The sequence below is a fragment of the Moraxella bovoculi genome (assembly GCF_000988745.2).
GTDB lineage: Bacteria > Pseudomonadota > Gammaproteobacteria > Pseudomonadales > Moraxellaceae > Moraxella > Moraxella bovoculi.
Map to the genome: position 1 here is coordinate 749730 of NZ_CP011381.2, position 57671 is coordinate 807400.

Consider the following 57671-nt stretch of genomic DNA (forward strand, 5'->3'; position numbering starts at 1 on the left):
CCTGATGACTTGTCAGATGCACATGATCACGGCGCGGTTGCGGTTGCGGGGATCAGAGAATTTTTATAAAAAATAGCCATATTTTAAGATAAAATAAACCTTGTTAAAACACCCAAATTCATTTAAAATTCAGGTGTTTTGTTATAACTAATATTCCATTCATTTATAAAAGGATATTGCCATGAGCATCTATCAAGACCATCTAACCAAGCGCCAAAACCAAGAAACCCAAGCGACTGAGTTACTCGTCGCCCTCGCCAAACTTGCCAGTCAAAACGCAAATGTCCTGTTTTTTGGTGAGCGTGTGGCTCTGTCGGTATCGGACATCTTGGCAAAACACGCCAAAGCAGGTCTTGACGTGGCGGATACTCTTGCCCTAGCCAAAGACATCACAGCGATTAACACCACTGTTGATTTGGGACAAGCGGTTAAAGCAGGCAAAAAAGCCAGCGATTTTGCAAGCGGTGCAGAGGTATCTGCCACGGACGTGGTGCTATATGGCTTTGGGCGTATTGGACGCATCTTGGCACGTCTACTTATGAGTCGTCCTGCCTCTGATAAGGGCTTGCAACTAAAAGCCATCGTGGTACGTCCTGCTGGTGATGGCGACCTTGATAAGCGTGGCTCACTACTAGAACGTGATAGTGTGCATGGCTGGTTTGATGGCTCGGTGGAGATTGACAACGCCAATAGCGGTATCATCGTAAACGGTCGCTTTATCAAATTCATCTACGCATCTGACCCTAGTGAGATTGACTACACTGTCCACGGCATTGGCAACGCCATAGTGATTGACAATACTGGCAAATGGAAAGATGAAGCAGGGCTTGGTAAGCACCTAGCAAGCAAAGGCGTAAAAAAAGTGCTACTGACCGCCCCTGCTAAAGGCGATATCAAAAACGTGGTCTATGGCGTAAACCATGATACCATCGGGGGCGACACCATCGTATCGGCAGCGTCTTGCACCACCAACGCCATCACGCCAACGCTAAAAGTGTTACACGACACTTATGGCATCGTAAACGGACATATGGAAACGGTTCACGCTTTCACCAATGACCAAAACTTGGTGGACAACCACCACAAATCCGACCGCCGTGGTCGTGCCGCCCCCTTGAACATGGTCATGACTTCAACGGGAGCTGCGTCTGCCGTATCCAAAGCCATTCCAGAACTCAAAGGCAAACTCACAGGCAATGCCATTCGTGTGCCAACGCCCAATGTGTCTTTGGCGATTTTAAACCTAAACTTTGACAAAGCGGTTGGTTCTGCTGATGAGCTAAACGCTTTTATCAAAGACAAGTCAGAAAGTATTGAGTGGCAAGAGCAAATTGACTACTCAGACAGCCCTGAGGCGGTATCTACTGATTTTGTGGGCTCTGAAAAAGTGGCGATTTTTGATGCCAAAGCCACCATCGCCACCGACAACCGTGCAACCCTTTATGTATGGTATGACAACGAGATGGGATACAGCACTCAGGTTATCCGTGTAGCGGAAGTCATGGCAAATAATGGCTAATTGCCAATCTGCCATCAAAAAACACGCTCAACATTTGGGCGTGTTTTTTTTATTTCGCCAAATTGGTCAAATATGGCGATTGTTGTCTTTGGTCGCATGATTACAGTTGAAGCCATTCGATAACTTTAATTATGCACATAAACCGACTAAATTCCAATCAGCAAGAGAAATGTGATAGAATACAGGATAATTTTATTTGAAAAAAGAGTTTAATAATGCGTTTTATTGATGAAGCTGTAATCAGCGTAAAAGCGGGCGATGGCGGTAATGGTATCGTAAGCTTTCGCCGTGAAAAATTCGTCCCAAAAGGTGGGCCAGACGGCGGAGACGGTGGCAAGGGTGGTGATGTTTATGTGATTGCCGATGACAACACCAACACGCTTGTGGACTTTCGCTATACCCGTAAATTTGAAGCCAAACGAGGCGAAAACGGTCGCTCAAAAAACTGCTCAGGCAAAGGGGCGGACGATGTCTATCTAAAAGTGCCTGTGGGGACGACCATTATTGATACCGACCTTGATGTGGTGATTGGCGATTTGACCGAAGTGGGGCAAGTTGTGTTGGTTGCCAAAGGCGGAGACGGTGGGTTTGGTAATACTCGCTTCAAGACTTCTACCAACCAAGCTCCCCGTAAAGCAATCCCTGGTTTTGCTGGCGAAGCCAAAAATTTAAAATTAGAATTAAAAGTCGTGGCGGACGTGGGGCTGATTGGCTTGCCGAATGCAGGTAAATCCACCTTTATCCGTCAAGTGTCGTCCGCTCGCCCAAAAGTGGCGGATTATCCCTTTACCACGCTTGTGCCGAACCTAGGCGTGGTGGACGTGGGAACGCACCAGTCGTTTGTGATGGCGGACATTCCAGGGCTTATCGAGGGTGCGTCAGATGGGGCAGGGCTTGGCATTCGCTTTTTAAAGCACGTTGCCCGTACTCGCAGATTACTTCATATCGTGGACGTAAAGCCCATTGATGAGTCAAATCCTGTGGACAATGCACGGATTATCCTAAATGAGCTTGAAAAATTCTCTGCTGAATTGTCCAAATTGCCCCAAATTTTGGTATTAAACAAAATTGACCAATTAGAAGATGATGAGATTGATGAAGTTTGTAATAATATCGTCAAAGAGCTAGACTGGCAAGGCGAGGTGTTTCGCACGTCTACCATTAGCGGACAAGGCGTGGATGAGATTAAATATCATCTGATGAACGAAATTGAAGAAGAGCAAGAGCGTGAAGCAGACGATGAAGAGTTTGCCAAAGCCCAAGCCGAGCGATTTGCCCGTCTAGAAGAAGAAGTTCGCCATAACACTGAAATCCAAAAAGAGGCCTACCGCGCCCGCCGTAAAGCCGAGCGTGAGGGCGTATCGGACGATGACGATGATGATTGGAATGATGATGACTACGATGTGGCGGTGGAATACGCGCCATACTGATGATGAGCTGATACAAGGAAATAGTATGGATGATTCGCCAAAACGTATCGTGGTAAAAATCGGCTCATCGCTTTTGACCAACAACGGTCGGGGGCTTGACCGAACCGCCATTTATGAATGGGCAAGACAAATCGCCATGTTGCATGCTCGTGGGGTTGAAGTGGTGTTGGTGTCGAGTGGGGCGATTGCCGAAGGGGTGGTTCGTATGAACTTGCCCGAACGTCCAAAAAAGCTCCCTGCTTTGCAAGCCTGTGCATCCATTGGACAAATGGGGCTGATTGAGACATGGTGGCAAGCATTAATCCAAAAAGGTGTGCAGTCATCACAAATTCTACTTACTCATGACGATCTAGCCCACCGCTCACGCTATCTTAACATCAGCCAAACGCTCAATCAGCTCATTGATTGGCGAGTGGTGCCTGTGGTCAATGAAAACGACACGGTGAGCTTTGGCGAGATTAAATTTGGCGACAATGACACGCTGGGGGCGATGAGTGCCACGCTGGTGGGTGCTGATTTGTACATCATCCTAACCGACCAAGACGGCGTATTTACCGACAACCCACGCACCAATCCCAATGCCAAGCTCATCACCAGCGAGCGAGCCATGGCAGATTATCTGTTCGATGTCGCGGGCGATGGCGGTAAATGGGGATCGGGTGGTATGCTCACCAAAATCCGTGCAGGGCGCTTGGCGGCAATGGCGAACTGCCCGACCATCATCGCTAATGGTAAAGTTGAGAACATCATTACTCGTCTGGCGGATGGCGAGGCGATAGGCACACGATTGACAACCGACCATGCTGACCGCCTTATCGCCAAAAAGCAATGGCTTGCCACGCACATTCGTACGGCAGGCACACTCGTTATCGACGATGGCGCGGTTAAAGCGCTCACCGAGCAGCACAAATCACTACTGCCTGTGGGTGTGATAGAGGTTCAAGGTGATTTTGATATGGGCGATGTGGTTGAGATTGTGAACGCACAAAAGGTGCGATTGGCGGTGGGGCAAGTCGGATTTGATAGCCATCAGGCCAAACAAATCACCCAAAAACACACCGATGAAGTCCTACAAATTTTAAAATTAAACGAGAATGACAAAATCATCATGGTGCACCGTGATGACATGGCAGTTCTGTAATTTTGTTAATAACTTATTAAGCATTGGAAAAGATCATGACTCAAAATTTCCCAGCATTAAAGAATGACCGTCTACTGCGCGCCTTGCGTTTTGAGCCTGTGGATACGACGCCTGTGTGGATGATGCGACAAGCGGGGCGTTATTTACCAGAATATAAAGCGACCCGCGCCGAGGCTGGTGATTTTTTGAGCCTATGTAAAGATACGGCTCGCGCTACTGAAGTTACTTTGCAGCCGTTGCGTCGATTTGAGCTTGATGCGGCGATTTTGTTCAGTGACATTCTGACGGTGCCTGATGCCTTGGATTTGGGATTGTATTTTGAGACAGGCGAGGGTCCAAAATTTCAAAGAACCGTCCGCACAGAATCACAGATTGCTAATCTGCCCAAGCTCAACATGAACGACCTATCTTATGTGACCGATGCGGTAACGAGCATCCGTCATGCGTTGGGCGGTCAGGTGCCACTGTTTGGGTTTAGTGGCAGTCCGTGGACGCTGGCAACTTATATGATTGAGGGTGGTTCAAGCCGTGAGTATCGCCACGCCAAGGAGATGATGTACGCACGCCCTGAGCTGCTGCATGCACTGCTTGCCAAAATTACTGAAGCGGTGACAGAATATCTGAATGCCCAGATTGTCGCAGGTGCGAACCTTGTGCAGATTTTTGACAGTTGGGGTGGAGCATTGGGTCATCGCCAGTTCGCTGAATTTAGCCATGCCTATAACCGTCAAATCATCGCTAGTCTTAAAGCTAAACATCCTGATGTACCCGTGGTGATGTTCACTAAAGGTGGCGGTCTATGGGTGGACACTCAAGCTGACAGTCAGGCAGATGCGCTGGGCTTTGACTGGACAATGCCACTAGATAAAGCCCGAGCGGCATTGGGTAGGGATAAAGCAATTCAGGGCAACCTGGATCCCGCCACCCTATACGGCACGTCTGACAATATACGCCAAGCTGTCAAGCAAATGCTGGGCGATGTCTATGGCGGCGGTATCCACACCGGTTATGTGGCAAACTTTGGACATGGCATCACGCAGTGGGCGAATCCTGATCATGCCAAGATTTTCGTTGATGCGGTGCATGAATTTAAATTGGGATAAACCATCGATAAGCTAAAAGTTTACAGATGTACTATTTTTTAGCTATTTTTAAAAAATCATGCTATAATTTGGCAAATTCATCCATGTGTTAAGGATTTTTTATGTTGTTAAAAGGCCAGCGTTTTGTGGTAACGGGCATCGCCAGTAAGCTTTCTATCGCTTGGGCGATCGCTGAGAGTTTGCATCGTGAAGGTGCTGAGCTGATCTTGACCTACCCAAATGACAAAATCAAAAAACGTGTTGACATGGCGGCAGAAGCCTTCGGTGCAACTGCGGTAATCGAGTGTGACGTAGGTTCTGATGCATCTATCGAAGCATGTTTTAATGAGATTAATCAGCTTTGGGGTCAGGGCGAAGATAGGGGTGTGAATGGCATCGTGCATGCGATTGGTTTTGCTCCTGCTGATCAGCTGGATGGTGATTTTACCAATGCTACCACGCGTGAAGGCTCTAGCATTGCGCACGACATCTCAAGCTATAGCTTTGTGGCACTTGCCAAAGCGGGTCGTGAACTACTGGCTGCACGCCAAGGTTCGCTACTAACCCTAACTTATGAAGGTAGCATCTCTGTACTACCAAACTATAACGTCATGGGCATGGCGAAGGCAAGTTTGGAGGCGTCTGTGCGCTATCTAGCAAGCTCATTGGGTGGTGAGGGCATCCGTGTGAACGCCATCAGTGCAGGTCCGATTCGCACATTGGCAGCCAGCGGCATCAAATCATTCCGTCGCATGCTAGACGTGAGCGAAAAAATCGCTCCGCTACAGCGCAACGTCAGCCAAGAAGAAGTGGGTAATGCCGCACTATTCTTACTGTCTCCTTGGGCGAGCGGTGTGACAGGTGAGATTTTATTCGTGGATGCGGGCTTTAATACCGTCGCCATCAGCGAACAAATCATGGTAATGGCAGGAGATGACGAATAACATTGTCTAAGTCATTCTAGGCGCAGAACCCATCATGGTTTTGCGCTTTTATTTTTGGCAAAAGATGATTAAAATAAGAATTTTTGCTGCTTTGTTATCATGATTGATAAACTTCCGACATGGGTGCTGTGCGGCGCGGTGGTGCTCGCTTTTTGTGCTGGCGTGCTGAACACCACAGCTCTCATGGGTTTTACACACGTCTCAGCCTCTCATGTGACTGGCAACGTCAGCTTGCTGTCAGTGACGATATTGGCAGGCGACTGGGCGAACATGAAGCTGTTTTTGATATCTATTGCGTCTTTTTGGATGGGGTCGGTATTAAGCGGTGTGATTATTGGCGGCAGTGAGTTGAATATTCATCGCAACTATGGCTATGCGATGTATCTGGAAGCGGTGCTACTTGTGGCAAGCCTGCTACTGTACATGAATGATAGCTATTTTGGCCAGATGATGATTGCGATGGCATGCGGCCTACAAAACTCCATGGTGGCAACCTATCACGGCGCAGTGGTGCGGACGACACACTTGACGGGTACGACATCTGACTTAGGTTCCATCGTGGGTAATTGGCTTGTTGGTCGCCGAGTTAAGCTATCACGCGTTTTACTGTTAAGTGCGCTGTGGTGGGGCTTCTTTATTGGCGGCTTCGTGGCAGTGATGATGTACCGAGCCTTTGGTTACTTATCCATGCTGCTGCCCGTCAGCATTACCTTGTTCGCGGCGATCAGTTATCAACGCATGGAAGTGTGGTTTAAAAGTTCTGAGCGTCTCATTCGATTACAAGTCATTAAAAACAAAAGAAAAAAACGCACCAAATCCCTATAACAGCTCATTATCAGCATATTCATCCGCCTATAGAATCTCATCAAGTCCTGATGCGATGCGCTGGACATAATTGATGTCATTAAGCAGTGATGATGCCTGAACACCGATGAGTTTGCCTTGCCGTACCCGTTCAAAAATCATCTCGTAAAAATCTGACTCCTGCTCCGTGCGTTCAGTAAAGTTTTTGATGGCAGCAGGGCGACTCTCGTCATCTCTAGGCAGTTCGTAGTGATGCAAAAAATCAATCAGCATCTCAAATACACGCTGTCGTAATGCCAGATAATCAGCATAGACAGTGCTGTCTGGCTTGGATAGGAATTTATGCATATTCTTCTGTAGGTGCTTACTGGCCTTGATGATCTTGATGACATAGAACGCACGCAGGTGCATGCGGCTCATTTCATCGCGCAGCTTTGGGTTGTTCTCGATGTCAATTTTTCCCAAAAAATCAACAATCGCACCGTGCAAGGGTTTGATTTGCCAGCGATAGAGGGTTTTTACGTCTTTTTCGAGTGGCTCGGTCGGTGCGGTCAGATGTATGGTATTTCGACACAGTGCGTCTGGCGGCATGTACACCGCATGACGCACCAGCTTAATGCTTAGCTTGGTATAAGCCGTTGAATCTCTTGATTAGAGGTGTGCAGGGCGGTATCAGTGGCGCGCAGCATGTTGTCTGCAAGATACCTCCGCTCAAGCGGCGTACGTGTGTCAGACAGACTGTGGTCTTGAGCCTCTTCGGGTAGAGCACGAACCAGGCGATTGGCAAATTTCTCCTTATATCGCCAAAACGCCAAGCAGGTTAAATATCGTATGAAATAAAGCCAGCTAAACAGATTAGATAAATTCATTATCTTCGCCAAAAAGGCAACACCATAGGTTGATGGTAGCCACAATAGCAGCAAGATTAAGACGGTAACTGCATTAAAAATCAAATGGGCTAACGCCAATGTTTGTTCGTTTCTGTCGCTGCCAAGCATCCCGACCAGTGCGGTTGCACTAGAGCCTAGGTTTGAGCCGATGGCGATGGCAAAGCCTTGCGCAATGCTGATCTGACCTGCTGCCAATGCTGATAATATTAGGATTGGTGTGGCGTGTGAAGATTGTAGAACGCATGTCAATAAGAAACCCACCACCACGAAAATCAGCACCTCGGCAAAACCATGAACATTGATCTCGCTAAACGAAATGTCATTGGCGCTAGAAAAGCCATCTTTGGTGGCGTCAATTCCTAAGAATATGAGCGAGATACCAATGATGGCTTGCCCAAACGGCTTTAATCACTTATCCAAAAGGCCCATCAATACGCCAAACACCAGCATCGGTAGGGCAAAGGCGTTGAGGCTTAGACTCTGCCCAGCGAAGGCAAGCAGCCAAATACCGCTCGTCGCACCGAGGTTCATACCAAAAAATAATCGACAAGCCAACCGCAAGACCAATCATGCCACTGCTCAAAAAAGTAATGGTTAGTAATGATACGAGGATGCTTGATTGTAAAATAAAGGTTGTGCTCATGCCAAAGACAAAGCCTTTGATCGGGCTTTGGGTGGATTTTGCCATGAGTCGCTCAAGGGTGCCGCCAGTTGTCTGTTGTAAGCCCAGCTCAATGCACTGCATCCCAAACAAAAACAGCCGCCAAGCCATAGCATAGTGTCAGCCACGCCTCGCTAAACCCGAACGAATAACCTAAAAACGCCAAGACTGACACGATCATCGCGTGGCGAATGTATTTGTTTTACCAAAGCTTAGCAAGTAATCCTAAGACGGTTGGTTTTTGAGTGGACGTAATCATACTTCAAAGGCTATCCACTTATTGTATAAAAAACCCATAAAAAAACAAGGATCATTGCCCTTGTTTTTTTGATAATCTGCCAAAGATTATTTTTCAGTCCAACGTTTTTGACTTTCGACGATGATTTTCTTGGCTTCGGCAGCATCGAAGAATCCTTCAACTTTGGTGGTGCCAGCTTTTTTAAGGTCTTTGTAGTGATTGAAGTGGAATTCTAGCTGTTTGATGAATTGCGCAGGTAGGTCTTCGATGCTGTTATAAGCATTGCCATTGTTGCGATCATCAGCTGGTACGACGATGACTTTATCGTCCACTTCGCCATCATCAACAAACTTCATCACGCCAAGCACTTTGGCTTTTAGGAAGATGCCCGTTGGCAGAGGTTGTTCGGTGAAGATCAGCGCATCTAGCTCATCGCCATCTTCGTCTAGGGTTTGTGGAATGAAGCCGTAGTTGCAAGGCTTGGCAAATGCAATCGGTTCAACACGGTCAAGCTCGAAGCAAGCCAATTCTCGGTTCCATTCGATTTTGTGGTTAGATCCCGCTGGGATCTCAACGACCACGTTGATAACGCCGCCATCAACATCGCCTGCGTCTAGAATTTGGTTAAAGTCTGCCATGATGCACTCCAATAATATGAATGAATAAATAAGAATGAAAAACCTTGCTATTGTAATATCAAATGGCGCGAAGTGCAATTGCTCCTTTATGCCGCTTTTGAATATTTTTGATGAATTCGCGCATAAATTCTGGCGTGTCATTAGCATCAAACTTGCCAAAGCTTGCCAATTTCACCATACTCATGCCAGCATAACCGCAAGGGTTGATGGCATTAAAAGCTGATAAGTCATTGGTCAGATTAATTGCAATGCCGTGATAGCTGTGACCTTGCTTGATTTTAAAGCCCAGTGAGGCGATTTTACCAAGCATGTCATTGGTCCGGTTATAGATGTAGACCCCAGGCGCATCACGGCGGGCGCGTGCGATGAGCTCATCAGGTAGGTATTTGTTTACCACGTCTTCGATCGCTTGCTCGGCATGACTGACCAAGTCTCGCACGCCCATGCCAAGCGCGTGCAAATCCCACAGCCAATATACCACAAGCTGACCTGTGCCGTGCCAAGTGACTTGTCCGCCTCGGTCGGTCTTGATGATGGGTGTGTCAGTCTTATATAGGATGTGTTCTTCTTTGCCTGCTTGACCTAGCGTATACACGTCTTGATGTTCAACGATCCACAATTCATCAGCGGTCTGACTGCCATTTTTTTTGGCATTGATGCGAGCTAGGGTGCGTTCTAGCATGGCGTCGTGCGTGGCATTGTATTCGGCATCTGGATGGGTAGAGATGGTTAGAGTATCAGATTGTAATTCTTGGGTGCTAAAGCTAGGCAAGCCCAAAGAGATGGCTGAGGTATTCATAGTTTAATTGGTAAAAATAAAATGTATTGTACCCTCATTCTTGGAATTTTTTAAGGTGAACTTTAAAAAAATCTGGTGAAATTTTGGGTTAAAAAGATTTTTTTGAGAAAAATTCTCATAATTTTGTAACATTTCGCCCAAAAACGATGCAAATGAGCGGCTTTTTAGGTATGATAGCCGATATTTTGGGATTTATTTTGGAAAGCCATGAAAAGCACCGAACCGATCATTACTTCATTGTTGGATAATGACCTTTATAAATTCACCATGCTCCAAGCGATGCTGCATCAATTCCCGCAGACGCATGGGGTGTATCGTTTTCGCTGCCGCAATAGCGAAGATGCAGCTTATCCTTTGAGTCAGATTAAGGATGATCTAGAGGCTCAGCTTGACCTATTGTGTCAGCTGTCATTTAGTCAAGATGAGCTTGATTATCTGCGTGGGTTGAGATTTATCAAGTCTGATTTTGTGGATTATTTGGAGCTGTTTAAACTAAAACGCCGCTTTATCAAAGTATCAATCGATGATGAAAATCGTCTGAACATCGACATTGAAGGTCCGATGATTCAGGCGATGTTTTTTGAAATTTTTGTACTTTGTATCGTCAATCAACTGTATTATGAGCGTTTGAACAACCCTAATGCGCTAGCGCAAGGTCAGAAGCTGTTGGATGAAAAGGTGCAAACCTTAAAGCATTTTGAGATGCTTCAACAATCTGACCTTCAGAATCCGCCGTTCATCGTGGCAGACTTCGGCACGCGTCGCCGCTATTGCAAAGACTGGCATTACCATGTTGTGCGTACGCTGTCTAAGGAATCCCCGTCGATCTTTCGCGGCACATCTAATGTGTATCTTGCCAAGGAGCTTGGCATTACTCCGATTGGCACGATGGCGCATGAGTTCATGCAGGCGTTTCAGGCGCTGGACGTGCGTCTGCGCGATAGCCAAAAAGCCGCGCTGGAGGCGTGGGTGCGTGAATATCGTGGGGATTTGGGCATTGCCTTGACCGATGTGGTGGGGATGGATGCGTTTTTGGAAGATTTTGATTTGTATTTTGCCAAGCTGTTCGATGGTCTGCGTCATGATTCGGGCGACCCTTATGAATGGGGTGACAAGGCAATCGCGCATTATGAGATGCTAAAAATTGACCCAAAAACCAAAAGCTTGACTTTTAGTGATGGCCTAACGCTTCAGAAGGCTTGGGATCTACATCAGTATTTCAAGGAGCGCATTAAGACAGGCTTTGGTATCGGCACGAATCTAACCAATGATATGGGTTTAAATCAGTTAAACATCGTCCTAAAATTGGTGGAATGTAATGGTCAGCCTGTTGCTAAGCTCTCTGACAGCCCAGGTAAGACGATGATTCAAGACGATACTTATCTGGCTTACCTAAGACAGGTATTTGGTGTTAAAGAATAACGGATATTAGATAAATCGAAACACCGCGCTCGGCAATTGGGCGTGGTGTTTTGTTGTGGGAAAGGGTTATTTTTCTGATTCATCATCGAACGCTTCTGCCAATGCTTTTTCGACCGCAAGGATGCGCTCTTGGCAAATTTTATAGGCTTTGATGGATTCTTCGACAGTGGTGACTAGATTGTCAATATCCAGATCGTCTGTTTTTTCTAATTGCTCGGCGTTGGTTTTTAGGGTTTGGTAAGCATCTTTAAAGGTTGGTTTTTTTGCCATGAGTATTCTCTGTGTTTGGATGTCTTATTGTAATGGATAATTGGTGCTTTGTTAAGGGCGTCCTTATTTAGTGGAGTGATTAAATGCCTGTTAAAGATTAAATGATTGCAATTATATGCAGCCCTTGGCAAGAATAAAACTTGCCAAGGGTTAATCAATTAACTGACATCTACACACCAGTATTTGGTGCTGATGTATTCATCCATGCCGTATTTTGAGCCTTCGCGACCAAAACCTGACTGCTTCACACCACCAAAAGGTGCAACCTCTGTGGACAGCAGACCTGTGTTTTGGGCGACCATGCCATATTCTAGACCTTCGGAGACTCGCCAGGCGCGTGCATGATCCTTAGTATAAAAATATGCTGCCAAGCCATAGATGGTGTCATTGGCTTGCTTGATGACTTCTTGTTCATCATCAAAGACAAAGATGGGCGCGATGGGCGCAAAAATCTCCTCGTGAGCGATGTCCATGTCATCGGTGATGTCTGTGATGACGGTGGGCAAGAAACAAGTGTCGTGCGTAGGATGGGAGGTGCCACCCGTGATGATGGTTGCGCCTTTGTCTGTGGCATCTTTGAGGAGCTTTTGAGTTTTTTCTAGGGCGCTTTGGTTGATTAGACAGCCAACATCTGTACTGGCATCAAGACCATTACCAACGGTTAAGCTTTCTACTTGAGCTTTGAATTTCTTGATGAATTCATCTTTGATATCTCGGTGGACATAGATGCGGTTTGCACACACGCAGGTTTGTCCCGCATTGCGGTATTTGGAGGCGATGGCGCCATCTACTGCCTTATCGATATCAGCATCATCAAAGACGATGAACGGGGCGTTACCACCAAGCTCCAGCGAGAGTTTCTTGATGGTGCTGGCGCATTGCTCCATCAGAACGCGACCAACTTCAGTAGAGCCGGTAAAGGAGAGTTTCTTGATGCGCTCGTCTTGGGTTAGGACTTTGCCGATTTCGCTGGATTTGCCTGTGATGATGGAAAGCACACCGTCAGGAATGCCAGCTTGTTTGGCAAGGTGCGCTAAGGCTAGAGCAGAAAAAGGCGTCTGTGTAGCAGGTCTAACCACCATCGTACAGCCTGCTGCCAGTGCCGGCGCGACTTTTCGAGTGATCATCGCCGATGGGAAGTTCCAAGGCGTGATGGCAGCGCAGACGCCGATGGGTTGTTTTAGCACCACGTAGCGCAGGCTTTTGTTGGCGCTTGGAATGACATCGCCATAGACGCGCTTGGCTTCATCGGCGAACCAGCGTATGAAGCTGTTGGCGTAATTGATCTCACCACGTGCTTCTTTTAGGGGTTTGCCTTGTTCTGTGGTCATGATGATGGCAAGATCATCAGCGTTGTCATCGATCAGATCAGCCCAGCGATGCAGAATGATTGCGCGTTCGCTTGCGGTTTTGGCTGACCAGTCGGCGAGCGCCAGCTCCGACAGTCGAACAGATTCTTTGGTCTCGTCGGCGCTTAAACTAGGCACAGAACCGATACGCTCACCTGTAAATGGGTTTTTGACTTCTAGGGTCTCGCCAGAGCTGGCAGACTGCCAGATGCCTGCGACAAATGCCTCTTGGCGAAATAATTTGGGGTTTTTTAATGATTTATTCATTACGACACCTATTGGCTTTAAGTGTATTTAATTGGCGTTTTGCTTTTTTGATATGCACGCTACAGCACAACTTAGCACCGTTTTTTGTTTTATACAAGTGCTTTATTGCTTTTATATTCCGTTGTGCATGTGATGATTGGTGCAAATATAATGATTATTTAAAATGATATTAATGCAAGAAAACCTTTACATGACGGACTGATCAATACTTCTGTTTAACGATTTGTTTTATCGGTTCGCTTTTATCAATCTTATTTAGCGCTTCTTGAATCTCATCGCTGTCAGCAATGGGTTCTTCTTGGGTTAGGACTGCTTTGGGATGGTATTGAAATTTACCATAGACAGGGAAATGATCCGAGCCAACACTGGGCAGAACCTTAATCGTGTGCATCATAAAGTCATGACTATGGAAGATGTGATCAAGCGGCCAGCGAAATAGGGGGTATTTGGCATGAAATGTATTAAAAAATCCACGTCCTTTACGCGGGTCAAGCAGTCCGCTAATCTCTTGAAATAGCTGCGATGTGGATGACCATGCCACATCATTAAGATCCCCAAACACCAAAACAGGCTCATCCATGAACTCAATCTCGCGCCCCACCAATAAAAGCTCAGCATCCCTGTCCGTGGCAGTGGCTGACTCAGTTGGGCTTGGCGGCATGGGATGCAGGCAGTAGATGCGTAAATATTCGCCTGATCTAAGCTTTACTTTTGCGTTGATGGATGGGATGTCTTCGGTGACCCAATGGCGCACTTCGACATCTTCTAGGGTGAGCCTGCTGTATAGATGCATGCCATATAGATTATCCAGCGGAATCTTGACAGTGTGCTCATAGCCATCTTGTTCTAGCACGTCCATTTGGCTTTGCCACCAGGCATCGCTCTCAAGAGTCAGCACGATGTCTGGCTGATGATCGTGAATCTGTGTTAATAATAGGTGGGATTTTTTGTTGGAGGTTAGAACATTACAAATCAGCACGGATAGAGTTCTATCGTCTTCATTACCTTGATAAATCTGCACTTGTGGGCGAGCCAGCGGGGTGTAGGCGATGATTTGCGCTGTCTGATAAATTAAGCAGATGACATTAACAATGGCAAGCGCCCAAAACACAGAGCCAATGTGACTGGCAAATAATAGATTTAAAGGAATGCTGATTAGGCTGACGACCGCGATCTGCAGGCGTGGAAAATCAAAAATACGAAATACCCAATGATCGTGTTTAATCAATGGCAAAATCGTTGTGATGATTGGCACAAACATCACGCTTGTTAATATCCAGTCTGCTGCTCTCAAGATCGTCTCCAAATTGGTTTTTTAGTATAAACAAAGTTCTTGTGTTGGTAAAGTTAAATTAAAACGAGAAGTCCACCAAAACCATCAGTAACCTTACTTTAATTAGTCTGTCTAAATTAAATTGTCACAGTAATGATAAATTATTTTGCTAGTTGTAGCCTTTATGTTATTATAGCGTAATTACGTGCGTGTGAAACTATTTACGCGTAAGAATTTTGCATTGTTTGAGTGAATTTGCATAGAGCCATGGACGAATTTTACCCATGGTTATTTTTTAAGGAACGAATATGGTTCAATCAACTCAAGAAAAAGAGACTGATTTTTCGCTTAGAACCGACTATCAGCATAACGACGACCAAACGCCGCCATCTGGCAAGGTGCGCTCTGATGCGGTAAAAGGCATTGTCATTACGGCAATCGCTGCGATCATCGCATACTTTTTAGCAACGAGTATTTTGCCGTTTGAGCCATTGGTAAATAAAGGTCTGGCGCTTACTACCTTTATTGGTATTTTGTGGCTGACAGAAGCCATCCACATCACCGCAACGGCAATCTTAGTGCCAATGCTTGCCATCTTTATCGGCATTCCAGAATACAACACCACAAAAGCATTAACCAGCTTTGCTCATCCGATTATTTTTGTATTCTTTGGTGGTTTTGCGCTTGCTGCTGCCATGCACGTTCAGAAGCTTGACCGCAAGATCGCCTTTGGTCTTGTGGGCTTGGCGGGTGGTCATCTTGGTCGTGCGATTGTGATGATTTTTGCGGTAACTGCATTTTTGTCAATGTGGATCAGTAACACAGCAACTGCTGCGATGATGCTGCCGTTGGCAATTGGTCTATTGAGCCATGTTGACGTGAACAAAGATCGCAATACCTTTATCTTTGTACTTTTGGGTATTGCATACTCAGCGTCTATCGGCGGTATTGGTGCACTGGTTGGTTCACCGCCTAACGGCATCGCTGCCAAAGAGCTTGGTCTTGACTTCATGGGCTGGATGAAATTTGGTGTGCCAGTTATGCTGGTATCTTTGCCAGTTTTACTGGCTGTGATGTACCTGATTCTACGTCCAAACCTTAGCCATAAAGTTAGCCTTGTGTATGAAGACATTCCTTGGACGATGCCACGTGTGATGACCATTGTTGTCTTTACCATCACTGCGATTTCGTGGATCTTTGGCAAGCAGCTGGGCGAGATGTTTGGCTTTAAATCGCCAGATACAGTGATTGCACTGTTTGCTGCTGTGGCTGTACTGATGCTAGGTCTGGTAAGCTGGAAGCAAGTGTCTGATAACACTGACTGGGGCGTACTCATGTTGTTTGGTGGTGGTATTGCGCTATCAGGTATTATGAGAGACACAGGTGCGTCAGCAGTATTGGCTGAGCAGATTTCTGGCGGTCTTGCAGGAGCATCAGCGTTCATCGTGATTCTAGTGGTGGCTGCATTCATTATCTTCTTGACGGAGTTCACCAGTAATACCGCATCTGCTGCACTACTTGTGCCACTGTTCGCACCTATTGGTACTGCACTTGGCTTGCCGCTAGAGATTCTTGTGATGGTGATTGGTATTGGTGCGTCGTGCGCATTCATGATGCCTGTTGCGACCCCGCCGAACGCGATTGTTATGGGTACAGGTCATATCAAGCAGGGCGACATGATGAAAGTCGGTTTCTTCTTGAACTTGGCTGCTGTCGCTATCGTAACCGTCATGGCGTATTTGCTTTGGATGTAATATCATTCAAACTCAAAAGACATCCCAAATGGGGTGTCTTTTTTTTTATTGCTTGTTAGCCTTTGGTTGCTTTTGTGTAACAATGTATATCAAAGCGTAAGCTTGACTGACTTATCTGGGCTGTCGTGATATACTGCGCCAACTATTTTTGGCATGTTTAAGCTTTATTTTATTGTGATATTTATTGTCAAAATACCCATCTTGTGAGTAGCCTGTGCAAAAAATACTAACAATATTCCTAGCGATGTACATACCGATGTTTTCACTATCCGGTACACCTGCGTGGGCGAATACCACTACCGATGATGTCGATAGCCTTCTACAAGCGTACGATCGTGCCGAATTTACGCAAACTCGTACCAAAGCCATCCGAAAACTTCAGGAGCGTGGTCATCAAGTTCACAGTATCGAACTGCAAATACACTATGGCGAACCCGCCTTTGTTAACCATACCTCAAAAAACGGCGTGCGTTATACTGTCACCTTAACCTACCCGAATCTAAAAATCGTCCAAGAGCGCCGCGCTAATTGAGAATTTATCTAAAAATACGACTCGATTTTTCTTGTAAATCTCAATCAAACACCTGCCTGTCACATTTAGTTTTCATCAAAAGAAAATTATCCAAACCGCCCAAAATGTGTTAAAATTATGACAATTTGTCTAGTAGCTTTAGACAATTCATTGTTTAATATCAATCGGGGTCGGTATGTCTGATAAAAATCCAAAATTCTCTCGCATTCTTTTAAAATTGTCTGGTGAGGCCTTAGCGGGCGGTCGCGACATGGGGATTGATGCATCTATCCTGGATCAAATGAGCCTATCAATCGCGCATCTGCGTGGGCTTGGTGTGCAAGTGGGCATCGTTGTTGGTGGCGGCAACCTATACCGCGGCAGTACCCTTCAAAAAGAAGGCTTGGTAGGTCGTGTTACTGGCGATCAGATGGGTATGCTGGCGACCGTCATGAATGGTCTTGCCATGCGCGATGCGCTGGTGCGTCGTAACATCAAGACACGCCTGATGTCTGCACTGTCTATCTCGACCATCGGAGAGCCTTATTCTAGCCGTGAGGCGATTCGTCACCTTAATAATGGCGAGGTATGTATTTTCGTCGCGGGCACAGGTAACCCATTTTTTACCACTGATACGGCGGCTTGCTTACGTGGTATTGAGATCGAAGCCGGTCTAATTCTAAAAGCAACCAAAGTCGATGGCGTATATGACAAAGACCCAAGCGTGCACGAAGATGCAGTCAAGTATGACAGCCTGTCATTCGATGAGGTGCTTGAGCGTAAATTGGGCGTGATGGATCTGACTGCGATCGCACTTTGTCGTGAGCACAATGTTCCTCTTCAAGTCTTTGATATGAATAAGCCAAATGCGTTGCTTAATGTCGTCATGGGTGAAGCTGAAGGCACGCGCGTTTATCACTAATTAGGTTTTGAGTATTGTTAATTTAAGGAAATTTATATGTTAGATGACATCAAAAAAGACGGTGAAAGCCGTATGCAAAAATCACTAGAATCATTGGAAAATGCCTTTGCAAAACTGCGCACAGGACGCGCTCACCCGGGTGTTCTATCAGGGGTGATGGTAAGCTATTATGGTTCTGACATGCCGCTCAATCAAGTGGCAAGCATCAATGTTGAAGACAGTCGAACATTATTAGTTCAGCCGTTCGATCGTTCAATGGTACAAGCTGTAGATAAGGCAATCCGTGAGGCAGATTTGGGTCTTAACCCAATGACTGCAGACGTGATTCATGTGCCAATGCCTGCACTGACTGAAGAGACTCGTAAAGACATGCAAAAAATCGCTCGTGCTGATGCCGAATCTGCTCGTGTGTCTGTACGCAACATCCGCCGTGACATGCTGGGCGACATCAAAAACTTGGTCAAAGACAAAGAAATCTCAGAAGATGATGAGCGCCGCGCTGCTGACGTTATCCAAAAACTAACCGATGATTTCGTTAAAACCATTGATACGCGCTTGGCCAAAAAAGAAAGCGAGTTGATGGAAGTTTGATAATTTTGGCTTAATTTTATACCAATAAAATTAAGCCACAAGACTTATGCAAGTTATGATGATCGGCTTGGCTGATTTGATATAATATTGTGTAAGTCTTTGTTTTTATTATTTATCATAAAAAGTGTGATTATGTCTGATACCCATTTACCGCCGCTTAGCATCACCCCAAAGCACATCGCCATCATCATGGATGGCAATAACCGCTATGGCAAGTCCCAAAACTTAGCCACTGGGCAGGGTCATGTCAAGGGTAAAGACGCACTTGATCCGATCGTGGAGCATTGTCTGGAGCGTGGTGTGCAGGTATTGACGGTATTTGCCTTTTCGTCGGAGAATTGGGCAAGACCTAAGGCGGAGGTGGATCTGCTGATGGATCTGTTGGCGCAGACCATTCATGAGCAGATGCCTAGAATGCATAAATATCGCATTCGTCTAAAATTCATCGGTGAGCGTGAGCATTTAAGTGATAAGCTGGCCACACTGATGGCAGATGCTGAGCGTGAGACCGCGCAATTTGATGCGATGACATTGGTGATCGCCATCAGCTATGGCGGTCAATGGGATATTGCTAATGCTGCAAAAACCTTGGCGAAAGATGCTATTGATGGCAAGATTAATATTGATCAAATTGATGCTGACGCTCTTGGTAATCACATCCAATTATCAGACTATCCACCAGTGGATATGTTGATTCGCACAGGTGGCGATTATCGCATTTCTAACTTTCTTTTGTGGCAGATCGCCTACGCTGAGCTGTTTTTTACCCCGACGCTTTGGCCGGAATTTGGCTGTGATGAGCTTGATGAGATGATGCAGGCATTCGCCAATCGTGAACGTCGATTTGGCAAAACAAGCGAACAAATCGCCAGTGATGGACAACATATAAGGAGCTGACCGTGTGGCAACGTATTAAAACTGCCATTGTTTTGGTGTTGATTGTGGGTTTTGCATTATTCGCAAGCTCAAAGCCTATTTTTGTCATTCCTTTGTTGTCGGTCGGTGTGCTCATCGCTGCGCACGAATGGACGAAACTCATGCCAAAGTGGAAGCAGCCAATGCTGTTCGTGCTGATCGCATTGATCGTGACGATGGTGTCGATCTTTGTGCCGCAGACTTGGGCATTCTGGTGGGGTGCGTCGCTCATTATCTGGACGATGGCGTTACTGTGGGTGAAGCAGTACCCGAATAAAGAAAAATGGTATGGACGTCGCTTGGTCTATATGGGCGGCGTGATACTGACTGCAGCGATCACGGCCATGTATGGGCTTTGGCAGATGTCGCCTTGGTGGCTCATGTATGTGTTCTTATTGGTGTGGTGTGCTGACAGTGGTGCGTACTTTGTGGGACGTAAATTTGGTAAACGCAAGCTTGCACCTAATGTCTCTCCGAATAAGAGCGTTGAAGGTCTGATCGGAGGGCTTGTGACATCAGGTGTTGTTGCAGCCATTGTGGGTCAGTATTTGCAGTTATCTGGTGGTGCTTTGGCGTGGTTCTTGGCATTATCTGCGGTGACGGTGGCAGCGAGCGTGCTTGGCGATCTTTTTGAATCGATGTTAAAACGACGTGCTGGCATTAAAGACTCAGGCAATATCCTGCCAGGTCATGGTGGTGTCTTGGATCGTATTGATTCGTTATTGTCCGCTACGCCTGTGTTTGCGCTGAGTTTTTGGTCACTGCTTGAGATGGGTGTATTCACTGAAGTTTGGATAAGAATGCACATGGCGAGTTTATCGCAGATTTTATAATTTACTGCTTGCCGATACTATTTACAATTATAATAAAGAAAAATTAGCTAATATGAGTCAGCCAATGAATACAACACGAGAAAATCTTGCTGTGCTGGGTGCAACCGGCTCCATCGGTGACAGCACGCTTGAGCTTGCACGCTTGCATCGTGACAGATATCGTGTCTATGCCTTGTCAGGATTTAGTCAGATTGATAAATTGTTGGCGCTTTGCCAAGAGCTTCAGCCAGAATTCGTGTGTGTCGCGGCTGAATATGTGGATGAATTTCACCAAAAATTGAACCAGTATGATCTAACTACGACCGTGCTGTCAGGTGATGAAGGCTTGATTCGTATTGCATCAGAAGAAGCGGTGGATACTGTAGTTGCAGCGATCGTGGGTGCGGCAGGGTTGTCTTCAACGCTTGCGGCGGCGCATTCAGGTAAGCGCATCTTATTGGCGAATAAAGAATCTTTGGTCATGGCAGGTCACTTGGTAATGACGGCGGCCAGAGAGTCAGGGGCGGTGATTTTACCGATTGATAGTGAACATAACGCCATTTATCAATGCTTGCCCGCAGTGATTCAGATGGATAATCGTGCCATTCATGAGGATTGCCATGGCATAAAAAAACTATGGCTTACCGCATCAGGTGGTGGATTTTTGCATAAATCCATCGATCAGATGCGTCAGGCGAGCGTTCAAGATGCCGTTAAGCACCCAAATTGGTCAATGGGACAAAAGATATCCATTGATAGCGCCACCATGATGAATAAGGGGCTTGAGCTGATTGAGGCTTGTCACTTGTTTAACCTGTCTGAGGATCGCATCAGCATCGTCATACACCCTGATAGCGTGGTGCATTCACTGGTAGAGTATGTTGACGGTTCATTTTTGGCGCAGCTTAGCAATCCCGATATGAAGACGCCAATTGCGCACGCGCTTGCTTATCCTAATCGCATGAATGCCAACGTTAAGAGTCTTGATCTGTATGATTTGTCTGCGCTGACGTTCATCAAGCCTGATGAAGAGAAATTTGTCAGCTTGGCACTAGCGCGTTTCGCTGCCAAGCGTGGTGTGGGCGCTTGCATCACATTAAATGCCGCCAATGAAGTTGCGGTTGCGGCATTTTTGGATGAGAAAATTCGCCTAACCGACATTGCAACCATTGTACGTCAGTGCTTAGAGGACTTAACATTATCGAGTCATTTTGATGATAAGTTTGAGAATTTGGACGAAATTTTAAATATGGATGATAAAGTGCGTCAGACGGCTGTACGTTATATAGATAAAGGCGTGACAGCATGACAATCATATGGATGTTCTTGGCGGCAGTATGCGTATTGGGTCCGCTCATCGCACTACATGAGTGGGGTCATTACATCGTGGCGCGATTGTGCGGCGTGAAAGTTTTGACGTATTCTATTGGCTTTGGTCCCAAATTATTCGGCTGGACAAGCAAAAAATCAGGCATTGATTATCGCATTTCTGCCATTCCATTGGGTGGCTATGTCAAGATGTTAGATGAGCGCGAAGGCAATGTGGATGTGCATGAGCGGCACTTAGCCTTTAATAATCAGCATCCGTTAAAGAAAATCGCCATTGTTGCAGCGGGTCCCTTGATGAATTTTATCATCGCGATTGGACTGTTTTTTGTGCTTTTTTTGCAGCCAAGCGAGCAGCTAAATACGCGCATTGGCAAGATTCTGCCTGATTCGCCAGCGTCTAGTGCGCTTGTGGTCGGCGAAAAAATAACCGCTATCGACGGTAAAGACATCACCACATGGGAAGAGGTGAGCTATGCCTTGGCTCATCGGATGGGTGAGACGGGTCAGCTTGACATCCGTACTGAACAGGGTGGTAAATACACCCAAAAAAGCGTCCCGATTGCTGCATTCATGCAAGGCGAGCAAAAGGGGCAGGACGCCGTCACAAGCTTAGGTGCGCTGCCTTATCAGCCCGTGATTGAACCTGTCTTATCACAGATAGTGCCACAGAGTGCCGCAGCGCTCATGGGGCTGCAGGTGGGTGATAAAGTCGTCGCCATTGATGATAAGCCCATTACTAATTGGCTAGATGCCACGAGCATCATTCGTGATAATCCTGAGCAAATGCTGAATTTTGCCATCATCAGAGATGGCACGCCCATGAATGTCAAAGTTATGCCAAAAGGCGTCAAATCTGGCAATAAGATCATCGGGCAAATCGGCGTCAAGGTCGCTTATGATGGCAAAAGTAGCATTCCAAGCGACTATCGCACGACGATACACCACGCACCATCAGAGGCGATTGCTAAGTCATTCACGAAGACCTATGATCTTGCTAAGATGACGGTTGATGCCTTAGGCAAAATGGTTACAGGACTGATCGGCATTGAGAACATCTCAGGACCAATCACCATCGCTGAGGTGTCAAAGACGAGCTTTGAGATTGGTTGGCAGCAGGTGTTATCAACGGCAGCGATCATCAGCTTATCATTGGCGGTGATGAATCTTTTGCCGATTCCTGTGCTAGATGGCGGTCATTTGGTGTTCTACACTTATGAATTATTACGTGGCAAACCGATGAGTGAAAAGGTGCAAATGGCAGGTTTGCGAGTTGGCATGACCTTGCTTTTATGTTTCATGGTGCTTGCAATTGGTAACGATATCATGCGTTTATTTGGCTGATTGGTTGAAAATTGACATGCCAATGTCTAAATTACATTATTTTTCATAAAAAGTGCGAATAAATCTCTTTTAGGGCTTGCCAAAATTGCTTTTTTCGCTTAATTTAGCACAATTATTTACACGCTTATCAAAAAATCATGGCGGTTTTTGCCAAGTGCCAATGTTTTTTGATGGCGTCTTATTCAAAGCTTTATTTTAAAAATTTCCAAAATTTTGGAATTTATAGATCCAATATTTTAATTGTTTTACGTGGATATGGTTTATGCGTATGTCTAATTTTACTGGTTTTGCGACCACTTCGATCACTGCGGCAGTCATCATGGCAATGAGTGCCTCTGCTCATGCGGAAACTTTTATTGCCAATGACATTGCCATTGATGGGTTGCAGCGTGTGACTGTAGAGAGTTTGCAGACCACTTTGCCAATCCGTATCGGTCAGAGCGTTACCGATGAGCTGCTTGCAGACAGTATTCGTGCGCTGTACGCAACCGAGCATTTCTCGAACGTGCAGGCAGATGTGCAGGGCGATCGCGTGGTATTCTATGTGACCGAACGTCCTGTAATCGCTGAGCTTAACTTTGAAGGTAATAAACTCATCCCAAAAGCAGGCCTTGAAGAGGGTCTAAAAACCACGGGTCTGATGGTTGGCAATGTGCTTAAGCAGTCAACCGTAAACTCTATCGAAAATGAGCTAAAAAACCAATACATTTCACAAGGTTATTACAATAGCGACATCAAGGTTAAGCAGACTCAGCTTGATGGTAACCGTGTTAAATTGGACATCGAATTCATCGAAGGTAAAGCAGCTCGCGTTGTCGATGTGAATATCATCGGCAATCAGCACTTTAGCGATGAGACCATCAAGGATGAATTCGCACTAAAAGACAAAAATTGGAATCCGCTGTCAAAGTCTGATCGATATAGCCAAGAGAAACTAAATGCCAGCCTAGAAGCGCTACAGGCATTGTACATGAATGAAGGCTTTGTTCGTTTTAAAGTAGATAATTCTACGCTAAACATTGACGAAGAAAAAAATAAAGTCTTCGTTGAAGTTGCCTTAACCGAAGGTCAGCAGTATAACTTTGGTAAGACGCAGTTCTTGGGTAATGTGACTTATGACGTCGCTGAGCTTAATAAATTGGTAAATTTCAAAGAAGGCGAAACATTCTCACAAGCCAAGCTTGAAGAAGTGACCGCCAACGTCGCCAGCAAGTTCGGTGATGACGGTTATTATTACGCTCAAATCCGCCCAATCACGCGCATCAATGACGAGACGCGCACCGTTGATATTGACTACTATATTGACCCTGTGCGTGCTGTGTATGTTCGCCGCATTAATTTTAGTGGTAACATAAAAACCAAGGATGAAGTTCTACGCCGTGAGATGCGCCAATTAGAAGGTGCACTGGCTTCAAATTCTAAGATCCAGCTGTCGCGCGCTCGTCTGATGCGTACGGGATTCTTCAAGAACGTGACAGTGGACGTGCGCCCTGTGCCGAATACCCCTGACCAGGTGGACATTAACTATGTTGTTGAAGAGCAACCATCTGGTTCATCGACCATTGCAGCAGGTTACAGCCAATCGGGTGGTATGACATTTCAAGTGGATCTGTCTCAGTCGAACTTCATGGGAACAGGCAATCGTGTCAATGCGTCATTCTCACGTTCAGAGACGCGAGAAGTATATAGCCTGGGTGTGACCAACCCATACTTCACCGAAAATGGCGTATCTCAGAGTATCAGCGCCTATTCTCGTAAAACCAAATACGATAAGAAAAACATCAGTAATTACGTCCTAGATTCTTATGGCGCGTCACTGACTTACGGTTATCCAATTAACGAAAATCAGCGCATCAGCGGTGGTATTAACATCGATAATACCAAGGTTCGTGGTGGTCGCCAAATGCGAATCAGCAATGTTAAGCAGCTTTTGGATGATGGTGGCTCGATCGACACATCGGGTAGTGTAGCAAGCTTCTCAACAGATTACAAAACCTATAACGCCATGCTAGGCTGGAGCTACTCAAGCCTCGATAAACCAGTATTCCCAACCAAGGGTATGAGCCATAGCGTTGATCTAACCTTAGGCTTTGGTGATAAGACATACCAAAAAGCCGTCTATAACGGTAATATCTATATCCCATTCTGGAGGGGCAGCACGCTACGTGGTTATACACGTCTAGGCTATGGTAATAATTTGCCGTTTTATGAGAATTTCTATGCCGGTGGTTATGGCTCGGTACGTGGCTATGATTCATCTAGCTTAGGTCCTCGCTCGCAACCTTATGAAGTAGCAAGTGTTGGTAAGCGTTATGCGCTTGGGGAGAGCGTAGGTGGTAATGCGCTGGCTACATTTGGTACTGAGTTGATTTTACCAATGCCGTTCAAGGGGGATTGGGTGGATCAGGTTCGTCCTGTGATTTTCTTTGAGGGTGGTCAGGTGTTTGATACCACAGGCATGGATAAAGAGACGGTTAACCTTAATGAGCTTACCAATGGTGCAGCCACCTCAACCAGATACCCAGTGCTTGAACAAGACAAAGATCTGCGTTATAGTGCGGGTGTTGGTGCAACATGGTACACACCGATTGGTCCATTATCTATCAGCTATGCCAAGCCAATTGGCAGCAAAGACGGTGATAAGACAGAGAAAGTTCAATTCCAAATCGGCAGCGTGTTCTAATGGCGAACATCGCTCAACTGATTGATATCATAGAACAAGTGCAGCCTGTCATCAATAAGGCTGCACTTAGTGCTAGTGAGGCATCTAAAGACATCACAGGTGTGGCGAATCTATTGGGTGCTCGTGCTGATGAAGTGGCATTTTTATCCAACGCCAAATATATTGATGATCTTACAAACACACGCGCAGGCATGGTGCTGATCAATGAAAAATTTATGAATCATGCGCCTACAGATGTGACTACTGTCATTGTCAAAGACGCATATTTGGCATATGCGACCATCAGTGGTCTGTTTGCTTATAAGAACATCGTTAAGCAAGCCATTCATCCCACCGCCATCATTGCAGACAGCGCCATCATCGCAGACGGTGTTGAGATCGGTGCGTATTGTGTCATCGGAGAGCGTGTGCAGATAGGTGCAGGAACGATCATTGGTCAGTCTGTGAGCATTGAAGACCACACAGTGCTTGGTGAAGACTGTCATATCGCACATCATGTGAGCATCGCGCATCATAGTCAGTTAGGCGATCGTGTTCGCATCCATGCAAATTCAAGCATTGGCTCAGAAGGTTTTGGCTTTGCGCCAAATCCCACCGCTCAAGGTCTAAAATGGCAGCGCATCGCACAGCTTGGTCGAGTGATTATCGGTGATGACGTACGCATTGGTAGTAATACTTGTATCGATCGTGGTGCGGTTGGTGATACCGTCATTGGCAATCATGTCATCATTGATAATCTGGTGCAGATCGCCCATAATGTCCATATTGGCGACAGTACAGCCATCGCTGCTAAGGTTGGCATCGCCGGTTCGACGCATATTGGACGTAATTGTATCATTGGCGGTGCTAGCGGTGTATCTGGTCATCTGGTGATTGCAGATGGTGTGACTTTGACGGGCATGTCAATGGTCACGGGTAATATCAAAGAATCTGGCAGTTATTCATCAGGCACGGGACTTCTACCGTCAATGCAATGGCGACGCGCGGCGGTGAGATTCCGCCAATCTGGTGAAAAGTAACCAGAGAATTGTCCATCAGCCAACCAAAACTTATTAATAATCATACTTAATATCTTAGGAAAAAAAACCATGTCAAACACCCATCTTGATGTTGATTTACTTAGCCAAGAAGATCTAGACGCGCTGTCAGAGCGCGGCGTTACTTTGCCACTCAAATACGACCAAATTAAGCATTATCTGCCGCATCGCTATCCGTTCATGCTCATTGATCGTGTTACAGCCTGCTCCCCGAATAACTGGATTACAGGCTATAAGAACATTACCATCAATGAAGAGCTGTTCAATGGGCATTTCCCTGACAACCCAATCATGCCAGGCGTTCTCATGGTTGAGGCGATGGCACAGATTTCTGGGATTTTGGGCTTTATTAGCGCAGGACAAACTTCTGAAAGTGGTTATCTGTATCTGTTCGCGGGTGTGGATAAAGTCCGCTTCAAAAGAATGGTCAGCACGGGCGATACATTAGTGATCCGCTCAAAGGCGACCAGAAGCATGCGTGACATTTATAAATTTGAATGTACCGCGCATGTTGATGGTGAGCTGGCTTGTAGTGCTGAGATTATGATTGCTCGTCAAAAAGTGGCTGACTTATAAGTCATTTGGTATTACAATAATGACATATAAGAACGTTAATAAAGTTTTGGGATAAGCATGAATATTCACCCAACCGCCATCATTGATGACTCTTGCATCATTGATGACACCGCCGTGATTGGTGCGTATTGCATCATCGGCAAGAACAGTAAAATTGGCGCGCACAGCGTCCTAAGAAGTCATGTTATCGTTGGTGAGAATACGACGATCGGTCAGTATAATGAGATTTATCAATTTGCCAGCGTTGGTGAGAATCCTCAAGATCTAAAATACGCAGGCGAAGAAACTTATCTTGAAATAGGCGACCATAACCGCATTCGAGAGTCTTGTACACTGCACCGAGGTACTGTACAGGATAATGCATTAACTAAGATCGGCAGTCATAACCTGCTGATGGTTAACACGCATATCGCCCATGACTGCATGGTCGGCGATCATAACGTACTGGCTAACAATGTGGGTGTGGCAGGGCATAGCCATATTGGCAACTATGTAATCATCGGCGGTCAGTCTGGCATTCATCAATTTTGCAAGATAGATGATTACAGCATGATTGGCGGTGCCAGCCTTATCCTAAAAGATGTGGCTGCATTCACCATGGTGTCGGGCAATCCTGCCAAAGTGCACGGCATTAATAAAGAAGGTATGCGCCGCAAAGGTTGGAGTGGCGACACCATCAAAGCGCTTGATGAAGCATATCACGTGATTTTCCGTTCTGGGATGATTCGCGATCAAGCGCTGACCGAGCTTGAAAAAATGCTACCCGCAGAGCCTAAGGTTCAGTTATTCATCGATTCATTAAAGAATAGTGGGCGAGGATTAACGCGTTAGGCTGATTTTAACGCACCGTCACACATAAAAACCCATAACTCGACGTTATGGGTTTTTGTATTTTATTTCTCTTGACTTTTTTGCGTTAATAAATCAGACTACGCTAGCAACATTATGGCAATGTTATGTACACAAAGCATTGTCTTGTATAGAAGTGGTGTCAGGCGGTATTGGCTTGGCATTCGTAGCTCTCCCTAAAATCCTCTCTAGCATGGGCGAGGCAGGTACGATCATTGGTGTGCTGTTCTTTGCTTCGCTATTCGTGGCGTGCTTGACGTCGATGGCAAGTATCATCCAAGTGCCAATCTCTGCAGTTGAAGATAAATTTGGCTGGTCTCACAAGAAAGCCGTTACTGTAGTTGGTGGTATCTCTGCATTGATTTCTTTGGCGCTATTCTCAACCAAAACCGCGATCACTTTCGTTGACGTGATTGACCACTTCGCTAATAACATCGGCGTTGTATTTGGTGCAGTGCTGTCTATCATCTGGGTAACATGGCTAAACCGTGGCCTACTTGATAAGCTAATCCGTCATATCAATGGCATCTCAAGCATCAAGATTGGCAAAGGCTGGGCGTTCATGCTAACCGTCATCACGCCGATTTCATTGATTATCGCACTTCTTTTAAGTATTAAATCACTACTGACAGAAGGTTATGATGGTTATGACTTTGTGACCCAAGCAGTATTTGGCTGGGGTGTCGTGGCTGTGTTTGCCCTTGGTGCACTGCTATTGACAAAAACTAAAGGTCACAGCTTACATGATGCACAAAAAGGAGATTATCATGAATAGTACAGCATTGATGATTATGATTGTTGCTTTGTCAGCGATTTGGGATGGGTTGATTCTATCGGCCATCCATCTGGTAAAAAATCCTGACATTGATATGGATAAAGTGCCAAACGATCAGTAATTAAAATCAAAAAAACACACATCCAATTGAGCGTGTGTTTTTTTATTGTGGGTGGATTGTAAGATGATAATAAGCTAAATGATTTATTTTAATGAAAGGGCAGGTGCTTGTAAACCTTGCTTGGCGTAAAATGTCGCCACAAATTCATCAAACGTCTCATTTTCTAGGCTTTCACGAATGCCTTTCATGAGATTTTGATAATAGCGCAAATTATGAATGGTATTGAGCTGGGCTGAGAGCATTTCGCCACATTTATGCAAATGGTGCAAATAGGCACGGCTAAAATTCTGGCAAGTGTAGCAGTCGCACTCGCTATCTAGGGGATTTTTGTCGTGGCGATGAACGGCATTTTTTATCTTAACCGCCCCCGTGCTGGTGAACAGATGTCCATTACGGGCGTTACGGGTCGGCATGACACAGTCAAACATATCCACACCCCGTCTTACCGCCTCCACGATGTCGGACGGTGTTCCCACGCCCATAAGATAGCGTGGCTTATCAGACGGCATACGGTTTGGTAGATAATTTAATACTTTTATCATCTCATCTTTTGGCTCACCCACCGACAGTCCGCCAATGGCATAGCCGTCAAAGGGCATGTCGGTCAAAGCGGTCAAGGACTGCATCCGCAAATCTTCGTACATACTGCCTTGCACGATACCAAACAGAGCGTTTTTGTTGCCCAGTTTTTGATGTTCATCAAGGCAACGTTGCCCCCAACGGAGTGATAATTCAAGCGATTTTTGGGCGTCGGTGTACGTGGCAGGATAGGGCGTGCATTCGTCAAACTGCATGACGATGTCGGAGTTTAGGGAGTTTTGGATTTGCATGGAAATCTCAGGCGACAAAAACACCTTTGAGCCGTCCACAGGCGAACGAAAATGCACACCTTCTTCGGTGATTTTTCTCATCGCCCCTAGGCTGAACACCTGAAAACCGCCCGAGTCGGTCAAAATCGGCTTATCCCAACCGATAAACTCATGCAATCCGCCAAACTCGTCAATCACGCTTGTCGTCGGACGTAGCCACAGATGAAAGGTGTTACCCAAAATAATGTCCGCCCCAATGGCGTGAATGTCTCGTGGGAGCATGCCCTTGACCGTGCCATACGTCCCCACAGGCATAAAGGCAGGGGTTTGAACTTCGCCATGAGCTAGGTGTACCGTGCCACGACGGGCTCGGGTTTTTGTGTCGGTTTTATGTAGCGTGAATTTCATGAATATCCGAATAATTAATTTTCAAAACTGGCTATTATAGCATAATTTGACATTGAAATAATGCTAGGGTATGCCGCTTTCTCGCTGTTTGATGTCATCAGAGCTAAGCTTGACATCATGGCGATTCACTCCGTCAGATTCGATGATGATCTGTGGGATGAAGCGAACTTGTAGGCTGATGGCTTTACCGTCTTTGAATCTGTGGTTAGCGATGTCTTGAATTTGTTGTTCAAGCTGTTTGACCTGCGCCTGTGTTGGCGGTGTGGTACCTTCTAGCACTAAGCGAACGGTTCGAGTGTCCTTATTTTGAGAGAAATTTTGGGACATGAGATGGTTTGGTTGATTTTGAAGGTTTTCTTCGATCAGTGCGATGCTTTGGCGTTCAAAGTTTTGCTCATTTAAAGTTTGCTTTAGATTCATTGACAGATAGCCGCCAATGAGCACAAGTGCAAGAAGTACCGCGCTGTTTCGTTTTAGGAACAATCCAATTTGACCAAGCTTACTGACGTCCTTATCATCAAGGGTGCGGCGAAATCCTGCAAACCACAGAACAAGCGCGTTGGTGAATTGGATGGCGAGCATGTTGGTAATGGCAAGTATCAGCGCGCCCATGGCAAGCCTTGCTTCGCCCGCTGATAGGAGGATGCCGCTTGCTGTCAGTGGCGGAACTAGGGCGGTCGCTACCGCAACGCCAACGACTGCCACCGATAGATTAGGGGATATCATGGCGTACGCACCTGCCGCGCCACCAGCTAAGGCCACTATTAGATCCATTGTTGTTGGTGCGGTTCGAGATAGAATCTCGGACGTCATCACGTTGTCAGGGTATAACAGTCCAAGCACCATACCAACAGCATAAATGACAAACACGCCGCCGAATAACGTCATTAGGGAGGTTTTTAATAATGACAGTCGCGCATCAATCGCGGCAAGAGCGGCACCGGTGATGGGCGATAGCATCATGGCGACCAGCATGGCGCCAATCACCACCGCGGGTGAATTGGCAAGAAGCCCATAGCCTGCGATGATGGCGGATAGACCATTCATGATAAAGAACATCTTGGTTGGTAGGGCGCCAGCCTCGATATTAATGCGTACGCTCTTGTGGTCTACGGTTTTTTCGCTGTGTTTTTTGGCAAGCATGGTGCGGACGATGTCAGCTTGTTTTTGCTTGTCATCGTCGCTTTCGTTCTCGCCATCAGATGTTTTGGTAGAGTCGCCTTTGTCTTTGGTGTTGTCTGTAACGTTTGAGAGTTTGGGTGGTTTATCAGCAGTCTTATTTGGCGTTGTTGGTGATTCTGTGGACTGCTTTTCGCTAAGTGTCGCTGCTTTATCGCCTTTACTGTCTTTGTTGTCAGTTTTACTCTTTTTCTTAGGTTTGTGTTTAATTTCAAAGAAATTAATCGCGACATAGACCGACATCAATGGTGTGCCATCTGCATGATAAGGGGTGAAATCCATCTTATCATAGGCGGTATAAGTCTCTTTGGCGTTGGCGTTGTTAGACAGTGCTTCATTGACTGATTTGACGATGTCATCAAGCTCATCGTCATCGATGCCTTGTTTTTTGAGTTCTTCAAGCTCGTCTTGACTAAACTCAATCTCATCGTCTTGGATGTCTTTGTTGTCGCTCATGATGTGTTGTTATTTTTTTAAATGAGTAGTGGTTAAAAAAGAGTTATCAAGACTTATCCAAAATCATCGCATCGCCATAACTAAAAAAGCGGTATTTCCTATCAATCGCATGAGCATAGGCGTGTTTGATGTTATCCGTGCCTGCAAAGGCGGATACGAGCATCAGAAGCGTGGATTTTGGCAAATGAAAATTGGTAATCAGCCTATCCACCACACCAAAATCATAAGGCGGATAAATAAAAATCTGCGTATCGCCAGCGAACTCGGTAAGCTGTCCGTCCACACGGTACAAATGGGCAGTTTCAAGCGTGCGAGTTACGGTCGTTCCCACGGCGATGACCCTTCCGCCTTGTGCCTTGGTGGCGTTGATTTTGTCGGCAGTCACCTGTGGCAGGTGGGCGTATTCGGCGTGCATGATGTGGTCAGTCAAATCGTCTGCTTTGACAGGGGCGAACGTACCTGCCCCCACGTGCAAGGTTACAAAGGCAATCTCTACCCCTTTATCGCTAAGACATGCTAAGGTCTCATCATCAAAATGTAAACTGGCGGTCGGGGCGGCAACGCTTGCCTGCTTGGCAGGGTTGTGAAATACCGTCTGATAACGGGTGTCGTCCGTATCGTCTGCCGTGCGTTCAAAATAAGGCGGAATCGGCATTTGCCCATAACGCTCCAAATCCGCCAAAATCGGTGCATCAAATTGCAAGATAAACAAATTTTCCGCCCGTCCGCACATGGTCGCCGTCATGCCCCCGTCTGCCAGACTCACCATTTGCCCCACCTTTAACGCACGGCTAGAGCGTACATGACAATGGGCGATGTGATTGTCGTGGTCGGTAATGCGTTCTATCAATACTTCCACCGCTCCGCCTGTGTCCTTGACCCCAAATAGACGGGCTTTCATGACTTTGGTGTCATTAAGAACAAGTAAATCGCCTTTGTTTAACAAATCAGGCAAATCGGTAAAATTCAAGTCGGCAAGCGTGTCGCCTTGCACGTGCAACAGGCGAGAACTTGACCGTACGGCAAGCGGATAACGAGCGATGAGTTCATCAGGCAAATGGTAGTCAAAGTCAGTGGTAAGAAGTGGCATGTCTATTCTTCATGATAAAACTGTATATTTTATCAAAAAATCAGTGCACCGCCTACCGCTTTTGGATAATTTGAAAATGCCATATATAAGGCGTATCATATAAAAAAAGCAAACATAAGGCGCTCGCCATGCTTATGAATATCCAAAATACCGCCAAACGTCCCACGTCGCCTCACCCGATTTTAAATCTTGGATTTAGGATTTTCTTTGTGGGGTCGGCGCTATTTGCAGTGGTTGCCATGCTGTTATGGCTTGCGATCTTACAAGGATTTGCGCCATTTAAAGGTGTAATAAATCCTTTTTATTGGCATGGTCATGAGATGGTGTTTGGCTATGCTTTGGCGGTGATTGCAGGATTTCTACTGACGGCGGTCAAGACATGGACGAATCAGCCCATGCCTTATGGCTGGAAGCTTTTTGCGATATTTTTGCCGTGGGCACTGGCGCGTATTATGTGGATGGGCGCGCATGCTGTACCAAGCAATGCCATGCTTGTGGTGGCCTTTGTGCTTGATATGCTGTTTTGGGGATTGACTTCGTTTGCTGTGATTAGGGCAGTTTGGGCAGCGCGCCAAAAGCGCCAAATTGGCGTTGTTGCCAAGCTAACCTTGCTATACATCGCGCAGTTGACATTTTATGTGGGTGTATTTACCAATCATCTGAGCATGCAGCAAGTATCTGTATATGCGGCGTTATACTTGGTGATTGGGGTGGTTTTCACCATCGGTCGTCGTGTTTTGCCATTTTTTATTGTTAAGGGCATCAGTGTTAATAACGATGGTAAGTCGAATGGCATCAATGTGAAACAAAAAAATTCTGCGCTGCTAGACAGGGTGAATCTCGTGGGACTGTTTGGCTTTATTGTGTTTGATTTATTTGTCGTCATGCCGAAGGTTGCAGCGATTTTTGCTTTAATTTGCTTTATTGTTAATGCGCTTCGCCTCAAAAACTGGTATCATGCAGGCATCTGGCAAAAACCCTTATTGTGGTCACTTGTCATTGCATTTGCAGGTATGACGGTGAGTATGTTGATTTTTGTGGTGTATCCGTTCATTGATAGCAGCATGAATCTGCATGCCTTGGGGCTGCATGGATTGGCGCTGTTCGGTGTGGGTCTGATGACGGTTGCCATGATGGCACGAGTGGCGTTGGGGCACACTGGGCGCAACATTCATCAGCCACCCAAGACAGTGGGCGCGATTTTTATATTGATGATCGTGTCAGCGCTCTGCCGAGTGTTGCTGCCGATGTTTGGCAGTAATTACATGACTTGGGTGCTGGTGTCGCAAGTGGCTTGGGTGTTGTCGTTCATGTTGTTCTGTGTGTCCTATGTGGGCATCTTATCGAAGGCGCGCACTGACGGATTGTTTGGTTAATCATTATAATAAGGCAAATCATGTTTAATATTTTTAAGAAAAATAAGTTCTCTCAGGCGGATGTGGATAAGAGCATAACTGAATTTAACCTATACGGACAGCCGCTCAATCATCATGTGACAAGCAGCGAAATCGTCGGCGATGTGGTGAATTTATCACTAAAAATCCACAAAGATGCAGATCAAAAGCAGCTCGAAAACGTCTATCACGCGCTTCGCACGCGTCTGCACACGATCGGTGTTGAGGAAGTTAATCTAAATGTCGTACTGTCCGATACTGCGCCAGCCTCTAGAGATGGGGCAGCTCAGACCTATATTTCAACCGAGTCCAAAGAAGCAGAACCTGCCCCCGTTAAGCGTGCACCCACCCAAAGCGACATCGCGCCGCATCCACGCATTCGTCACATCATCGCTGTGGCATCAGGCAAAGGCGGTGTGGGTAAGTCCACTACGACGGTGAGCATCGCCCTTGCGCTTCAAAGACTTGGTAAAAAAGTCGGTATCTTGGATGCTGACATCTATGGACCATCCATTCCTGATATGCTTGGCATGGCAGGGGTAAAACCCAATGTTGAAAATGACCAATTCGTACCAATCGAGGCGGACGGACTTGCCATGCTGTCAATTGGTAATCTGATTGAGACGGACAATACACCGATCGCTTGGCGCGGCGTTAAGGCGACAGGCGCGCTGATGCAGATGTACAATCAGACCAATTGGCCAAATCTGGATTATCTGATCATCGACATGCCGCCTGGCACAGGGGACATTACACTGACTTTGGCGCAGCGCATTCCTGTCACGGGTGCGGTCGTAGTGACTACACCTCAGCATATTGCGTTACTCGATGCCAAAAAAGGCGTTGAGATGTTCCATAAAGTTAACATTCCCATACTTGGTATTGTTGAGAATATGGCGCTGCATGTATGTAGCCAGTGCGGGCATGTCGATCATATCTTTGGCGCGGATGGTGGTAAGAACATGGCGACCATGTACGACGTACCACTGTTAGGGCAGATGCCCGTTAATGCGCACATCCGTGAGCAGATGGATAATGGCACACCAAAGCTCATCGGTTCTAGCATTGCGCACATCTATGATGACATCGCTAAGAACATCGATGAAGGCATTGGCAAATTCGCCAGAAGTCGCAAAGACGGTCGCATATTTTAACTGATGGCTGCATTGAATAACTTAAGCTTATCCATTATAATGACGGCAAATTAATGACAAATTCATACTGGGAAATAATATGTCCATTAAATCCGACCGTTGGATTCGCCAAATGGCAGCTGAGCATGACATGATCTCGCCATTTGAGCCGAATCAAGTGCGACACAACGAAAGTGGCGATAAGATCGTAAGCTATGGTACCTCAAGCTATGGCTATGATGTGCGCTGCGCCAATGAATTCAAAGTATTCACCAATGTGCACTCTGCCATTGTCGATCCTAAGAACTTTGATGAGCGCAGTTTCATTGATGTGGTGGGTGATGAATGCATCATTCCACCAAACTCATTCGCTTTGGCGCGTACGGTTGAATACTTTAAGATTCCACGTGATGTATTGACCATCTGCTTGGGCAAATCGACCTACGCACGCTGCGGCATTATTGTTAATGTGACCCCGCTTGAGCCTGAATGGGAAGGACATGTGACACTAGAGTTTAGTAATACCACAAACCTACCTGCGCGCATCTATGCAGGCGAGGGTGTGGCTCAGATGCTATTTTTCCAAAGCGATGAAGGGTGTGAGACATCCTACAAAGACCGTGGCGGCAAATACCAAGGTCAAACAGGTGTTACTCTACCAAAGACCTAATGGCAACCTTAAAATTATAATGTTTACATATTTTATATCGTAATTGCCAAAAGATTGTTCTACAATGAGCAATCTTTTTTATTGTGTTTATTTATTGGAGAGATTATGCCTGACATTCGCATCGAAAAACGCCACAATTTTGACTTAGAAACGGCGCGCACTCAAGCCAAAAAATGGCTAGAAGAAGCTAAGGCGACTTTTGGGGTAGATGCCACCTACGAGCAGGGCATTGATACGGATACTGTCGCCATCAAAAAATCAGGTGTGGACGGGCGTGCTTTTTTGGATGCGGATAAGGTTATTTTTGAGGCGGATTTGGCATTTTTGGCGAAGCCATTAAAGGGTGTGATCAGTTCAGGCATCCAAGAAGGCTTGGATCGTTATTTTGCTTAAAGTATTTGAGCTTATAATCTGAATAATGATTAGGCTCACTATGTATCATAAACGTGTGCGGAGTATTTATGTATCGATGGCTGATGGCGGCTTTTGGTGTTATGGCGACAACGGCATGGGCGAATGAGCCGAGCTCTAATGTGGTCAATGATTCTATGGCGACTGTTGTCACCCATGATTTGCCTGCGGCCACACTCCCACAAAGCATCCGTGAAAAGATGGCGGTTGCAGGGCTGTCTGATGATGAGGTGAGCTTTTGGGTTGAGCCATTAGATGGCGATCTTTCTAATACTGCCAATGCCAACACCAGACTTGAACCCATCATTCGCCATCGTGCTGATAAGCTGCGCACACCTGCCTCCACCCAAAAACTTGTCACGACATTCATCGCCTTGCACACATTGGGGGAGAACCATCGCTGGATAACGCGCGTTCATCCTAAAGGTGTGGTTATGAATGGCACGCTGTACGGTGACCTTGTGATTCAAGGGTTTGGCGATCCTGCCATGACGCATGATCGTCTGCGCGCCATGTTAAGACAGGTTAATGCGAGGGGCATTCGACACATCCAAGGCGACATCGTCATCGATAACTCTGCATTCCAAGATGTTAAATTTAACATTAATGCCTTTGATGGGCAGGGAATGCGTGCTTATAATGCTGCGCCGAATGCCTTTTTGGTGAATTTTGGCACAGTTGAGATTGATGTGTTGCCATCAGGGCGTGATGAGATTATTCAGACGCCAACAGGTCAGACGACCAAGTTTATCCCAAGCGACCATCAAAGTGCTGCCTTGCAGGTGCTGCCACCATTGGCAGATTTTAGTGCACCAAGTCAGGTCTCTGCCAATGATACACGCTGCTTAAGCGAAAATAAATTTCACCTAAATGATGAGAAGCTGACCGTATTTGGTGGTACGCGTGCTGATTGTGGTCGTCAATCGTATTGGTTGACGTTCAGCGATGCTGACACTTTGGCAATCAAGGCGGTAAAAGGAATATGGCAGTCGATTGATGAGAGGTTTGCAGGGCGGGTGCGTATTGATGATGTTGTAAGCCCTAGCATTGCTTGGTTAATTTATCCCTCCAAGCCTTTAAGCGAGCAGATTTATCTCATCAACCAACACTCTAATAACGTGATGACCGAGCAAGTGGCGCTGTCTTTGCCATTATCAATGGGGGTGGCAGGAGTGAGTGACCCAGCCTCTGACTATCCGAGTGCGCTTAACTTTATTAGCAAATGGTGGCAGACGCACCTAAGTAGCCAGCCGCCCATGATGAGCCGAGCATCGGGACTGTGCCGAGACTGTGCGATAACGCCAGCAGCGATGGCTGAACTGCTTGCTTTCGCTTATCAGCAGCCGAATTTTGAAGTGTTTAAGGCTTCTTTGCCAATCGCTGGTCAATCTGGCACGATGATGTCGCTATCGGAGCGAGATCCTGAGCATCCTGCCATTGGGCATGCGCATATTAAGACGGGTACGCTGAATAATGTTAAGAGTCTGGCAGGCTACGTTATGGACGCCCAAGGCAGGTGGTATGTGTTTGTTGGCATGATTAATGCCCCTGGTGCGGGATATAGTGATCATGCCACTGCGGTTTTGGATGAAGCACTGTCTTATGTTGCGAGGCTTTAATTAAAAATCTAACCTTATAATTTAATGGTTGGATTTTTATTGCCTATTTGACTTTTACTGCTTAGACGAAGTTTCTTTGTTTTTTGGATTTTCTTTACTGTCCTCGATTGTCTCATCTGGTGTATCAGCTTCATCAGTCTCTACCTCTATAGCTTGGCATTCTCTGGGTGTGAAGATTGTTTGACCGTGCTCATCACCAACGTATCGCCAGTGCCACGACTCTTCAGATACGCCGCTTTTTTCGCTATATTCCTTGGTAAAGGTCTGCTCCCAACCGTATTCATGGGCGTGCTCCATCAGCCATTTATAACCCTTGCCTTTGGCGAATTTGGCATCAATCGGCGCAAAATCCACCGCATAGCCTGTGTGATGCTCAGAGTAGCCTGCAGGCGATGACGTGTGATAGATGGTCTGGGGCAGTTGTTTTTGACGAATTTTGCGTTTAATGATGGTGTCTTGCAGTCTCACTGAGCGGAAAATTGAGCTGGGATATAGCGCCACTTTATCTTTAGCGGCAGCCTTGACCAGAGTTTGCAGTGGCTCTTTGACGTCTTTGTGGATTAGCTTGTTTTCTTCATTTTTGCCACCATAGCCACTCCACACCAAATCCTCAGCAAAAATCTCATCATAAGAAAAATGCTGAATGCCTACCGCCAGTGCGTCAGGTGAGCAGATCGGACGTTCTGGTTTTTCTTCGTTATCTTTGGCATCTTGACCGTCTTGACTTTCTGTATTTTCTAAATCTGACGCATCAGATTCTGATTCATCAGAGCGACTTTCGTCCAGATCATCATTGTTGTTTTTGATAAGTTTATCTGGTGTGGCTTTGTCATTATCGGTTGTTGGCGTGACTTTTTTGCCATCTGTAATAACAAAAGCGTGCGCACTGCCTTGAATGACAAAACAAATCGACAGTGCAAGTAAGGAGAGTTTCTTTGACATATTAAGTTATGAATTATCTATGATTAAATAAAATAAATGCGCCTATTATAGCGGGTGAATCTGTGTATTGCGTGACAATTTGTTCATAAAGTGTGATAAATCACACCTGTCTGCGAGTAGGTTCATTTAAGTTCTTCGCAAGGGCATAAAGCACCACCGTGGCGAATGCACCTTTAGGTAGTTCAAAATTTAGCTCTAGATTGCCATCGATCCATTGCCAATTCATATCACTGATTAATAATCGTGTGGCGCGTCTTGATGCTTTTACACCTACCTTTTGTAGACCTTGGATGAGTGTGTTGTATTTGACATCGTTAAATACTTGATTTTCAAGAGCGAGCGCATCGTCAGTGGCTTTATTATCGCCCATGCCATATAGCGAGATGGTAGGGTGAATGTCTTTGGCGTCAAGGCGGGCTCGTATCTCATCATCGAGCTGGGCGGTGAATACCGAGCCTGTACCGTTCAGGTTAAATACATCGCCTGTCAGACCTTTATCCCATGTGTGATTGGCAACCCTCAATGCCAAAATTTCATTAAACAAATGGCTGCGCGTGGCAGAGATGAGCATGCCATGACGTTCTAGGTCTTTTTTGTGGGGTTTATAGGGTTTGGCGCTGTTTATGATTTTATCAAAAAAATCCTGCGACCTGGTTAGATTGCCGCCATCATGCCCAAATCGCTGTTCTCCAAAATAATTTGGCACCCCGTGAGCTGCGATGTTTGACAGCTGTGCCTCGATATCATCTACCTTGCCTTGCACGTCTCTTAAAGTAATCGTGAAATAGTTGGATTTATGCGTGCCGCGATTTAATTTTCTGCCATGCCAATGACTTTGCAGAATCTCAATCTTCTCATCTTGTTGTAATTTATCAGCAATAAAGTCGTTAAAATCCACACTGGGGGCAGTTTTCTTGGGCAAGCGCAGACTGTACCGTTGATAAGTCTCGGCGTGACGGTCTTTTAGCCCAGAATAGCCCACATCGCGCACAGGAATCTCCGCCCATTTAGACAGCAGGCGTGCGACGAAGACGGTGTTCATGTTAATCTTTTTAATATTGAGCCACAGATGCTCACCCGCACCATCAAAATCAATGTCCATGCGTTCGGTGACGATAAAATCGGCAGGTGATTGTTTAAAAGTGGCGCTGATGATGGTGGGTGTTTTCATGGGCGGCTTAATGATTAAAATTTATTATTTGGAATAGTGGTTTATTAAAGTGGCTATTAAAGCATGAAATGATTTATTTGCCAAATTTTTTACTCTTTAAAAGTGTATTTTGGGAAATAAAAAATGGAAATCAGCAAACCTATTGGCAAGCGCATAAAATGACTGCTGAGTCTGTCTAAGCGATTGCAAGTTTAAACCCTTTGTTTTAGAGTAAATAATTAGTAAGTGATTTAGACAGTTGCCCGCCGAATCTTTATCTTGACCGAGACATTAAAGTATGTTTTTATAAAGGATAAAGAATGGCTCTAAAAAAGGAAGTTTATTATGACGTTAAATTATTCAGCACCGCTAGATGAGATGCGTTTTACCCTAAAGGACGTGTTCGATGCCCCGACGTTTTGGAAAAATACACCCAGCCTGTCGCACATGGATACAGATACGGTGGACATGATTTTAGATGAGATGGCAAAATTTAGCCGTGATGTATTATTACCACTGAATCAGTCAGGTGATGATGAGAGTGCAAAATACTTAGGCGACGGCAAGGTCTCCACACCGAGTGGCTTTCAAGATGCATTCAAGCAGTACAGCGACATGGGCTGGATTGGCTTGGGCGGTGATCCAGACTTTGGCGGGCAAGGCATGCCAAAGATGGTGACCATGCTCACCGAGGAGATGATGTTCTCTGCCAATCAGGCGTTTGCGCTGTATCCGAACCTGACAGTCGGGGCGACGCTATGCTTGTTGGCTAACGGCAGCGATGAGCAAAAGGCGCTATACCTGCCAAAACTATACTCAGGAGAATGGTCTGGCACGATGTGTCTGACCGAGGCGCATGCAGGCACGGATCTTGGCATCATCAAGACGCGAGCCACGCCGAATGATGATGGCTCCTATGCGATCACAGGCACCAAAATTTTCATCACAGGCGGTGAGCATGATTTGACAGAAAATATCGTGCATCTGGTGCTTGCCAAGACACCGGATGCACCCGCTGGTTCTAAGGGTATTTCGCTTTTTATTGTGCCAAAATTCCTAGTTAATGACGATGGTGCATTAGGCGAGCGTAACGGCGTAGCAGCTGGATCGATTGAGCATAAGATGGGCATTAAGGCATCGGCAACTTGTGTGATGAATTTCGATAATGCCAAAGGCTATATGGTTGGCGCTGAGAACACGGGACTTGCCACGATGTTCGTCATGATGAACTATGAACGCGTCACGATGGGACTTCAGGGTCTGGGTGCAAGCGTATTGGCTTATCAAAATGCCGCCGCCTATGCCAAGGATCGCCTACAGGGCAGACATGATGATGGCATCAAAAATACCGATAAAGCCGCTGATCCAATCATTGGGTTCGGTGATGTGCGTCGCATGCTCCTAAATGCCAAGACCAATAGTGTCGCCTCACGAACTTTCGCCATGTATGTGGCGCGAGAGCTAGACATTGCCAAATTCAGCGACGATGCGCAGGCGAAATCAGCTGCCGCTGCCAAGGTTGCATTATTAACCCCGATTGCCAAGGCGTTTTTGACAGACATGGCGTTCAACGCCACCATCGACTGTCAGCAGGTATTTGGTGGTCATGGTTACATCAAAGAATGGGGTATGGAGCAGATCGTGCGTGACACACGCATCAGTCAGATCTATGAAGGCACGAATGGTATCCAAGCTTTGGACTTATTGGGCCGCAAGGTGGTTAAAAATAATGCGGTAGCGGTCTTTGCGCTAATTGACGAGATTAATGAAGCTTGTCAAGATATTGATCACGCCATCAAGGATGCGACCATCTCGGCCGCCAAGCGTGTTAAATTCTTGACCGAGCAGCTACTGGATACTGCCAAGACAGACGCTCATGCCATCAATGCCTCAGCCGTGGATTATCTGCATGCCGTGGGTTATCTGTGCTATGCTTATATGTATGTGCTTATCGCACAGGCATGCCAAGGCAAGCCAGGTGAGTTTTATGAAGAGCGCCTAAAACTCGCGGAATACTTTATCCAAAGAATCTTGCCGAAACTTTATGCACATGCCGACATGGCGCAGGCAGGCTCATCAAGCATCATGGCATTTGAAGATGAGTTTTTTGCTTGATTAAATAAACTTAACAAAAAGGCAGAGCGATCTGCCTTTTTGTCTTGGATGCTTGATGATCATTTATGTTCACAAGTTAAAGGTTTTAGTTCACCATCAACCAAATCTACCAGCATCGGTTTACCGTCTTTATCAATCTTTCGATGAGCATAATTTGCCTGTGCATAACATTCTGCCAAGCCTTCAGCGAACAGATAACTGTTGGCGGCAGGGTAGAGTGAGGTGATGTAATTGTGTGAATTTTTGAGAATCGACGGTTGAAGATTGACTTGTTCTTCAGGCGAGAATTCTGCCTTGGTGAAGGCGGATTTGACCAATCTGTCCTGTTTGTCCTTTAGTATCCAAACTTTCACGCTGCTTTTATTATGGTATTTATCCTGATGAATGTTCATAAGCATCCCATCATGTCGGCTTATTGTGAGGCGTTATTATGTTATTGTATCATGATTTAAGGTTGACCTTTTTTTGATATTTTATGATGAGTCTACAGACGAAAAAAAACGCCCCGATTTACGGAGCGTTTTTTTAGATCAGAAATTATAGAGCTTGCACGTCATTTAGCAGTTTGGCTTGATGATTGATCAAAGCCTGTGGCATGCGCTCGCCTAGTTTATTGAATAGGTCTTTGTGATCTTGCAGTTCTTTAACCCATGCAGCCTTATCTTGGCTAGTTACTAGGTTGAACTGCTGTTCGCTGAAGTCTGATTCTGCCCAGTTAATGTCGTTGTAGGTAGGAACAAGACCGATCGGGGTAACAACAGCATTAGCCTTGCCTTCGCAGCGGTTAATGATCCATTCTAGAACACGCATGTTCTGACCGAAACCAGGCCAGACGAAATCACCATTCTCGTCACGACGGAACCAGTTCACTTTGAACATTTTTGGCATTTGAGTGCCGTGTTCAGCGGTTAGTTTTTCAAGTTTTTCGCCCATTTCTAACCAGTTGGTGAAATAGTCTGCCATGTTGTAACCAGCGAATGGTAGCATCGCAAATGGATCGCGACGAACCACGCCTTGAGCACCTGTAGCGGCAGCAGTGGTTTCAGAACCCATGGTTGCGGCTTTATAGACGCCGTCCACCCAGTCAAGGGATTCAGATACCAATGGCACAGTGTCAGCGCGACGACCACCAAAGATAAAGGCAGAGATAGGCACACCTTCAGGGTTTTCCCATTGTGGGTCGATAGATGGGCATTGAGCAGCAGATACGGTAAAGCGTGCGTTTGCGTGAGAAGCTTTCTCTTCGCCTGTATGTTTTTCACGTTTCCAGTTGATTAGGTTTTCTGGTGCTTCTTTGGTTTTGCCTTCCCACCATACTTCACCATCTTCAGTCATGGCGACGTTGGTGTAGATAACGTCTGAGCCTAGGGTGCTCATGCAGTTAGAGTTGGTTTTGGTGTTTGTTCCTGGTGCTACGCCGAAGAAGCCTGCTTCTGGGTTGATGGCGTAAAGTCTGCCGTCCGCCGATGGCTTGATCCATGCGATGTCATCACCCACAGTTTCAACTTTCCAACCTTCGTAGCCTGCTGGTGGAATTAGCATGGCGAAGTTGGTCTTACCACAGGCAGATGGGAATGCTGCAGCGATGTAGTGTTTTTTGCCTTCTGGATTAGTAACGCCTAGGATTAGCATATGTTCAGCCAGCCAGCCTTGTTCACGACCCATCACAGATGCAATACGAAGGGCTAGGCATTTTTTGCCAAGTAGAGCGTTACCGCCGTAACCTGAACCATAAGACCAGATTTCACGAGTCTCAGGGAAATGTACGATGTATTTGTCATCGTTGCAAGGCCATGCGACGTCTTTTTCGCCATCGCTTAATGGCTTACCAACAGAATGCACGCATGGTACAAATTCACCATCTGTTCCTAGTACATCATAGACAGCCTTGCCCATGCGAGCCATCTTACGCATACTGACGACAACATAAGGGCTGTCGGTGATTTCAACACCGATGTGGGCAATGTGGCTGCCCAGCGGACCCATGCTAAACGGCACAACATACATGGTGCGACCCGCCATGCAGCCATCAAATTTCTCATTTAAAATTGCTCGCATTTCATCGGGGGCTTTCCAGTTGTTGGTAGCGCCAGCGTCAATTTCTTGTTCAGAGCAGATGAAAGTGCGGTCTTCAACACGCGCTACGTCTGATGGATCTGAGAAGGCCAAATAAGAATTGGGGTGTTTTTCTTGGTTTAATTTCACCATGGTGCCGTTATCAATCATTAGATTGATTAGGCGTTTGTGTTCTTCGTCTGAACCGTCACACCATTCGATGGCAGCAGGCTTAGTAAGCTGCGCAATCTCGTTGACCCAGTTTACTAGGGCTTGATGACGGACAAATTCTGCAGCATTAACGATGGTAGTCATGTGATATCTCATGAAAAATAAAGAATTAACCAACCAAAAAGGCGGGTTTAAAAAGTTTAATCTGGCCGAAACGAGACGGCTATTTTAATCATAAAGAGCTGACAGTATCGACTGATTTTGTCTGGCATTGTTGTTAAAACAATATGACAGCCCTTAATTTTCTGCGTATTAAAACATATTTTGATACAATTGATAATAGATATTCATAAAATAAATTATGGTATTTCTATATTTTATAATCAAATAGGGAATTGGTAGGCCATATATTTAACCAATAAATTGTAAGAAAATTTAAAAACTTGGCTTGTTTCCAACCAACATATGACAAAACCCAAATTTCGTTAATTTAGGCTTGCTAGAGTCATTCGCTTGGATAAGGACGCAGCTTATCAGCATTTACCCAAGACTGCACCCATTCGTCAGGCGGCATGTTAATGTCGGACAGATTTAATGCGCTTAATACGGTTTTGGTGTCTATGGTCTTGCCCGTTTTGATGTTGGTGACGGCGGTGCGAAGCAGGGCGTGGCAGGTGCATTTACCCTTAACCCACATGGTCTGCTCAATATAGAACCAGCGTTCATCGACGGCGCACAGCCTGGTCTTCATGATGACGTCATCAAAGGCACGAATTCTCTTGCGATACTGGATGGTACTGCCTGCCACCACCAGCCCCCATCGGTTTTGGATGAGTTTTTTACCAAGCCCTGTACGAATGGCAAAATCTGTTCGACCTAAATCAAATAGAGTAAATATTCGCCCGTTATTCATCTCAAGAAAGTTATCGATGTCGTTTAAGCGTGCCTTGAAGTGATATTCACTGGTGTCGGTCAGATTCAGTGTGTCGCCTTGTTTGAAGTCGATTGAGCTTTTGACGATGGTTTTGGCAAGACGTAAAAAAGGATACATAGACAATTCCAAGTTCAAAAAGACAAACCAAAAGGCGATAATCTCGCCTTTTTTGGATTATGCTTTGTAAAAAGTTGCGTTTTTTAGATTTGGGCTGCGCTGACGGCTGTCGCTGCTTGGGCGTTTTTTGTTGCCGGTACGCTGTCTGCGCTTTTCTTCACGCTCATGGCGTTCGTGTTTTTGGCGACGAATTTCGCGAGATTTTAGTGGTTTTTTGTGAATGCGTGCTTGTTTTTCTTTGGCGGCGGTGTTTAGACCTGTACCTATGCGTGGGCGCAATCCGACTGTCTCGATTAGTTTGCCGATCTCTTTGGCATCAAGTTCAATGAATCGTCCTGTGCGCAGCTCTTTTGGTAAAATTACCGTGCCGTAACGAGTACGAATTAGGCGCGATACTTTAAGTTCTTGAGACTCAAACATACGGCGAACTTCACGCTTGCGACCTTCTTTGATCTTAACGTGATACCATTTATTGACGCCTGTGCCGCCGCCTTCTTTGATGTCATCGAACTTTGCCATACCGTCTTCTAGCTCGACGCCACGGGTCAAATTCTGAGAAATCTTGGGGGTAACTTCACCAAGCACACGCACGGCATACTCACGAGTTACTTCACTTGATGGGTGCATGAGGCGGTGCGCCAGCTCACCATCGTTGGTGAATAGTAATAGGCCTGATGAGTTGATATCTAGGCGCCCTACCATTACCCATCTGTCGCCGGTTAGCTTAGGCAGGCGGTCAAAAACAGTAGGACGACCCTCTGGATCTGAAGCTGATGAAATCTCGCCTTCAGGCTTGTAATAAGCGATGATACGGCGGCGTTTTTCGCGTTCTGCCTTGATGTGTACTAGGCGACCATCGACACGAATCTCATCCATCGCGCTGGCACGATCGCCAAGCTTGGCTATGCTACCGTTGATAGAAACACGTCCTGATTTGATGATCTCTTCGAGTCCACGGCGAGAGCCTAGACCCATGCGGGCAAGTAGTTTTTGAAGTTTTTCGCCTTCTGGGCGTGCATTATCGGTGGGGGTTTCGATGATGTCTGGCGTGTCGGTCATGATGGTGTCCTGTGGTTGGAAAATAACATTTCACAATGTTAAAAGATCAATGATAAGACTTTTGGGTTAAATTAGCAAGTAAAATCTGTATTGATGTGTAAGTACATCAATTAACAGGTGATTTAGCCATTTACTTTTAGACTCTGTAAGTCAGGCAATGGCGGCAATTCATCTAGGCTTGCCAATCCAAATGCATCCAAGAATGCTGGTGTGGTATGTAGCAGTGCTGGGCGACCGAGTGTGTCTTTATATCCTTTTTCCATGATCCAGCCCTTATCGAACAGCTGTCTTAGGATGTTACTTGATACGGTAACGCCACGCACCTGCTCGATGTCAGAGCGTGTGACGGGCTGCTTGTAGGCGATGACGCTCAAGGTCTCAAGTAGGGCTTGGCTTAGGCTTTCAAGACGCTCTGGAAAAATCTGCTGAATGAGCCGAGAATAACTGTCCTTGATCTGCAGGCGGTATCCGCTCGCGGTCTTGCCTAGGGTGAGTACGCTACCCGAGAGTCGCTCTTTTAGGATGATTAGCGCCATTTGGAGCTCATCACTACTCATAGATAGGTGTTTTTTTAGATCTTGATCGGTTAGGGGTGTTTCGCTTGCGTGTAGTAGCACCTCGATATAGCGACTTAGTGCTTCGGCGGTGGCGTGCGACTCGAGCAGCTCTTTATGGCTGTCTTGATTTGTTGATTTAACATCTAAAGTAAGTGGTGTTAGGGTGTTTTGCATGGGTTAATGTAGCCAGTATAGGGTTTGTTCGCCGATGGCATGACCGGTGTTGTCGATGCTTGGCAGGGTGTTTTTGGCGCGTTTTTCGGTGGTTTGAAGTGCGTAGTTGTCCGCACTTTCGTCATCGAAGTCATCGCTGTACTCACTAAGACCGACCAAGCCGCGCTTAATCAGCTCAAGCACCGCCACGAAGCTTACCACCACGCCAAGCTTGCCTTGGGTGGGTTCTAGCAGCTCTTTGAAAGTGGATGAGCCTTTTTCGCTGAGCATTCGGGTGATGTTGGCGATGCGCTCGGGCAGTGGCACGGGATCCACATTGACTGTGTGCATCTGATAATCAGGCTTAATCTGCATGGTGACGAGGCTGTTAACGAGAATCTGCGGAGAGTATTTTGGCAGTTCGGCGCGCATCGCCTCGATGCTGGGCAAGCTGGTAAATGCCAAAAACACATCTCTTTCTAGTCGTATCAACCTATCAAGACTTTGAGCAGCTTCTTTGATCTGAGCGTATTCTTCAAGTTTTCTGATGAGTCTTGCTTTGGGGTTTACCCCTTCATCATCAATCTCTGGCTGTGGTAATAACAGCTCACTCTTAATGGCGATGAGCGTGCCCGCCATCAACAGATAATCGCCCGCCAATTCAAAATATTCTTCATCCAAGTCTTTGATGTAGCTTAAGTATTGTTCCGTAATGGGTAAAATGGCGGTCTCAGTCAGATCGAAGTTGTTTTTCTTGACCAAATACAACAAAAAATCAAGCGGGCCGGCAAATTGCTCAAGCCAAATCGCAAAAGCCTGCGGGGGGATGTATAAGTCATCGGGCAGGCTCTCAACAGGCGTATCAAAGATGCGAATGGTCTTAGCATCTTGTACTTGGGCGGTATCCATCACGTTATTTAAGCTTGGCAAGGGGCTTGATGCCGATGGCGCGGCGTGTCTTATCCAGTTGCTTTTGGGCGACTCGACGAGCTTTGACAGCGCCCATTTGTAGGATTTCTTCAAGCTCTTTTGGGTTATTCATGAGTTCAAAATAACGCTGGCGCATCGGCGCGATCTCGTCATTAATTTTATTGAACAAGATTTCCTTAGCTTCACCCCAGCCGATGCCACGACGATAGTGGGCGGCTAACTCTTCGATCTCTTCTTTGGTGGCGAAGGCGCGATAAATCTCAAAGATGGTACATTCGTTACAATTCTTAGGTTCTTCGGGTGCTTGTGAATTGGTGACGATTTGAGAGATCGCTTTTTTTAGGGCTTTTTGTGGATCAACTTGCGGATTGCCATCGCCGAATAATGGAATGGTATTGCCATAAGATTTGCTCATTTTGCGCCCGTCTAGGCCGGTCAGTAGTGGTGTGTCTTCATCGATAACAGCATTGGGCTGGGTAAATAGCGGCTTGTATTTGAAATTAAAAGTGCCTGCGATGTCGCGCGCCATCTCGATGTGCTGAACTTGGTCTTTGCCAACAGGCACGTGGGTGGCGTTGAACATCAAGATGTCAGCCGCCATCAGCACAGGGTAACTAAATAGCCCCATCGTGATGCCAAAATCAGGATCGGTGTCTTCCTTGGTGGTGTTAATATCGACAGCCGCCTTATAAGCGTGCGCGCGATTCATCAGACCCTTGGCGCATGAGCAATTTAAAATCCAGGCAAGTTCTGGAATCTCGCTAATGTCCGATTGACGGTAAAATGTAACCGCCTGTGGATCAAGACCACAAGCCAGCCATGTCGCTGCGATGGCGCGTGTAGAGCGGTGAATCTCATCAGGGTCGAAACACTTGATGAGAGCGTGAAAATCTGCCAAAAAGAAAAAAGCATCTCCTTCGCCTTTGGCAATCGCTTCATTGGCAGCGGCAATCGCAGGGCGAATTGAGCCGACATAGTTGCCTAGATGGGGAATGCCCGTGGTGGTAATGCCTGTTAATACGCGCTTTGGGGTGGTTGGCTGAGTGCTGTCAGTCATGAGATTCCTTGTTATTTCTAATGAATAAAGCGAATAATTATAACAAAATTATGATTTATTTTGTCATCTTAAATGCATCATCTTGTGCCATTAACTTTGGGTTTTTAGGACGTCTAGGTCATCTTTACAGATTAGTTCGATGGCTTGACTGCAAAACTCAGGATCTAGCTTGCAGATGGCGTTTTGTAGTTCATCGATGCGTCTGTCTTGATTCTGAATGTGCGCTAGGAGTGCCGCGATGCTTGTGGCCACGGGGTCCTGAGTGTCGGGCTTAAGCCCGTAGGCGTTGAATAATTCATCCGCTGCCTGCGTCTGTTCTTGGCTGACCTTTGGTGCGTCTTTTTTGCTGTTCTTGTCGATCACGCGGGCAGCGGAGCCGACCATGGTGGCATTTTCTGGCACGGGCTTTACGACCACGGCGTTTGAGCCGATTTTGGCGTGATTACCCACGGTGAAGCCGCCTAGGATTTTGGCACCTGCGCCCACGACCACATGGTCGCCAAGCGTGGGGTGGCGTTTGGCGCCTTTTTCCCATGAGACACCGCCCAAGGTGACGCCATGATAGAGTGTCACATTATCGCCGATCTCAGCAGTCTCGCCGATGACCACACCCATGCCGTGATCGATGAATAGGCGCTTACCGATTTTGGCGGCAGGGTGAATCTCGATGCCTGTCGTGACGCGGCTGATGTGCGACAAGCTTCGTGCTAGGAATTTGTGGTCGTTCTCCCACAAGGTATGAGCGGCGCGGTGTAGGGTACGCGCGTGTATGCCGGGGTACGTGATGAATACTTCTGCCTTGGTGCGAGCGGCAGGGTCGCGATCTAATACGGCTTCTAAGTCATCATTGATGGCGTTTTTGAGATTTTTGATTCTTTGAATGAATGACACGAATGATCCTTAAAATAGTTATAAAACAATCAAGCTATTATCAAGACAACTTGGCTAATCTGGCTGGTTTTGGCTGATTTTAACATGAATTTTGGCAATTAATGCGCGCAGTAGGGCAAATTCTTTTTGATCAAGCTGCACCCGACTTGTGAGCCTTGATAAGCGCGTGGGCAGATGCTTTAAGTCCTGATCGTCTGCCAAGTCAAGCTTAATAAGCAAATCGATGAGACTGCTGTTAAGGTTTTGCTGCTGAGCGTGTGTGATGGCAGGTTCATCCCAGTCTTGGCGGATATTTAGGTTAAGCTGATGAGTTTGGGAGAGATTGTCTTCTGATTTTGATGCATGACTTGACAGTGCATCATAGATGAACGCACCAATCACCTGTATGGCGGCGGCGACATTAAGAACGGGATATTCAGGATTGGCGGGGATCTGGATGTGATAATCCGCCAGTGAAAGTTCATCGTTCGTTAGACCGCGATCTTCACGCCCGAATAATATGGCGATCTTTGGGATGGTCTGTTCGTTAGGATTGTTATGTGCCTGATGAAAATTCATCATTAGCTCTGCTGCCATCTTTGGGGTGATGACGGGGCGTGGCATATGACGAACGCGCGCGGATGCTGCAAATACCATGTGACAGTCTGACAAGGCTTCATTCAGGTCGTTGACGATGCGCGCAGAATCAAGCACAGAGGTCGCACCTGCAGCATTGGCAACACTAGTGTCGTCAATGGGTAGACGTGGATTCACGACAACCAGATCGGACAGTCCCATCGTGTGCATGGCACGAGCAGCCGAGCCGATGTTAGCGGGTAGGGTGGTGCCAATCATGATGATGCGAATGCTCGCCAGTTGAGAGATTAAATTCATAACTTATCTTAATAATACATTCTGTGATGGCAGTATCGCTCTTAGCTCATCAAGCACTTCATCACTGGGATATAAGCGGAATCGATCATTAACCGAGACGCGTGAGATGCTGCTTTCATCATACAAAAAAAGCGATACCGGCAGACAGCCATCTCTTAATACTGTAGGTGCTGTGGTCGTAAGGACATTGCCTTCTTCGTCATAAGCCACTGCATCTTCGATCTCCTCCTCATTGTCGTCAGTAGGCGATGGGATGAGATTGGCAGCAGGCGGTGTGTTTTCTTTTAGAAGTGGTATTAGTCTGCTTAGTGCTTCCATGTCATGAGCGTATAGTTTAATGTTTACCGCCGATAGGTGCTTTAATCGCGCTTGGGTTAGCGTCATGGCGTTCTGCATTCTGGCAAAAACACGACCATCATTCTCACGCACGCTTAGCGTGGCGATGATGATTGCACCATTTAGGTTGGAGATGTATTCCCAGTCGGTTTTATCTTCAATTTTGCGCAGGGTTTGGGCGTTGAGATCTTTTGGTTTAAAATTCTTATCGCTACTAAGATGAGCGTATTTATCCAGCAGTCGATCGCTAAGTGCGATGTTGGTCTCTAGGATGGGTTGTAGACGTGAGAATTTGTCGGTAAAGCAGCTAACTTCCACGCGCGCACTGCCATCATCAAGCGTGATGGCGACACGGTTGCCGAAGTTGGCGACATCGATAACCAGACCTGCCACACGGGCAAACTTATTATAACCAGTGTCCGACAGCTCGCTTAGGTGGCTAACATTGGTGTATTTTTTTAGTTCATCACGGTATTTATCCAGCGGATGACCTGTTAGGTATAAGCCTAACGTGTCTTTTTCGCCCTTTAGGCGGGTCTGATCACCCCAGACGATGTCGGGCAGTTCGGGCGCGACAGACAGACCGTCGTCCACTTCGCCAAATAAATCAAAAGTGCCAGCCAGCGCGTTTTGGCGGTTTTGCTCAGCGACTTGCATGGCAGCAGGCAGCTGTGCCCACAGTCCACCGCGGATATGATGACGCAGTTCTTGTTCGGCAAATTCTGGCTTAATCTGTATAGCCAAATCATCGAAACAGCCCGCGCAAATCAGCGCTTCTAAGGCGCGTTTGCCGACTTTTTTGATGTCAACACGATTACAAAAATCATAAAGGTCTTTGAATTTACTTTCTTTTCGTGCTTTGACGATGCTTGCCACCGCGTCCTCACCCACGCCTTTGATGGCACCAAGACCATAGATAATGGTTTTTTCGTCTTGTACGACAAAGTGCCAATCACTATGATTCACGCTCGGTGGGATGACAGACAGATCAAAGTTCTCTTTGCAATCAGAAATCAAGAACACGATGGTGTCAGTGTCATCCATCTCCGATGAAAGTACGGCCGCCATGAATTCGGCAGGGTAGTAGTACTTAAGATATGCGGTCTGATAAGCCAATACGCCATAGGCAGCAGAGTGCGATTTGTTAAAACCATAACCTGCAAATTTCTCTACCAGATCAAAAATCTGACCTGCCAAGTCGCCGGATATGCCTTGTCCGATCGCACCTTCTACGAAGATGCTGCGCTGCTTTGCCATCTCTTCAGGTTTCTTTTTACCCATGGCGCGTCGTAGCATATCAGCACCACCTAAGGTGTAGCCTGAGAGTACCTGAGCGATCTGCATGACTTGTTCTTGATAGACGATGACACCATAGGTCGCTTTTAAGGGTGGCTCTAGCCATTCATGCTGAAAATCAGGATGGGGATAGGCGGGTTCTTGGATGCCATGTTTACGATCGATGAAGTCTGTCACCATGCCTGATTCTAGCGGGCCTGGGCGATACAGGGCGCACATTGCGATGACGTCTTCGATGTTGGTGGGCTTGAGCTGCTTTAGGTATTTTTTCATGCCTGAGCTTTCAAGCTGGAACACGGCGGTGGTATTACCTGATTGTAGCACAGACTGATAGACGTCGCTGTCATCTAAGGGGAGCTTTTCAAGGTCAATGGGTTCTTGACCGAGCTTGGCGCGAGTGATGTTGATGTTATCAACCGCAGCTTGGATGACAGTAAGGTTTCGAAGTCCTAGAAAGTCAAATTTCACCAAGCCTACTGCCTCGACGTCGTCCTTATCGAACTGGCTGACAGGGTGTCCTTTGTCATCGCAGTACACCGCGCTAAAATCGCTGATTCGATTGGGTGCGATGAGTACGCCACCTGCGTGTTTACCGACGTTGCGCGTGATACCTTCTAGTTTTTTTGCCATCTCCCAGATTTCTGTGGCGGCTTGATGGTCGGGGTGTGTTGAACCTTCTTTTAGGAGTTCTTCGAGTAGCGGCTCTTCTGAACGTGCCTCATCAAGTGAGATGCCAGGTGTCTTTGGGATGAGTTTTGAGATTTTATCGGCAAGACCATATGATTTGCCCTGAACTCGTGCCACGTCGCGCACCACCGCACGCGCCGCCATGGTACCAAAGGTAATGATCTGTGAGACGGCCTGTCGCCCGTAGGTTCGCGCCACATAGTCGATCACGCGGTCGCGCCCTTCGATACAAAAGTCGATATCAAAGTCAGGCATCGACACACGCTCAGGATTCAAGAAACGCTCAAATAGTAAATCGTATTTGAGTGGATCAAGGTCGGTAATGTTTAGGCTATAAGCCACCAAAGAGCCAGCGCCCGAGCCACGTCCCGGACCGACAGGCACGCCATTGGCTTTTGCCCAGCGGATAAAGTCCATCACGATCAAAAAATACCCTGGAAAACCCATCTTAAGGATGATGCCAAGCTCATAATCCAATCGGTCTTTATATGATTGATAAATCGCATCCCAGTCATCTTCGCGCTTATCTTCAGGATACAGCTTGGCAAGTCGTTGGTGAAGACCATCTAGGCTGACCTTTTTAAAGAAACTCTCGATGGTGTCGCCTTCTGGAATGGGAAAGTCGGGCAGGACGTTAATACCTAGGGTAAGCGTGACGTTACAGCGACTGGCAAGTAGGTTGGTGTTTTCGATGACTTTCGGGATGTCTGAGAATAACTCTTCCATCTCTGCTTGGCTGCGAAAATACTGCGCTTCGGTGTAATCTCTAGGTCGGTTTGTATCTTCTAGAGTGTAGCCTGTTGCGATACACACGCGAGCTTCGTGCGCATCAAAGTCACTACTGGCGTTGTTTTCTTTGGCTTGTCCGACATCTTGTGGTACTGGATTGATAAATCGCACGTCATTATGAGCGATGATTGGAATGCCTGCCTTTGAGCCTTGAATGATCACTTCGCGGTTATAGGCGTTGTCCGATTCGTGTGTGCGCTTAATGCTAAGGTACAGGCGATCACCAAAAGCATCGTGCCAAGGCTTAACAGGTGTAGCGAACATCTCAGGATGATTGCCTTTTAATATGGCGGCAGTCTCTGAGCGATCGGTCAAAATGGCGATGATACCGTCGTTATTGGTAAATAAAGCTTCCTTGGTGATGATGGGCGTGTGCACCGTCACTGAGCCGTCCTGCATGGGTCGGTTGGTATAGGCATCGGACAATAGGCGCAGTAGGTTTTTGTAGCCGTCATTATTCATGGCATACAGTATCACCGAATGATTATTCTCTTCGGCGAGGCGATCAATGTCTTCACCGATCGTGGCTTCCACGCCGATGATAGGCTTAATGCCAGCTGCCGTGCAAACCTTATAGAACTTAACCGCAGCGAACATGTTGTTCACATCTGCCAAACCCAGTGCGGTCTGACCATCTTCACTGGCTTTTTTGACCAGTTCTTTGATGCGTACAATGGAATCAACGATGGCGAACTCACTGTGCACGCCCAAATGTACAAATGCCATTAATGTCTCTTTTTATTGGATGTCTTTATGAATAACTTGTTTAAAATGCTGTAAAAATGAGAGGGAATTATGGGGTGAATTATAGCATTGATTGGGTGGATTTTTAAGTGTTAATTTTAGATTGGGATGAGTGGATGGGCGGTGGATTTTTTATTAAAAATAACCAGGCTTGGCATGGATAATTAAAGCGATTCAAGGTACAATTTAATTTTTAGTTCAGCTTGGATTTGCCATGTTTCAGATTATCCAATCTAATGACACTGATGTCTTGGTTGATGAATTGATTAATTTTTACAAGAATCCGCATCAAAATCAGGCGGATTTTAGTGCGATGATCTTTACGCCGTTTGTGGTGATTGTGCCATCGATGGTGCTTGGGCATTGGCTTGAAAAACAAGTCGCTCTAAAGGCGGGTATCAGCACCATGATGACAGCTCAATTTTGGGGTCAGTATCAATGGAAGATGATTAAGCAGACGCTAGAGCTTGATGGTGCGATGGATCATAATGACGCCTTGGCGGTGCCTGAGGTAGCGATGCTGTCTGCCTCGGTCATGCGCTGGCGATTGTTTGGTTTTTTAAGTGCTAAAGCAAAACCTCAAGAATTATTAGAAATTCTAAATAATGATCAGCACGAATTGTATTTTCTTTTTAGACCATTGGCAGAGCAGAGCCAAGACCAATACGAGATACCAGACCATCGCTTGTGGCAGGCGTGTGATGAGTTATCTCGGCTGTATGTGCGTTATCTAGTACATCGCCCAGAGTGGCTGGATGCATGGGGGGATAATGAAAGCCTTGAGAATTTGGTCGAAGAAATGATCGCCGGCAAAGATCGATTTGGCGATGAATATGGTCAAAAAGAAGCCACACCTGATTGGCTGGTGGCGCATTATAAAAATCTAGAAAAGCTACTGCGCCATTTATGGTATGGGTTATTTAGACATGTCTATCAGATGCGCCAAAAGCTTGAGCATAGATTCTGGGATGTATTAGAAGGCAGGCGCAGCGGTGAATTGCGCCAAGCAGTGCTAAATAAGTTACCTAAAGATTTGTATTTATTTACCGTACAGCAGCTGCCACAGGTGGAGCTGTTATTCCTAAAAAGACTGTCGCTGGCAATCAACATTCGCCTGCTGCATTTTAACCCATCCAAGATGTTCTGGGCGGACATTGTTGATAAAAATTGGCTATTAACTCAGAACATCATCAATCCAAATGCTGTGTATAAAAAAGACTACGGGCATGGGTTATTATCTCGACTTGGTAAGGAATCGCGTGAGACTTTTGCCATGCTTGCTGATATGTCTGGCGGTGAATTTTATTATGAAGATGGCAATCAGCAGTTAAATCATGTAGATAATCTAAATAATAAAAGTGTACTACATCAGATTTATTGGCAGGATAAGTTCCAATCAAAAACCAGTGGCGAGAATGACAGTATCCTAAATCAATTAAAGCAAGACATCCTCATGCTTGGGGAGGATGAAGATGTCAAAGGCATGGCGATGGGGGAGGTGCTACAGATACTAAGCGACAAAAAACGCCCAAAATCAGTAGCGACTTTATCAGAGCTTAGCAAAACTGACAAAGAACTACTGCCAAGCTTAAGCGTTCATGCTTGCCATGGATTAAAAAGACAGCTTGAGATTGCTCGTACGATGATCGCCAAATATCTAAACGATCACCAAAAAAAACCATCTGATGTGGTGATATTACTGCCTGATGTGGAGGAAGCTCAGAACACCATTCGGGCGGTGTTCCCTGATGGTGTGGGTGTTGATGGGCTGTATTTGCCCATCAAAATCACAGGCACGACCGCGCGTGAAATCGATGAGCTGCTTCAGGCCATGCTTGGCTTTTATCGCTTGTGCGGTGTAAAACATGCGCGGTTTTATGCCGATGAATTTTATGAATGGCTCATGAATCCTGCAGTTTATGAGAACTTTGGATTAAGCTTTGATGAAGCGTATCGTGCAAGGTCGCTGCTCGAGGAAGCTGGCTTTCGCCGTGGCTTTGATGCATCTCATATCGGTCAGACATTGCATGACAGTGACACTGATTATCGATACACGTTTAGCTATGCCTTGGATCGCATTGTCATGGGATTTGTTGCACCAAATGAGCAGTTGCCAAGTGAGCTACTATATCCATTTGACTGGACGGATGGCGCTAGTGAAGCGACGTTGGCTCTGGGCGGGATTGTGCTTAATGATAAAAACATCGTTCAAGCGCTGTGCCGAATGCATGAGGCTTTGGCGTATTTTGGAGGGCAATATCAGCAGCGTGACAAAGTGCAGCATTGGCTAAATAGGATTGAGCATGAGCTGATTGATGATTATTTTTATGCCATTAAGCAAACCACGAAGATGCGTGCGATCTTTGAGGCGAAGAATGCCATGCTGGCAAGCCTAAGAGCGAACGCTCAGCACAGCAGTGATGATGATATTTATCTGACCTTAGAATTTGTATTAGAGAGTCTGTCAGAGGCAGTGGGGCTACAAGCTGTCGCTGCTGAGCCTGCAGATGTAATCACGGTGGCACGTTTTGGTTCGCTAAGAAGTGTACCGTTTGGGCTGACTGTCATGCTGGGCATGAATCTATCAGCATTCCCACGTCAAGACAGAAGCATGAGGCTGGATCTGATGCGCGCAGGGCTAAAGCGGCGCGGTGATCGCTCGAACGAAGACGATGATAATGGCGCGTTCTTGGATGCACTGCT

52 protein-coding genes (2 of these 52 cut by a window edge) are annotated in these 57671 nt (G+C 46.3%); 29 read left to right on the forward strand and 23 right to left on the reverse strand.

Annotated elements, in window-relative coordinates; all coding sequences use genetic code 11:
• The 7 genes from AAX10_RS03425 to AAX10_RS03455 all read left to right on the forward strand — a co-directional run.
• Window positions 1–69, forward strand: partial view of an NUDIX domain-containing protein gene (locus AAX10_RS03425; protein ID WP_046700588.1) — the final stretch only. It extends 960 nt beyond the left edge of the window; only the last 69 of its 1029 coding nucleotides appear in the window; its start codon lies beyond the left edge, outside the window; it ends in the stop codon at window positions 67–69.
• Window positions 70–181: 112 nt separating this feature from the next.
• Window positions 182–1519 (forward strand): glyceraldehyde-3-phosphate dehydrogenase, encoded by a 1338-nt coding sequence (locus tag AAX10_RS03430; protein WP_046699836.1) that lies wholly within the window; start codon window positions 182–184, stop codon window positions 1517–1519.
• Between the two features lie 215 nt (window positions 1520–1734).
• The gene (gene cgtA, locus AAX10_RS03435; RefSeq protein WP_036362047.1) at window positions 1735–2949 is read left to right on the forward strand and encodes an Obg family GTPase CgtA; all 1215 of its coding nucleotides are present in this window, start codon (window positions 1735–1737) and stop codon (window positions 2947–2949) included.
• Between the two features lie 25 nt (window positions 2950–2974).
• Window positions 2975–4090 carry a glutamate 5-kinase gene (proB, locus tag AAX10_RS03440; protein WP_046699837.1) on the forward strand — a complete coding sequence of 372 codons (1116 nt, stop codon included), beginning with the start codon at window positions 2975–2977 and terminating at the stop codon, window positions 4088–4090.
• A 35-nt stretch (window positions 4091–4125) separates the two neighbouring features.
• Complete coding sequence (gene hemE, locus AAX10_RS03445) at window positions 4126–5193, forward strand: uroporphyrinogen decarboxylase (protein ID WP_046698019.1); 1068 nt, start codon at window positions 4126–4128, stop codon at window positions 5191–5193.
• Between the two features lie 101 nt (window positions 5194–5294).
• Entirely contained in the window at window positions 5295–6116 is an 822-nt protein-coding gene (locus AAX10_RS03450; protein WP_036362052.1) for an enoyl-ACP reductase FabI, read from the forward strand.
• 99 nt (window positions 6117–6215) lie between these two features.
• Window positions 6216–6941: a YoaK family protein gene (locus tag AAX10_RS03455; protein WP_046699838.1), complete on the forward strand. Its 726-nt coding sequence runs from the start codon at window positions 6216–6218 to the stop codon at window positions 6939–6941.
• A gap of 27 nt (window positions 6942–6968) precedes the next feature.
• On the opposite strand, the gene AAX10_RS10260 is transcribed toward AAX10_RS03455, so the two are convergent.
• From AAX10_RS10260 to lipB, 5 genes are all read right to left on the reverse strand, one after another.
• Window positions 6969–7511, reverse strand: a complete 543-nt coding sequence (locus tag AAX10_RS10260) for a hypothetical protein (protein ID WP_226997809.1) — start codon at window positions 7509–7511, stop codon at window positions 6969–6971.
• A 29-nt stretch (window positions 7512–7540) separates the two neighbouring features.
• Window positions 7541–8197, reverse strand: a complete 657-nt coding sequence (locus AAX10_RS10265) for a Na/Pi symporter (RefSeq protein WP_226997830.1) — start codon at window positions 8195–8197, stop codon at window positions 7541–7543.
• A 25-nt stretch (window positions 8198–8222) separates the two neighbouring features.
• Window positions 8223–8582 carry a hypothetical protein gene (locus AAX10_RS10270; RefSeq protein ID WP_226997810.1) on the reverse strand — a complete coding sequence of 120 codons (360 nt, stop codon included), beginning with the start codon at window positions 8580–8582 and terminating at the stop codon, window positions 8223–8225.
• A gap of 234 nt (window positions 8583–8816) precedes the next feature.
• Window positions 8817–9347: an inorganic diphosphatase gene (locus AAX10_RS03465; protein ID WP_046698021.1), complete on the reverse strand. Its 531-nt coding sequence runs from the start codon at window positions 9345–9347 to the stop codon at window positions 8817–8819.
• Window positions 9348–9405: 58 nt separating this feature from the next.
• Window positions 9406–10146 (reverse strand): lipoyl(octanoyl) transferase LipB, encoded by a 741-nt coding sequence (gene lipB, locus AAX10_RS03470; RefSeq protein WP_046699839.1) that lies wholly within the window; start codon window positions 10144–10146, stop codon window positions 9406–9408.
• A 207-nt stretch (window positions 10147–10353) separates the two neighbouring features.
• Here lipB and pncB point away from each other — a divergent pair, with 207 nt between their 5' ends.
• Entirely contained in the window at window positions 10354–11568 is a 1215-nt protein-coding gene (gene pncB / locus AAX10_RS03475) for a nicotinate phosphoribosyltransferase (RefSeq protein WP_046699840.1), read from the forward strand.
• Between the two features lie 66 nt (window positions 11569–11634).
• Here the strand turns inward: pncB and xseB are convergent, their stop codons facing one another.
• The 3 genes from xseB to AAX10_RS03490 form a co-directional block, all read right to left on the reverse strand.
• Entirely contained in the window at window positions 11635–11838 is a 204-nt protein-coding gene (gene xseB, locus AAX10_RS03480) for an exodeoxyribonuclease VII small subunit (RefSeq protein ID WP_036362068.1), read from the reverse strand.
• A gap of 158 nt (window positions 11839–11996) precedes the next feature.
• A complete protein-coding gene (locus AAX10_RS03485) occupies window positions 11997–13454 on the reverse strand; it encodes an NAD-dependent succinate-semialdehyde dehydrogenase (protein ID WP_046699841.1) in 1458 nt (485 codons plus the stop codon).
• Between the two features lie 202 nt (window positions 13455–13656).
• Window positions 13657–14748 (reverse strand): endonuclease/exonuclease/phosphatase family protein, encoded by a 1092-nt coding sequence (locus AAX10_RS03490; protein ID WP_226997811.1) that lies wholly within the window; start codon window positions 14746–14748, stop codon window positions 13657–13659.
• Window positions 14749–15035: 287 nt separating this feature from the next.
• Here AAX10_RS03490 and AAX10_RS03495 point away from each other — a divergent pair, with 287 nt between their 5' ends.
• From AAX10_RS03495 to AAX10_RS03560, 14 genes are all read left to right on the forward strand, one after another.
• Window positions 15036–16481 (forward strand): SLC13 family permease, encoded by a 1446-nt coding sequence (locus AAX10_RS03495; RefSeq protein WP_080947015.1) that lies wholly within the window; start codon window positions 15036–15038, stop codon window positions 16479–16481.
• A gap of 214 nt (window positions 16482–16695) precedes the next feature.
• On the forward strand, window positions 16696–17013 hold the full coding sequence (locus AAX10_RS03500; protein ID WP_149038847.1) for a hypothetical protein: 318 nt from the start codon (window positions 16696–16698) through the stop codon (window positions 17011–17013).
• A 175-nt stretch (window positions 17014–17188) separates the two neighbouring features.
• Complete coding sequence (gene pyrH, locus AAX10_RS03505) at window positions 17189–17914, forward strand: UMP kinase (RefSeq protein ID WP_036362078.1); 726 nt, start codon at window positions 17189–17191, stop codon at window positions 17912–17914.
• Between the two features lie 36 nt (window positions 17915–17950).
• A complete protein-coding gene (gene frr / locus AAX10_RS03510; protein ID WP_046699844.1) occupies window positions 17951–18505 on the forward strand; it encodes a ribosome recycling factor in 555 nt (184 codons plus the stop codon).
• Between the two features lie 132 nt (window positions 18506–18637).
• A complete protein-coding gene (gene uppS / locus AAX10_RS03515; protein ID WP_046699845.1) occupies window positions 18638–19402 on the forward strand; it encodes a polyprenyl diphosphate synthase in 765 nt (254 codons plus the stop codon).
• Window positions 19403–19404: 2 nt separating this feature from the next.
• Entirely contained in the window at window positions 19405–20253 is an 849-nt protein-coding gene (locus tag AAX10_RS03520; RefSeq protein WP_046698027.1) for a phosphatidate cytidylyltransferase, read from the forward strand.
• Between the two features lie 64 nt (window positions 20254–20317).
• Entirely contained in the window at window positions 20318–21541 is a 1224-nt protein-coding gene (gene dxr, locus AAX10_RS03525) for a 1-deoxy-D-xylulose-5-phosphate reductoisomerase (RefSeq protein ID WP_046699846.1), read from the forward strand.
• Window positions 21538–22902 carry an RIP metalloprotease RseP gene (gene rseP, locus AAX10_RS03530; protein WP_046699847.1) on the forward strand — a complete coding sequence of 455 codons (1365 nt, stop codon included), beginning with the start codon at window positions 21538–21540 and terminating at the stop codon, window positions 22900–22902. Before dxr ends, rseP begins: the two co-directional genes overlap by 4 nt.
• A gap of 262 nt (window positions 22903–23164) precedes the next feature.
• A complete protein-coding gene (gene bamA, locus AAX10_RS03535) occupies window positions 23165–25585 on the forward strand; it encodes an outer membrane protein assembly factor BamA (RefSeq protein ID WP_046699848.1) in 2421 nt (806 codons plus the stop codon).
• Complete coding sequence (gene lpxD / locus AAX10_RS03540; RefSeq protein ID WP_036362099.1) at window positions 25585–26604, forward strand: UDP-3-O-(3-hydroxymyristoyl)glucosamine N-acyltransferase; 1020 nt, start codon at window positions 25585–25587, stop codon at window positions 26602–26604. The genes bamA and lpxD overlap by 1 nt, the downstream gene beginning before the upstream one ends.
• A 69-nt stretch (window positions 26605–26673) precedes the next feature.
• Window positions 26674–27198: a 3-hydroxyacyl-ACP dehydratase FabZ gene (fabZ, locus tag AAX10_RS03545; RefSeq protein WP_036362102.1), complete on the forward strand. Its 525-nt coding sequence runs from the start codon at window positions 26674–26676 to the stop codon at window positions 27196–27198.
• A gap of 57 nt (window positions 27199–27255) precedes the next feature.
• Window positions 27256–28029: an acyl-ACP--UDP-N-acetylglucosamine O-acyltransferase gene (gene lpxA, locus AAX10_RS03550; protein ID WP_036362105.1), complete on the forward strand. Its 774-nt coding sequence runs from the start codon at window positions 27256–27258 to the stop codon at window positions 28027–28029.
• 139 nt (window positions 28030–28168) lie between these two features.
• Complete coding sequence (locus tag AAX10_RS03555) at window positions 28169–28822, forward strand: SLC5/6 family protein (protein WP_226997813.1); 654 nt, start codon at window positions 28169–28171, stop codon at window positions 28820–28822.
• A complete protein-coding gene (locus AAX10_RS03560; RefSeq protein WP_118873342.1) occupies window positions 28815–28943 on the forward strand; it encodes a methionine/alanine import family NSS transporter small subunit in 129 nt (42 codons plus the stop codon). Before AAX10_RS03555 ends, AAX10_RS03560 begins: the two co-directional genes overlap by 8 nt.
• A gap of 83 nt (window positions 28944–29026) precedes the next feature.
• Here AAX10_RS03560 and tgt read toward each other — a convergent pair whose 3' ends face one another.
• The 3 genes from tgt to queA all read right to left on the reverse strand — a co-directional run bounded on the left by tgt (window position 29027) and on the right by queA (window position 32885).
• Window positions 29027–30160, reverse strand: a complete 1134-nt coding sequence (gene tgt / locus AAX10_RS03565; RefSeq protein ID WP_046699849.1) for a tRNA guanosine(34) transglycosylase Tgt — start codon at window positions 30158–30160, stop codon at window positions 29027–29029.
• A gap of 63 nt (window positions 30161–30223) precedes the next feature.
• Window positions 30224–31795, reverse strand: a complete 1572-nt coding sequence (locus AAX10_RS03570) for a DUF389 domain-containing protein (RefSeq protein WP_149038848.1) — start codon at window positions 31793–31795, stop codon at window positions 30224–30226.
• Window positions 31796–31841: 46 nt separating this feature from the next.
• Entirely contained in the window at window positions 31842–32885 is a 1044-nt protein-coding gene (gene queA, locus AAX10_RS03575; protein WP_046699850.1) for a tRNA preQ1(34) S-adenosylmethionine ribosyltransferase-isomerase QueA, read from the reverse strand.
• 128 nt (window positions 32886–33013) lie between these two features.
• Here queA and AAX10_RS03580 point away from each other — a divergent pair, with 128 nt between their 5' ends.
• From AAX10_RS03580 to dacB, 5 genes are all read left to right on the forward strand, one after another.
• The gene (locus AAX10_RS03580; RefSeq protein ID WP_046699851.1) at window positions 33014–34261 is read left to right on the forward strand and encodes an NnrS family protein; all 1248 of its coding nucleotides are present in this window, start codon (window positions 33014–33016) and stop codon (window positions 34259–34261) included.
• Between the two features lie 20 nt (window positions 34262–34281).
• Complete coding sequence (locus AAX10_RS03585; RefSeq protein ID WP_046699852.1) at window positions 34282–35433, forward strand: Mrp/NBP35 family ATP-binding protein; 1152 nt, start codon at window positions 34282–34284, stop codon at window positions 35431–35433.
• Window positions 35434–35512: 79 nt separating this feature from the next.
• Window positions 35513–36082, forward strand: coding sequence for a dCTP deaminase (gene dcd / locus AAX10_RS03590; RefSeq protein ID WP_046699853.1), 570 nt, complete (start codon window positions 35513–35515; stop codon window positions 36080–36082).
• 105 nt (window positions 36083–36187) lie between these two features.
• A complete protein-coding gene (locus AAX10_RS03595; RefSeq protein WP_036362125.1) occupies window positions 36188–36475 on the forward strand; it encodes a polyhydroxyalkanoic acid system family protein in 288 nt (95 codons plus the stop codon).
• A 68-nt stretch (window positions 36476–36543) separates the two neighbouring features.
• A complete protein-coding gene (gene dacB, locus AAX10_RS03600; RefSeq protein ID WP_046699854.1) occupies window positions 36544–38112 on the forward strand; it encodes a D-alanyl-D-alanine carboxypeptidase/D-alanyl-D-alanine endopeptidase in 1569 nt (522 codons plus the stop codon).
• A 54-nt stretch (window positions 38113–38166) separates the two neighbouring features.
• Here dacB and AAX10_RS03605 read toward each other — a convergent pair whose 3' ends face one another.
• Complete coding sequence (locus AAX10_RS03605) at window positions 38167–39054, reverse strand: M15 family metallopeptidase (protein ID WP_080947018.1); 888 nt, start codon at window positions 39052–39054, stop codon at window positions 38167–38169.
• 100 nt (window positions 39055–39154) lie between these two features.
• The gene (gene truD / locus AAX10_RS03610) at window positions 39155–40225 is read right to left on the reverse strand and encodes a tRNA pseudouridine(13) synthase TruD (protein WP_046699855.1); all 1071 of its coding nucleotides are present in this window, start codon (window positions 40223–40225) and stop codon (window positions 39155–39157) included.
• Window positions 40226–40549: 324 nt separating this feature from the next.
• On the opposite strand from truD, the gene AAX10_RS03615 reads away from it, so the two are divergent.
• Entirely contained in the window at window positions 40550–42319 is a 1770-nt protein-coding gene (locus AAX10_RS03615; RefSeq protein ID WP_046699856.1) for an acyl-CoA dehydrogenase C-terminal domain-containing protein, read from the forward strand.
• A gap of 59 nt (window positions 42320–42378) precedes the next feature.
• Here the strand turns inward: AAX10_RS03615 and AAX10_RS03620 are convergent, their stop codons facing one another.
• The 10 genes from AAX10_RS03620 to dnaE all read right to left on the reverse strand — a co-directional run bounded on the left by AAX10_RS03620 (window position 42379) and on the right by dnaE (window position 54950).
• Window positions 42379–42711 carry a hypothetical protein gene (locus AAX10_RS03620; RefSeq protein ID WP_080947019.1) on the reverse strand — a complete coding sequence of 111 codons (333 nt, stop codon included), beginning with the start codon at window positions 42709–42711 and terminating at the stop codon, window positions 42379–42381.
• Window positions 42712–42856: 145 nt separating this feature from the next.
• On the reverse strand, window positions 42857–44689 hold the full coding sequence (locus AAX10_RS03625) for a phosphoenolpyruvate carboxykinase (GTP) (protein ID WP_046699857.1): 1833 nt from the start codon (window positions 44687–44689) through the stop codon (window positions 42857–42859).
• 361 nt (window positions 44690–45050) lie between these two features.
• The gene (locus AAX10_RS03630) at window positions 45051–45596 is read right to left on the reverse strand and encodes an acyl-CoA thioesterase (RefSeq protein ID WP_036362142.1); all 546 of its coding nucleotides are present in this window, start codon (window positions 45594–45596) and stop codon (window positions 45051–45053) included.
• 57 nt (window positions 45597–45653) lie between these two features.
• Window positions 45654–46655: a 23S rRNA pseudouridine(2605) synthase RluB gene (rluB, locus tag AAX10_RS03635; RefSeq protein ID WP_046699858.1), complete on the reverse strand. Its 1002-nt coding sequence runs from the start codon at window positions 46653–46655 to the stop codon at window positions 45654–45656.
• A gap of 122 nt (window positions 46656–46777) precedes the next feature.
• On the reverse strand, window positions 46778–47386 hold the full coding sequence (gene scpB / locus AAX10_RS03640) for an SMC-Scp complex subunit ScpB (protein ID WP_046699859.1): 609 nt from the start codon (window positions 47384–47386) through the stop codon (window positions 46778–46780).
• Between the two features lie 3 nt (window positions 47387–47389).
• Window positions 47390–48274, reverse strand: coding sequence for a segregation and condensation protein A (locus tag AAX10_RS03645; RefSeq protein ID WP_046699860.1), 885 nt, complete (start codon window positions 48272–48274; stop codon window positions 47390–47392).
• Between the two features lie 4 nt (window positions 48275–48278).
• Entirely contained in the window at window positions 48279–49352 is a 1074-nt protein-coding gene (trpS, locus tag AAX10_RS03650) for a tryptophan--tRNA ligase (RefSeq protein WP_046699861.1), read from the reverse strand.
• 90 nt (window positions 49353–49442) lie between these two features.
• Window positions 49443–50243: a serine O-acetyltransferase gene (cysE, locus tag AAX10_RS03655; protein ID WP_149038849.1), complete on the reverse strand. Its 801-nt coding sequence runs from the start codon at window positions 50241–50243 to the stop codon at window positions 49443–49445.
• A gap of 54 nt (window positions 50244–50297) precedes the next feature.
• A complete protein-coding gene (locus AAX10_RS03660; protein WP_046698044.1) occupies window positions 50298–51116 on the reverse strand; it encodes an RNA methyltransferase in 819 nt (272 codons plus the stop codon).
• A 3-nt stretch (window positions 51117–51119) separates the two neighbouring features.
• The gene (gene dnaE, locus AAX10_RS03665; RefSeq protein ID WP_046699862.1) at window positions 51120–54950 is read right to left on the reverse strand and encodes a DNA polymerase III subunit alpha; all 3831 of its coding nucleotides are present in this window, start codon (window positions 54948–54950) and stop codon (window positions 51120–51122) included.
• 232 nt (window positions 54951–55182) lie between these two features.
• Here dnaE and AAX10_RS03670 point away from each other — a divergent pair, with 232 nt between their 5' ends.
• Window positions 55183–57671 carry the 5' portion of an exodeoxyribonuclease V subunit gamma gene (locus AAX10_RS03670; protein ID WP_080947020.1) on the forward strand. Its footprint extends 1633 nt past the window's final position, so the window shows 2489 of its 4122 coding nt (coding positions 1–2489); it begins with the start codon at window positions 55183–55185; the stop codon falls past the right edge of the window.

Excerpts from the sequence above, each read along its gene's own strand:
- AAX10_RS03430 (WP_046699836.1), top strand. The coding sequence starts at position 182 with ATGAGCATCTATCAAGACCATCTAACCAAGCGCCAAAACCAAGAAACC.
- cgtA (WP_036362047.1), top strand. The coding sequence starts at position 1,735 with ATGCGTTTTATTGATGAAGCTGTAATCAGCGTAAAAGCGGGCGATGGC.
- proB (WP_046699837.1), top strand. The coding sequence starts at position 2,975 with ATGGATGATTCGCCAAAACGTATCGTGGTAAAAATCGGCTCATCGCTT.
- hemE (WP_046698019.1), top strand. The coding sequence starts at position 4,126 with ATGACTCAAAATTTCCCAGCATTAAAGAATGACCGTCTACTGCGCGCC.
- AAX10_RS03450 (WP_036362052.1), top strand. The coding sequence starts at position 5,295 with ATGTTGTTAAAAGGCCAGCGTTTTGTGGTAACGGGCATCGCCAGTAAG.
- AAX10_RS03455 (WP_046699838.1), top strand. The coding sequence starts at position 6,216 with ATGATTGATAAACTTCCGACATGGGTGCTGTGCGGCGCGGTGGTGCTC.
- AAX10_RS10260 (WP_226997809.1), bottom strand. The coding sequence starts at position 7,511 with ATGCCGCCAGACGCACTGTGTCGAAATACCATACATCTGACCGCACCG.
- AAX10_RS10270 (WP_226997810.1), bottom strand. The coding sequence starts at position 8,582 with ATGGCTTGGCGGCTGTTTTTGTTTGGGATGCAGTGCATTGAGCTGGGC.
- AAX10_RS03465 (WP_046698021.1), bottom strand. The coding sequence starts at position 9,347 with ATGGCAGACTTTAACCAAATTCTAGACGCAGGCGATGTTGATGGCGGC.
- lipB (WP_046699839.1), bottom strand. The coding sequence starts at position 10,146 with ATGAATACCTCAGCCATCTCTTTGGGCTTGCCTAGCTTTAGCACCCAA.
- pncB (WP_046699840.1), top strand. The coding sequence starts at position 10,354 with ATGAAAAGCACCGAACCGATCATTACTTCATTGTTGGATAATGACCTT.
- xseB (WP_036362068.1), bottom strand. The coding sequence starts at position 11,838 with ATGGCAAAAAAACCAACCTTTAAAGATGCTTACCAAACCCTAAAAACC.
- AAX10_RS03485 (WP_046699841.1), bottom strand. The coding sequence starts at position 13,454 with ATGAATAAATCATTAAAAAACCCCAAATTATTTCGCCAAGAGGCATTT.
- AAX10_RS03495 (WP_080947015.1), top strand. The coding sequence starts at position 15,036 with ATGGTTCAATCAACTCAAGAAAAAGAGACTGATTTTTCGCTTAGAACC.
- pyrH (WP_036362078.1), top strand. The coding sequence starts at position 17,189 with ATGTCTGATAAAAATCCAAAATTCTCTCGCATTCTTTTAAAATTGTCT.
- frr (WP_046699844.1), top strand. The coding sequence starts at position 17,951 with ATGTTAGATGACATCAAAAAAGACGGTGAAAGCCGTATGCAAAAATCA.
- uppS (WP_046699845.1), top strand. The coding sequence starts at position 18,638 with ATGTCTGATACCCATTTACCGCCGCTTAGCATCACCCCAAAGCACATC.
- dxr (WP_046699846.1), top strand. The coding sequence starts at position 20,318 with ATGAATACAACACGAGAAAATCTTGCTGTGCTGGGTGCAACCGGCTCC.
- rseP (WP_046699847.1), top strand. The coding sequence starts at position 21,538 with ATGACAATCATATGGATGTTCTTGGCGGCAGTATGCGTATTGGGTCCG.
- bamA (WP_046699848.1), top strand. The coding sequence starts at position 23,165 with ATGCGTATGTCTAATTTTACTGGTTTTGCGACCACTTCGATCACTGCG.
- lpxD (WP_036362099.1), top strand. The coding sequence starts at position 25,585 with ATGGCGAACATCGCTCAACTGATTGATATCATAGAACAAGTGCAGCCT.
- fabZ (WP_036362102.1), top strand. The coding sequence starts at position 26,674 with ATGTCAAACACCCATCTTGATGTTGATTTACTTAGCCAAGAAGATCTA.
- lpxA (WP_036362105.1), top strand. The coding sequence starts at position 27,256 with ATGAATATTCACCCAACCGCCATCATTGATGACTCTTGCATCATTGAT.
- AAX10_RS03560 (WP_118873342.1), top strand. The coding sequence starts at position 28,815 with ATGAATAGTACAGCATTGATGATTATGATTGTTGCTTTGTCAGCGATT.
- tgt (WP_046699849.1), bottom strand. The coding sequence starts at position 30,160 with ATGAAATTCACGCTACATAAAACCGACACAAAAACCCGAGCCCGTCGT.
- AAX10_RS03570 (WP_149038848.1), bottom strand. The coding sequence starts at position 31,795 with ATGAGCGACAACAAAGACATCCAAGACGATGAGATTGAGTTTAGTCAA.
- queA (WP_046699850.1), bottom strand. The coding sequence starts at position 32,885 with ATGCCACTTCTTACCACTGACTTTGACTACCATTTGCCTGATGAACTC.
- AAX10_RS03580 (WP_046699851.1), top strand. The coding sequence starts at position 33,014 with ATGCTTATGAATATCCAAAATACCGCCAAACGTCCCACGTCGCCTCAC.
- AAX10_RS03585 (WP_046699852.1), top strand. The coding sequence starts at position 34,282 with ATGTTTAATATTTTTAAGAAAAATAAGTTCTCTCAGGCGGATGTGGAT.
- dcd (WP_046699853.1), top strand. The coding sequence starts at position 35,513 with ATGTCCATTAAATCCGACCGTTGGATTCGCCAAATGGCAGCTGAGCAT.
- AAX10_RS03595 (WP_036362125.1), top strand. The coding sequence starts at position 36,188 with ATGCCTGACATTCGCATCGAAAAACGCCACAATTTTGACTTAGAAACG.
- dacB (WP_046699854.1), top strand. The coding sequence starts at position 36,544 with ATGTATCGATGGCTGATGGCGGCTTTTGGTGTTATGGCGACAACGGCA.
- AAX10_RS03605 (WP_080947018.1), bottom strand. The coding sequence starts at position 39,054 with ATGTCAAAGAAACTCTCCTTACTTGCACTGTCGATTTGTTTTGTCATT.
- truD (WP_046699855.1), bottom strand. The coding sequence starts at position 40,225 with ATGAAAACACCCACCATCATCAGCGCCACTTTTAAACAATCACCTGCC.
- AAX10_RS03615 (WP_046699856.1), top strand. The coding sequence starts at position 40,550 with ATGACGTTAAATTATTCAGCACCGCTAGATGAGATGCGTTTTACCCTA.
- AAX10_RS03620 (WP_080947019.1), bottom strand. The coding sequence starts at position 42,711 with ATGAACATTCATCAGGATAAATACCATAATAAAAGCAGCGTGAAAGTT.
- AAX10_RS03625 (WP_046699857.1), bottom strand. The coding sequence starts at position 44,689 with ATGACTACCATCGTTAATGCTGCAGAATTTGTCCGTCATCAAGCCCTA.
- AAX10_RS03630 (WP_036362142.1), bottom strand. The coding sequence starts at position 45,596 with ATGTATCCTTTTTTACGTCTTGCCAAAACCATCGTCAAAAGCTCAATC.
- rluB (WP_046699858.1), bottom strand. The coding sequence starts at position 46,655 with ATGACCGACACGCCAGACATCATCGAAACCCCCACCGATAATGCACGC.
- scpB (WP_046699859.1), bottom strand. The coding sequence starts at position 47,386 with ATGCAAAACACCCTAACACCACTTACTTTAGATGTTAAATCAACAAAT.
- AAX10_RS03645 (WP_046699860.1), bottom strand. The coding sequence starts at position 48,274 with ATGGATACCGCCCAAGTACAAGATGCTAAGACCATTCGCATCTTTGAT.
- trpS (WP_046699861.1), bottom strand. The coding sequence starts at position 49,352 with ATGACTGACAGCACTCAGCCAACCACCCCAAAGCGCGTATTAACAGGC.
- AAX10_RS03660 (WP_046698044.1), bottom strand. The coding sequence starts at position 51,116 with ATGAATTTAATCTCTCAACTGGCGAGCATTCGCATCATCATGATTGGC.
- dnaE (WP_046699862.1), bottom strand. The coding sequence starts at position 54,950 with ATGGCATTTGTACATTTGGGCGTGCACAGTGAGTTCGCCATCGTTGAT.